We start from the raw sequence: 57,671 nt of genomic DNA, 5'->3' as shown, positions 1-57,671 counted from the left end.
GTCCATGGCAAGGCTCAATGAACTGGTTGGATCACTTTGAGGATTCAGCGACCGCCCTTCAACTTTACAGCACACCGTTTCCGTTGGTGGATGTGACGGTTATTCCAGATGATGAGATTATGCAGCATCGCAGTATGGCGGCGCTGACATTAGTACAAAAACATATTCGCCAGCGCGATATGGCGCAGCTGCTGGATAAACTTACCCGCCTGTTTATGCTGAATAAGATGAGCGGACAACAAATAACCGTGCTGGTAAACTACATGGTGCAAGCAGGGAATACACAAGATGTTCAGACATTATTGTATAAGCTGGCACAGCGTGTGCCGCAGCATGGAGACAAACTGATGACAATGGCGGATCAGCTAAAACAGATAGGCCGTGAAGAAGGGAGGCGCCTTGCCCTTACTGATGTAGCAAAAGCAATGCTCAAGCGAGGTCTTGATACCGACGCAATTATGGAAATGACCGGCCTTTCGAAGGACGAGTTACAGAAACTTGCGCAATAAATCGCATTCCGCCTGGGTCCCCCAGGCGGATAACCGACTTAGCGCGAAATGATCAGGTGAATGCCGAAACCTGCAAACAGTGCGCCAGCGAATCCATCGATCCACTTCGCCAGACGCTGATAACCGCGGCGCATTTTCGGTAGCGCAAACAGGCTGGCGACTACGGTAAACCACGCTAGCGTTTCCACGATGATTAGGGCAAAGATCCCCCAGCGCGCGCCCGTTCCTACGTTATCGCCAACGAACAATGAGAACACGGAGCCAAAGTAAATAATGGCTTTCGGGTTCGCCAGATTGGTGAGTAGACCTTTTAAAAAGCTGCGCCCGCTCTGTGCCAGTTCAACCTGTGGTGTTGGAGTCGCAACATTCTGCTTTTTAAACGCACCGCGCAGCATCTGGTAGCCCATCCAACACAGATACAGCCCCCCGCCGACCATAATAATGGTATGCAGCCAGGCCATTTTTTCGATAATCAGGTGTAAACCGAGCAGTGCCACGCCAGCCCATACCATGACGCCACAGGTAATACCCAGCACACCCATCATCGCTTCTTTACGCGAACGGCTCACAGCTGTTTGAGAGACAAAGAAAAAATCGGGACCGGGACTCATCAGTGCAACGATATGCACCAACGCAACGGTGAAAAATAGCGTTAACATAAAAATGACTCGCGGGGGAAATAGTTCAGTGAGTCACCATCCTGGCACTTTTTTGCCCGGCTGACTACTCTTCGTCGTCGCCATCAACGTGCGCACGAATAAGCGCCATAAACTCTTTGCCGAAACGCTCAAGTTTACGCATGCCCACGCCGTTGACGCTTAACATTTCGCTCGGAGAAACCGGCATCTGCTCGGCCATTTCTATCAGCGTCGCATCGTTGAAAACCACATACGGCGGGATATTTTCTTCATCGGCAATCGCCTTACGCAGCTTACGCAATTTGGCGAAGAGCTTGCGGTCGTAGTTGCCACCGAAGGATTTCTGCATCGCACGCGGTTTCAGCGCCACAATACGCGGCACGGCAAGTTGTAACGAGATTTCGCCACGCAGAACCGGTCGTGCGGCTTCGGTTAACTGTAACGCAGAGTGATGGGCAATATTCTGCGTCACCAGACCAAGGTGAATCAATTGGCGGATCACACTCACCCAATGTTCATGGCTCTGTTCACGACCAATGCCATAGACCGGCAGCTTGTCATGAGCCAGCTCGCGAATACGTTGGTTATTGGCTCCGCGTAAGACTTCCACGACATACCCCATACCAAAGCGTTGGTTGACGCGGTAGATTGTCGACAGCGCCTTACGCGCATCCATTAAACCATCGTACTGTTTTGGCGGATCGAGACAAATATCGCAGTTGCCGCACGGCTCCTGACGTCCTTCACCAAAATAATTCAGCAATACCAGACGACGACAGGTTTGCGCCTCGGCAAACGCTCCCATCGCATTGAGTTTATGCCGTTCAATATCCAGTAACTGCCCGGCTGGTTTCTCTTCCAGGCAACGCCGTAACCATGCCATATCAGCGGGATCGTAAAACAGCATCGCTTCCGCAGGCAGGCCATCGCGCCCGGCACGACCGGTTTCCTGGTAATAGGATTCGATGTTACGCGGGATATCAAAATGCACCACAAAGCGTACGTTAGGTTTGTTGATTCCCATCCCGAACGCTACGGTCGCCACCACGATTTGCAGGTCATCGCGTTGGAATTTTTCCTGCACCTCGGCACGTACACTGTTTTCCAGTCCAGCATGATAGGCACCCGCGCTGATGCCACGACTTTGCAGACGCGCTGCGGTGTCTTCGACCTTCGCGCGGCTGTTACAGTAAATAATGCCGGACTTGCCGCGCTGTTCTTGTACATAGCGCATCAGCTGATCGAGCGGCTTAAACTTCTCCATCAGCATGTAGCGAATATTCGGCCGGTCAAAACTGCTGATCTGAATGAGCGGATCGTTCAACCCCAGCAGACGCACAATATCCAGGCGAGTGGTGTCATCAGCAGTCGCGGTCAGCGCCACGAACGGCAGCGTCGGGAAACGCTGACGCAATTGACCCAACGCGGCGTATTCAGGGCGGAAATCGTGCCCCCATTGTGAGATGCAGTGTGCTTCATCAACGGCCAGCAATACCGGATTCCAGTGCGCCAGATGTTCGAGGAAGTTATCCAGCATCAAACGTTCGGGCGCAATGTACAGCAACCGAATTTGCCCGCTGCGACAGCCAGCCATGACCTCAAGCTGCTGTTCACGACTTTGGGTAGAGTTCAGACACGCCGCCGCCACACCGTTTGCTAATAATTGGTCGACCTGATCTTTCATCAGGGAAATAAGCGGCGAGACAACTACGGTGAGTCCGTTCAGCAATAATGCGGGGATTTGATAGCACAGGGATTTACCACCACCGGTCGGCATGACGACCAGGCAGTCGCGACCAGAGAGCACAGTATCGATGATTTCTTCCTGACCAGGGCGAAACTGTTGGTAGCCAAAGGTTTCCTGCAAAACCTGTTTAGCGCCCATTTCCAGATTCAACACTTCCGCCTGCGCCACATTAACCCCATTAGCCTTAAAGAAAAACAGGCGCTATTTTCAGCGCCTGAGAGAGAAACTGCAATGATTAAAATGCTATCAAACCTATCAGAAGATATCGTTAAGCATCACACCCACACCCACACGCGTCTGATTGAAATTGTAGTCGATCAGCGATTCGCCGTAGCCGCTATAGACCTGGGTGTAAAAGCGAACATGCTTAGTGATTGGGTAACTCGCACCGATTTCAGCACCACCGTAACCGGTATTCCAGTTGTACTGGCCTTTCACGCTGATGACGGCATCACCGAGGTGATAACCCATTTTAAGCTGGTAGTAGCCCATGTATTTGGTGATGTCGGGGTTATCGTCGGTGCTACCGATGACGTACCACGGTTTAACCTCCACCAGCCAGTTGCCATTTTCAGCCATCAGGCGAGTGTACAGACGGTTCCAGCTGCGCGAGGTGGGATCGGATCGCCCATTTGAATCATGGTTATAGCCCATTTCGACATCACGTAGCGTCCAGCCAGCAACGCGATAATCCGTGGCGAAACCCAGAAACAGCTGCGGCTCGTAGTTAGTTTCACGAAACGGTGAAGACTCTTCACTATTAGAAAGCTGCCACCAGGATTTCTGAGTATATGAACCACCGAGCACTGAATTCGGGCCCAAAATCCCGCGCCAAAGCGGAAATGCCAGGCTTAGCTGAAACTTAACCTCATCTTTGCGCGCATTATCCGACCAGTTATAGCTGCTGATCGCCTCTTTGTTCATGTCGCTGGTATTGGTGTAGATGAGATAGTTGGTGTCATAGGGGTACAGCGTGAAAGGATTATCGTGTTCTTGCAGCATATTGGCGATAATACTGCCTCTCACTGCTGGTGCATCATGAATCTCTTTCACTGTCGCTTCCTGCGCATACGCGGTCAACGGCAGCATGACTGCTGGTAGTAACCAACCCAGAATCGCCCGCATCGGTAGTGTTCTCCTGAACCAAAATATTGATGAATTGTATAATTATCTGCCAAGTATTCTACATACTTAGCTAGTTCCTCGTTAGTTATCCCGTCCTAAAGTAGAAAACAACAAATAATAAGCATAATATCAACATTTCATTAACCAATAAGGTATCGGGATCGTATGTCTGCTGTTCTTACTGCTGAGCAAGCCCTTAAATTAGTGGGTGAAATGTTTGTCTATCATATGCCGTTTAATCGGGCATTGGGGCTGGAACTGGAACGTTATGAAAAAGAATTTGCGCAATTAGCGTTTAAAAACCAACCGATGATGGTGGGTAACTGGGCACAAAGCATCCTGCACGGCGGGGTGATCGCCTCAGCGCTGGACGTTGCCGCCGGGCTGGTGTGCGTTGGCAGTACGCTAACCCGCCACGAAACCATCAGCGAGGACGAGCTACGCCAGCGCATGTCACGAATGGGCACCATCGATCTGCGCGTTGATTACCTGCGACCAGGCAGAGGAAATCGCTTTACGGCCACCAGCAGTCTGCTGCGAGCAGGCAATAAAGTGGCAGTCGCACGGGTGGAACTGCACAACGAAGAACAGCTTTATATCGCCAGTGCAACTGCCACTTATATGGTGGGGTAAGCGCCTGAAAAAAGGTAAACTACGGTTACTTTTCTGCAATGAGTTCTCCCAATGGATGCTAAACAAACGCGGCAGGGCGTGTTACTCGCTCTTGCTGCCTATTTTATTTGGGGTATCGCTCCCGCCTACTTCAAACTGATTTACTACGTCCCGGCGGATGAGATCCTGACGCACCGCGTCATCTGGTCATTTTTCTTTATGGTGGCGCTGATGAGCGTTAGTCGCCAATGGTCAGGTGTCAAAACGCTGCTGCAAACGCCAAAGAAGATTTTTCTGCTGGCGCTCTCGGCGGTCCTAATCGGCGGAAACTGGCTGCTCTTTATCTGGGCGGTCAATAACCACCATATGCTGGAAGCCAGCCTCGGTTACTTTATTAACCCACTGGTAAATATCGTGTTGGGGATGATTTTCCTCGGAGAACGCTTCCGCCGTATGCAGTGGCTGGCAGTACTGTTAGCCGCCTGTGGCGTACTGGTACAGCTGTGGACCTTTGGATCGCTGCCAATAATCGCGCTGGGGCTGGCATTCAGCTTTGCTTTTTATGGTCTGGTACGCAAGAAAATCGCTGTCGAAGCACAAACCGGCATGCTGATCGAAACTCTGTGGCTCTTACCCATTGCAGCTATCTATCTGTTTGGTATCGCAGACAGCCCGACCAGCCATATGGGTCAGAACCCCTTGTCACTCAATCTGCTACTGATTGCTGCGGGTGTCGTGACCACTATCCCACTGCTGTGCTTTACCGGAGCGGCAACCCGTTTACGTCTGTCCACGCTGGGCTTTTTCCAGTATATCGGGCCAACGCTGATGTTCCTGCTGGCGGTAACGTTCTACGGTGAAGTGCCGGGAGCGGATAAAATGGTCACCTTCGCCTTTATCTGGGTAGCGCTGGCAATTTTCGTGATGGATGCAATTTATACGCAAAGACGGGTACGTCGGAACTGAAGAAGTGCCGGATGGAGGCTACACCTTATCCGGCCTACGGAGAATCGCTTTTGTAGGCCGGATAAGCGAAGCGCCATCCGGCACAGCCATTACAGCCAGTTCTTGCGCTTAAAGTACAGATACGGCGCCAGACCTGCGAGCATCATAAAGACAATCGCGCCAGGATAACCGAAGCTCCAGTGCAGCTCTGGCATAAACTCAAAGTTCATGCCATAGCTGGAAGCGACCAGCGTCGGCGGCAGGAACACGACAGAAACCACCGAGAAGATCTTGATGATGCGGTTCTGCTCGATGTTGATAAAGCCCATCGCCGCCTGCATCAGGAAGTTAACTTTCTGGAACAGTGATTCGTTGTGCGGCAACAGGGACTCGATATCGCGCAGGATCTCACGCGCCTGCTCCAGCTGACTACCCGGCAGACGCGCTTTGCGCACCAGGAAGTTCAGTGCGCGCTGGGTATCCATCAGACACAGACGTACCTTCCAGCCGATATCTTCCAGCTCCGCCAGCGTGGACAGCGCTTCGTCGTACTCATCACCCTGACGCCCTTCCATGATCACACGGCTGAGTTTTTCCAGATCGCTATAGATGTTTTCTATTTCATCCGCCAGCTGTTCAATTTTGGTTTCGAACAGATCGAGCAGCAGCTCGTAGGCGTTGCCATCCACCATCGCCTGATTACGCGCACGCATGCGGTACAGGCGGAAAGCCGGCAGTTCGCGCTCGCGCAGAGTAAACAGGCGACCTTCGCGAATGGTAAATGCGACGGTTGAGTTGCCCGCGTGATCGTCGGCGTCTTCATAAAAGAAGAAGGAGTGGATGTGCAGACCGTCTTCGTCTTCAAAAAAACGTGCGGATGCTTCGATGTCTTCCAGTTCAGGGCGCGTAGCCAGATTCTGGCCCAAGTCCTTTTGCACACGGTTTCGTTCTTCGTCATCCGGCTCGACTAAATCGACCCAAACCGAACTGGCCAGGTGCTCGATCTCGTCTGCCTCAAGGCGAGTTAAACGATTGTTTTCCAGTTGAAATGCGCTCAGCATGACCGGGACTCCCAATGCAAAAAATTATCGGACAGTTCGGTGGGCACACAGAAACAAATTGGGTTTCAGACCATTAAACAGCCTGACTCAGCGCGACGGGAAAAAACAGAAGGTCGCTGACAACCGCGAAGGCTATCAGCAAAAAGGGATAGCCTTAGGAGTTGATCCTGGATGACAGGATAATGAGCCAGTATCTACTGGGTGTGTCCAAGGCGAATGTCCTCTTAGCGTAATCGTGCGCGCATGTTACGCCAGCAAAATTTTGACGTCAACACGCAACGGATGGCGAAAAAGTAATAATTTCCCCTTATACAGAAAGGTTAGCAGAGGGGAATTATTTATCTATGATTTCAGAATATTAACCGACAGATAGCCGGATGGCGGCTTCGCCTTATCCGGCCTACAAATAAAAATGTACCCGGTCTGTAGGCCGGATAAGGCGCTACAGCGTCGCCATCCGGCAAAGCAGAACCGATCACACCGTTTCCAGTCTGGCGTAGGCCGCCACCAGCCATTTGATGCCCTGCCCCTGGAACGCCACCTGCAGGCGACTATGCTCACCGCTGCCTTCGAGATTGACGATTGTGCCTTCGCCAAACTTGGCGTGGCGCACGCGCTGGCCGAGCTTATAACCGGTGTCGTTCTCCGCCATTGGCGTTCCCATCCGTTGATGGCTGACCGGGCGGCTGACGGTGGCACGCAGGCGCACCTCTTCCACGCACGCTTCCGGCAGTTCGCCGATAAAGCGCGATGGGCGATGGTACACCTCTTTGCCGTACAGACGGCGCGTTTCGGCATAGGTTAGTGTCAGCTTCTGCATAGCACGGGTGACGCCGACATAGGCCAGACGGCGTTCTTCTTCCAGACGACCACCTTCGTCCAGCGACATCTGGCTGGGGAACATACCTTCTTCCATCCCCACGATAAACACCTGCGGGAACTCAAGGCCTTTCGCCGAGTGCAGGGTCATCAGCTGTACCGCGTCCTGCCAGGTATCCGCCTGCCCTTCGCCCGCTTCCAGCGCGGCGTGGGAGAGAAATGCCTGCAGCGGCATTAAATCTTCATCTTCTTCGTTGTAGCTGAACTGGCGTGTTGCTGTGACCAGTTCGTCTAAGTTTTCGATACGTGTCTGGCCTTTCTCGCCTTTCTCCTGCTCGTACATCATGCGCAGGCCGGAGTCTTTCACCACCCGGTCTGTTTGCACATGCAGTGGCATATCGGCCGTTTCCTGCGCCAGGGCATCAATAAGCTCCATAAAACGCTGTAGCGCGCTGGCAGCACGACCGGCAAGGGCTTTTTCCTGTAGCAACTCACGACATGCCTGCCACAGCGTCAACTGGCGGTCACGCGAGGTCTGACGCACCACATCTAAAGTACGATCGCCAATCCCGCGGGTTGGCGTATTCACCACGCGTTCAAACGCGGCATCATCGTTGCGATTAGCGATCAAACGCAGGTAAGAGAGCGCATCTTTGATTTCCTGGCGTTCAAAGAAGCGCATACCGCCGTAAATACGGTACGGCATGCTGGCCTGTAACAACGCCTCTTCCAGTACGCGCGACTGGGCGTTGCTACGATACAGAATGGCGCATTGTTCCAGCGCTCCGCCGTTGTCCTGCCAGGTCTTGATACGGTTGACCACAAAGCGCGCTTCATCGAGTTCGTTGAACGCGCAGTACAGAGAGATCGGTTCGCCGTCGGCGCCGTCAGTCCACAGCTTTTTACCCAGACGCCCGTTGTTGTTTTCAATCAGGGCATTGGCCGCGCTGAGGATGTTGTTGGTCGAACGGTAGTTCTGCTCCAGACGGATGGTTTCTGCGCCGGGGAAGTCAGTGAGGAAGCGCTGGATGTTTTCCACCTGCGCGCCGCGCCAGCCGTAAATTGACTGGTCGTCATCACCCACGATCATCACTTTACCGGTGTCACCCGCCAGCAGGCGGATCCACGCGTACTGAATGTTGTTGGTATCCTGGAATTCGTCCACCAGGATATTGGTAAAGCGTTCGCGGTAGTGCTGCAGGATATGCGGCTTGTTGAGCCACAGTTCATGGGCGCGCAGCAGCAGCTCGGCGAAATCCACCAGCCCCGCGCGGTCACACGCTTCCTGGTAGGCCTGATAGACTTTCTGCCAGGTTTGCTCAACCGGGTTGCCATAGCTCTGTAAATGGTGCGGGCGCAGCCCTTCGTCTTTCTGGCTGTTGATGAACCACATCGCCTGACGCGGTGGCCACTGCTTCTCATCCAGATTCATTGCTTTGATCAGGCGCTTAAGCAGACGCAACTGGTCTTCGCTGTCGAGGATCTGGAAATCCTGCGGCAGATTCGCATCCATATGATGTGCACGCAGCAGACGGTGTGCCAGGCCATGGAACGTCCCCACCCACATACCGCCCTGGCTGGTTCCCATGATCTGACCAATACGGTGGCGCATTTCTGCCGCCGCTTTGTTGGTAAACGTCACCGCCATAATGGAGTACGGCGAGTTGTTCTCAACCGTCAGTAACCAGGCAATACGGTGCACCAGCACACGCGTTTTACCACTCCCCGCGCCCGCCAGAACCAGCATGTTGCTGCGTGGCGCGGCCACCGCTTCACGCTGTTTGTCATTAAGGCTGTCGAGCAGGTAAGAAACGTCCATTGGCACCGCCACGTAAAAGTAGGTAGGGCGGATAAGCGTAGCGCCATCCGCCAAAAAGCTGGGTATATATACAGAGTTCTGTTGGTGATTATATCAGCGAGGTCAGAGATGCCAACTGTGAAATTTCGATATGCGGTAGCAAACGGCTGTCTGCAGTCTGCATCAGGTCGGCATTTTCCGGTTTGATCCAGCAAGCCTGCATACCGCAACGAATGGCACCGGCGACGTCTGTCGTCAGGTCATCACCAACATGCAGGATTTCCCCCACAGGCAGATTCAGTTTTTCCGCGGCCAGCGAGTACATATCGCTGAACGGTTTTGATCGCCCATCCGGGCCCGCACGAAGTACAAACTCAAAATAATCGCCCAGGCCAAACAGCTCTGGTTGCGCATTACCGTTGGTGATCGCCACCAGCGGCCATTTGCGAGCCAGTGCCTTTAACGTGTCATGCGTTGTCTGCGAGACGTCGATACGGCTACGCCATTTGGCAAAATTCATCATCGCCGCGTTCGCCCCCATTCTGGCTTCTGCCTCTGACAACCCCGCCTCCAGCATAGCGCGCTCGACGGCACGATGACGCCAACGGGTAACATCGTGGTAGATTTCCGGCTCAGCGTCGCGCACAACCTGGCGTAAGCGTTGGAGGTCGCTATTTTGTAACGCGCGCAGCGCGGGATGGTAATTTTGGACAAAAGCGAGCGCTTCCTGCTCGGTGCGTGTGATAACGGGACGGTTATCGTAAAGGGTGTCATCAAGGTCAAAGGTGAGCGCAGAAATGTGCCCCAAAGGCCGGTAAAAACGCATTATTTCCCCCGTTTGGCGCGTGGATGCGCCGCATCGTACACTGAAGCCAGGTGTTGAAAATCAAGATGGGTATAGATTTGGGTCGTTGAGAGGTTGGCATGTCCCAATAACTCCTGCACACCGCGAAGATCGCCGCTCGACTCCAGCATATGTGTCGCAAAAGAGTGGCGCAATTTGTGGGGATGTACGTGGCTGTTCAGCCCCTGCTTGATACCCCATTCAGCAAAGCGTTTCTGCACGTTCCGCGCAGAGATGCGTTTGCCCAGTTTTGACAGGAACAGCGCATCTTCATCGCTGCCAAACAGTCCGCGCAGATCCAACCAGTGCTCAATCCACGTCACCGCATTGCGGCCAATCGGCAGACGGCGTTCTTTACTGCCCTTGCCCATCACCCACACTTCGCCAGTATCAAGATCGAGATGTTTAATATCCAGCCCAACCAGTTCAGACAGACGCAGCCCTGCGCCGTACATCACTTCTAACATTGCCCGGTCGCGCACTGCGAGGGGATCGTTGAGATCGATATCCAGCAGGCGATTAACATCATCAACATCAATATTTTTAGGTAAATGGCGCGGCGCTTTCGGCGCGGAAACACTTTTTGCCGGATTAGCGTTCAGCTCGCCCTGATTAACCATCCAGTCGAAGAAACTGCGCAGTGCAGACAGGCGCAACGCCAGACTGGCAGGTCCCAGCCCTTTACGGCGACTACGTACGGCAAAACTACGAACCATGAGCGCATCACACTGCTGCCAGCTTTGCAGACCGGTTTCTCCGGCTAACGCAATGATGGCATCAAGCTGACGCTGATAATTTAGCAATGTGATCGGGCTAAGCTGGCGCTCAACGCCCAGATAACGTAAAAAGCGCGTCACATCCTGAGAAAGAGGTGAATCGGTCATACGCGTTCAATCCAACGCTCCAGCAGTTCCGGCAACATCAGCGAAATTTCCTGCAATAACTGCGTGCCCTGCCCCTGCTGGTAATGATTGGCATCACGGCTACTGAACAACATGACACCAAGTGAGCCATCTTGCCCCAACATCGACATTGCCACCGAGCCGATGGCTTTCGCTTCCGGCATCATGATTAACAGTTCCGGGCCGTGGAGTGGTCCAAGGTAGTGCTGTGACTGACCAAGACGCTGAATGCGCAGCGGTTCGAAAGCCTGACGGCTTAATGCCAGATGGGTAAATTTCGAGGGAGCACCAAGTCGCCAGCGATCCGGAAACAGACGAACCGTCGCTCCCGCCAGCCCTAACTCACGCGCCCAGCGATGAAGTCGCATCAGCATGTCATCGAGACTGTTCGCGGACACCAGTCGTCCTTGCAGATTTAATAGTCGATAGAACAGGCTTTCGTTGGCATTCGCTTGTTCCATCAACAACGCCATGTTCTCTTCCAGCACGTTGATATGATTACGTGCCCGAGCCATATGCCATTCAACTAAAGAGACCGTGCCCCGCACCGGGTGCGGGACGCGCATCGCTTCAACCGCTTGAGCATTACGGATAAAAAACTCAGGATTACGTTGCAGATAATCGACGACCGCCCGGTCGTCCAGTTCCATGAGCGTTTCCTGTAGTTCTTCCCCTGGTTGCTTCATAAGTGAATAAATCCGTCGTAGACATGTGCCGCCGGGCCAGTCATATATAACGGATGACCCGGACCTTTCCAGGCGATATCAAGTCGACCGCCCGGTAATTCCACCCTCACTTCATCTGCCAGCAGGCCCTGCTGAATACCGACAGCGACAGCCGCACACGCGCCGCTGCCACAAGCCTGTGTTTCACCTGCGCCACGCTCATAAACACGCAGTCGGATATGCTCACGTTTGACCACTTGCATAAAGCCGATATTGGCGCGCTCAGGGAAGCGTTCATGGCTTTCCAGAACCGGTCCCAGAGTTTCCACCGTGGCCGTATCAACATCATCAACCTGAATCACGCAATGCGGATTCCCCATTGAAACCACGCCGCACAATACTGTCTGCTCGGCCACTCGCATAATATAGGTCTTCTCTGCTTTATTGGCACGAAAAGGGACCTGCGAGGGTTCAAAGTTGGGTTCTCCCATGTTGACCCGCACCAGCTCATCGTCCGTTACGCTTAATACCATGCGGCCATTCGCGGTACTGACACGAATATCACGCTTATTCGTCAACCCTTTCAGGCGCACAAAACGGGCAAAGCAACGAGCGCCATTTCCACACTGCGAGACTTCACTGCCATCAGCATTGAAAATGCGGTAATGGAAATCCAGCTCCGGATCGTAAGGCGGCTCGACGACCAGTAATTGATCGAACCCAACACCCAGATGCCTGTCAGACAAACGACGGATCAGCTCGGGTGAGAAAAAGACATTCTGCGTTACCGCGTCGACGACCATAAAATCGTTGCCAAGGCCATGCATTTTAGAGAATTGCATTGTTTACTCCGTTCACGCGGGTACAGAAACTTACCGTCAGTAATTCACCTGAGAAGGTCCATCACTGATTCCACGATCGTTTTTATCCGGCGTCGTAGATTGTGCTGGCGACTGAATGCTCTTCGTCGGAGGCGGCGCGTTTTTGTCTGCTGGCGGGAAATAGAGAGGTCCCTTCAGACCACAGCCCGTCAGGCTGAACAGTGTAAAAAGTACAGCGAGTGCCTGAAACACGTTTTTCATTATGGATTGCCTGTAAGTTCATGCTTTCTGTTTTCTATCATCGCAGGAGAAGGCGTAAAAGCAAGAGTTTGGCTAAAAACTGCAACGTGATTTATTCCGCGTTATACTGCGACCATCACGAAAAACAGGATAAAAAAATGAACGACAGTGAATTTCATCGCCTTGCCGACACCCTGTGGATGACCATTGAAGAGCGTCTGGACGACTGGGACGGCGACAGCGATATCGATTGTGAGATTAACGGTGGCGTACTGACTATCAGCTTCGAAAATGGCAGCAAAATTATCATTAACCGTCAGGAACCGCTGCACCAGGTATGGTTGGCCACTAAACAGGGCGGTTACCATTTTGACCTGAAAGGCGACGAGTGGATTTGCGACCGCAGCGGCGAAACGTTCTGGGATCTGCTGGAACAGGCTGCTACGCTGCAGGCGGGTGAAGAGGTGAGCTTCCGTTAAGTTTTAGTGCCGGATGCGCTTCGCTTATCCGGCCTACTCTGGCCCGATAAGCGTCATGCATCCGGGAAAGTTAACTCACGAGAAATACTGCTGCAACAGCGGCGTGTCGTTATCCTGACTGGTTTGTGGGACTGGACTAATCGGCTGGGTGCGGAACGGGATCACCTGCGCGCGCCCGTCAGTTTTCACAATCTGATAAAACTGCGGCAGGTTAAAGTTGATAAAACTGGAGCCGTAAGTGAAGCGATCGTGCGACGATGAATAGAAGCGGCTGACATCCCGCACCAGCTCTTCTTTACTGCCTTCACAGTGGTGATACACCTCGACACGGTTACTCTCGTCCAGAATGTAGATGTTAAAGCCCTGCTCATCACCCGTCTCTTCAAAAAAGAACTGAATGATCCCTTCGCTGGCAAAACCGTCCACCACCGACGGCAATTTCACATGGTTGGTCTCAACCTGGACGGAAAGACCGTGCAATTTGTTGTGCGAAATCGCGCCATAGAATTCAATGGCGTTTTCCAGTTTCTGCACCGAGACGTTCAGACGTTCGAAGAACAGGCCCCACGTCTGACCGGAAACACGCAGCGCTTTGAAGCGCCCAGTTTCCTGGCGCGTACTGGACAGGCGCAGTTCGATGCACTCAGACACCAGTTGCTGGACACGCGTGCGGATTAAACCACGCAAATGCTGGCTGTAACAGAACACGTCAACGCTATCCGGTGGCGCGGCATCCTGATGCATTTTTCCCAGAATCGTTTTTAACGCTTCAATCATCGCCTGCTCGCCGTTGAAGTGCAGGGTTCGCACTTCATTCCACGAGTTGCGATACAGCAGATCTACGCTACCCACCAGACAATTTTGCTCTTCGCCAAAGCTAAAGACATCCAGCTTACGGAAATCAAAATGCACGACCTGATTGCGGAACGCCGCCGTCGGGTCATATTCGAGGTTGACGATAATTGCCAGATGGCGAATTTCGCACGGGCTGTACAGCGCTTTCGGCGTTGGTGCCGGCAGACGCAGCGGGAAGTGGTGCGATACATCGGCGACCATCTCCTGCAGCTTCGGCAAGTCGACAATACCGTTACCCTTAATAAACAAATGCGTACGCGATGTCAGCAGGCCGTTAAACCATGCCCACGCCACCAGCTTATTGAGATAGCGGTTATATTCCAGCGGCTGATGGCTGATGATCGAATCCATGTTAGGCGCGCGGTTGTAGAGATACCAACCCGAACGGTTGGCGCGACCTGGCGGCACGTGGATAAAGGTCAGATTGGGTTCTGAGAGATCCGGTGAGATCTGCGGGTTCACCAGCGTCACTTTGCCGGGCAAGGCTTCAAATGCGGCATACAGCTTACGGGTCAGCACGCCAATATCCTGCGGACTGGCGCTGACGCTAAGATTGTTGCGGCGCGCAAAACGAATCAAATTACGATAGCTCTGCATCATTGCATCGAGCAGTTCGTTGTGCGCTTCGCGTACCTGGTCAATTTTCCAGTTAGCGCGGTTATCCAGCATTGTCAGGCGGGCTTCATCCCAACCCCACTCTTGTACTAACTGACTTAACACTTCACGACGCCAGCCCACACAGGCGCGTTCACGGCTCAGTTTCTCACAGACTTTTAAGTAGAAACATCGACGCACTAAATCAAGACGTGTTGGGTCCTCAATCGCAGTGAGGTACTCGGTTACACGTTCCAACATCATGCAGTATGGGTCGAGACCAAAAGAGACAATCTCGCCGTCGTGCAGGCGCTGTTTAATGTCTTTCGCCAACAGGCGTGGATTGGGGTATTCCCAGGAATAGGCTTCCAGCAGCAGCGTTTTCAGCACCGCTTTGTACGGGGAATCGATACTCTTGTACAACTGCCAGAGGCTGGCACCAAAGTACTCTTCGGCGGAAAGCGAACTGAGTCCACCCAGATCCAGCCATTCGTTTGGCGTTAACACCCCCTGCGCGTAGAGCGTCATGACGTAATCGTCGTAATGCTCTTCTTCATCGCCAGGCACCATATTCCACAGAATACGCTTACCTGCGAGGCGCACAGCGGTGCGATAGAATTCATCAAGCAACAGGATATGCTGCGTCGAGCCACAGTCTTCACCACCCAGACTGCCGCTTTCATTGTGGCGGAAACGGTTTTCATCAATCAGGAAGAAACTGACTTCCACGCCCAGCGAGGCGGCCCAACTTTCCAGCAGGCTGCATTTACGTTGCAGCAACTGCCGCTCTTCGCTATCCAGCCAGGATTGATGGCAGACCCAAATATCGAGGTCAGAGGAACAGCTTTGCCCTACGGAAGAGGTGCTGCCCATAGAGTAAACGCCGGTGATCGGCAGTTCGCCCTTTGGAGGGTCCTGCGGTGACATACCGCGGTACAGTTCCAGCTCATTCAGGTAGTGGCGTTGGGTTTCATCAGGCGTGTAAAAGCATATGCCTTTGGGAACGTTACCATCGAGGTAACCCGGCATCAGTGGGTGGTGGTAGTGCAATAATGTCGGCAGCAGACTGTATACCTGCTGGAAGGCAGGTCCCATGGCAGCAAGCGCGCGATCCACACGCAGTTGATTTATGGCATCCAGTCTCTGTTTCAGAGTCTCAATATAGAGGTACAAGACGTATCGCCTGATGTTGCTATCCATCATGTTGTCGATTGCTGCGGCGCAAGCGCTCATCAACAATCTTCAGCAATTCGGATAAACCGTATGTCAAAAATAACCGTTACCGTTTTTTCACCCCTATTTTTTTAGGGAGTACAGCCGAAAAAATGGTCTAAAACGTGATCAATTTAACACCTTGCTCATTGACCGTAAAGAAAGATGCGCTACATACAAGTGTAGCACCGTTCGTTACGTGTAAATTCCTTCATACGGTCGGGAGGTTTCTCGTCATTAATCACTGCCAGTGATGATGCAGCGCCTTTTCCTCTCACTTACGTTTGAGCGTAACGCTGACATCCCTTTGATAAGGATGTTAGGATGGTCAATGATTGATAATGACGGTAACAAGCATGTTAGACAATGTTTTGAGAATTGCCACACGCCAAAGCCCCCTTGCGCTCTGGCAGGCACATTATGTCAAAGACGCCTTAATGGCAAACCACCCCGGTCTGGTCGTTGAACTGGTTCCCATGGTGACCCGTGGCGACGTGATTCTGGATACCCCACTGGCAAAAGTCGGGGGTAAGGGATTGTTTGTTAAAGAGTTGGAAGTCGCGCTACTGGAAAAACGCGCAGATATCGCCGTGCATTCCATGAAGGATGTGCCGGTCGAATTTCCTGAAGGTCTTGGGCTGGTCACTATTTGCGAGCGTGAAGATCCGCGTGATGCTTTCGTCTCAAATAAATACAACACGCTGGATGAGCTGCCAGCAGGGAGCATCGTTGGAACGTCCAGCTTACGTCGCCAGTGCCAATTGGCAAAACAGCGCCCGGATCTCATCATCCGCTCGCTGCGCGGCAACGTTGGTACTCGCCTGAGCAAACTGGACAACGGTGACTACGACGCCATTATTCTGGCCGTCGCTGGATTAAAACGCTTAGGGCTGGAGTCACGAATCCGCGCTGCACTGGCACCAGAAGTGTCTCTGCCTGCGGTCGGACAAGGCGCTGTGGGTATCGAATGTCGACTCGACGATCAGCGCACTCAGGCACTGTTAGCGCCACTCAACCATGAAGAAACAGCCCTGCGCGTAAAAGCAGAACGCGCCATGAACACCCGCCTGGAAGGGGGATGTCAGGTTCCTATCGGCAGCTATGCGGAACTCATCAACGGTGAGATTTGGCTACGCGCGTTAGTCGGGGCGCCAGATGGTTCACAGATGGTATGTGGAGAACGTCGTGGCGCTGCGCAGGATGCGGAAAAAATGGGTATATCTCTGGCAGAAGAGCTGCTGGAAAACGGTGCACGCGCCATTCTGGCGGAAGTTTATAACGGAGATGCCCCCGCATGAGTATTCTGGTCACCCGCCCATCTCCCGCTGGGGAAGAGTTAGTGAGCCGTCTGCGCACACTGGGGCAGGTGGCCTGGAGTTTTCCGCTTATTGAGTTCGCGCCGGGCCGGGAACTGCCAACGCTGGCTCCCCGTCTTTCGGCGCTCACCGAAAACGATCTGGTTTTTGCTCTCTCACAGCACGCCGTGACCTTTGCCGATGCTCAACTTCAGCGGCAAGGGGTAAGTTGGTCCACTCTCCCGCGCTATTTTGCCATCGGCCGTACAACGGCGCTGGCGTTGCACACCGTGAGCGGATGCAATATTCACTATCCGTTGGATCGGGAAATTAGCGAAGTCTTGCTACAATTACCTGAATTACAAAATATTGCGGGAAAACGCGCGCTGATTTTACGTGGCAACGGCGGTCGGGAGTTGATCGGTGAAACCCTGATAACGCGCGGAGCCGATGTTGATTTTTGTGAATGTTATCAACGCAGTGCAAAACATTACGATGGCGCAGAGGAAGCGATGCGCTGGCAATCACGCGGTGTGAAAACAGTGGTTGTCACCAGCGGAGAGATGCTACAGCAGCTCTGGGCGCTTATTCCGCAGTGGTATCGTGAGCACTGGTTACTACGCTGTCGGCTGCTGGTCGTCAGTGAGCGTCTGGCGAACCTCGCCCGGGAACTGGGCTGGCAAGATATTAAGGTCGCTGATAACGCCGACAACGATGCGCTACTACGCGCATTACAATAACTCTCATAATGGGATGCCATAATGACGGAACAAGAAAAAACCTCCGCCGTGGTTGAAGAGACCAGGGAGGCCGTGGACACCACATCACAGCCAGTCAACAACACTGAAAAAAAGAGTAAGAACAGTACCGCACTGATTCTGAGCGCTGTGGCGATTGCTATTGCGCTGGCGGCAGGCGTGGGGCTGTATGGCTGGGGGAAGCAGCAGGCCACTACGCAGACAGCAACCAGTGATGCGCTGGCAAACCAGCTCATGGCGCTGCAAAAAGCGCAAGAAACCCAAAAGACTGAGCTGGAAGGAATTATTAAGCAGCAGGCAACACAGCTGGATGAAGCCAATCGCCAGCAGACTGCGCTGGCCAAACAGCTTGATGAGGTTCAGCAAAAAATCGCCACTATATCCGGAAGCGATGCCAAAACCTGGCTGCTGGCGCAGGCCGACTTTCTGGTGAAACTGGCGGGGCGTAAATTATGGAGCGATCAGGACGTTACCACCGCCGCAGCGTTGCTGAAAAGCGCCGACGCCAGCCTGGCTGACATGAATGACCCCAGTTTAATTGCCGCTCGTCGCGCGATTACCGACGATATCGCCAGCCTCTCTGCGGTAACTCAGGTCGACTATGACGGCATTATCCTCAAGGTAAACCAGCTCGCTAACCAAATTGATAACCTGCGTCTGGCTGATAACGATACCGATGATTCACCGATGGATTCGGACAGCAGCGAGCTTTCCAGCTCCATTAGCGAATGGCGCGTCAATCTACAAAAAAGCTGGCAGAACTTTATGGACAGCTTTATCACCATTCGCCGTCGTGATGAAACCGCCGTCCCGCTACTGGCGCCAAACCAGGATGTTTACTTACGTGAGAACATCCGCTCACGCCTGCTCGTAGCGGCGCAAGCCGTACCTCGCCATCAGGAAGAAACATACCGCCAGGCGCTGGAAAATGTCTCCACGTGGGTTCGCGCCTATTACGACACTGACGATGCAGCGACAAAAGCGTTCCTTGAAGAGGTCGATCAACTGAGCCAGCAAAGCATCAGCATGGACGTACCGGAAACACTTCAGAGCCAGGCTGTTCTTGAGAAGCTAATGCAGACTCGCGTGCGTAATTTGCTGGCCCAGCCATCCACATCACCGGCTGAAGCCGCACCTGCACCAGTACCTCAGGCAGATGCTCCGGCAACCGCGCCGCAGGGAGAATAATGATGCTAAAAGTATTATTACTCTTTGTGCTGTTGATCGCCGGGATCGTCGTTGGTCCGATGATTGCTGGTCATCAGGGTTATGTTCTGATCCAGACGGATAACTACAACATCGAAACCAGCGTGACAGGTCTGGTGATCATTCTGATCGTCGCAATGGTTATTCTTTTTGCGATTGAGTGGCTGCTGCGCCGTATATTCCGTACGGGTGCGCATACCCGCGGCTGGTTTGTGGGGCGTAAACGCCGTCGTGCGCGCAAGCAGACCGAGCAGGCGCTGCTTAAACTGGCAGAAGGCGACTATCAGCAGGTTGAAAAGCTGATGTCAAAAAATGCCGATCACGCAGAACAACCGGTGGTGAATTACCTTCTGGCGGCAGAAGCGGCTCAGCAGCGTGGTGATGAAGCTCGCGCTAATCAACACCTTGAACGCGCAGCCGAACTCGCCGGAAATGATACGATCCCGGTCGAAATCGCCCGTGTTCGTTTGCAGCTGGCCCGTAATGAAAACCATGCCGCACGCCACAGTGTAGACAAACTGCTGGAAGTGACGCCACGCCATCCGGAAGTCTTGCGCCTGGCTGAACAGGCTTACATTCGCACCGGTGCGTGGAGTTCTTTGCTGGATATCATTCCATCAATGGCGAAGGCGCATGTGGGTGATGAAGAACACCGTGCGATGCTGGAACAGCAGGCATGGGTGGGTCTGATGGATCAGGTTCGCGCCGATCAGGGCAGCGAGGGATTACGCGCATGGTGGAAAAACCAGAGCCGTAAGACTCGTCAGCAGGTTGCCCTACAGGTGGCGATGGCAGAACATCTGATTGAGTGTGACGATCACGATACGGCACAGCAAATCATCATCGATGGTCTGAAACGTCAGTATGACGACCGCCTGGTGCTGCCGATCCCACGTCTGAAAACCAACAACCCGGAACAGATAGAAAAAGTGCTGCGCCAGCAAATTAAAGTGGTGGGCGACCGCCCACTGCTGTGGAGTACGCTTGGTCAGTCATTGATGAAGCACGGTGAATGGCAGGAAGCTACGCTCGCCTTCCGTGCCGCGCTTAAACAACGCCCGGATGCATACGACTACGCCTGGCTTGCTGACGCGCTGGACAGACTACATCAGCCGGAAGAGGCCGCAACAATGCGTCGTGATGGCCTGATGTTGACGCTGCAGAACAACAATCCCCCGCAGTAATTCTCCCTTGCCCGGTAGCGCTTCGCTTACCGGGCCTACCGCATACACAAAATCATTCCGGACGGATATGCATAAAAAAACGCCCGCTCTTTTGGAGCAGGCGCTAAACAGGTCTGTATGACAACATAAATGGGTGCTTCACTCAACGTTATGTCCATGGTGTTTGATGAAGCTAAAGCGACATCTGTCAGTGGACGATAAGCACCGTAAACGGCTCTGCATCATTCCTGAGTTTATGAGGCCTGATGGCGAACATAAGAGATGGAATGAGCATCTACACGCATATTATTACACAGCGTATGTGGTGATTGCACTGTAAAAACCAGGGATTGCGGCTTTTTAAGACTTCATGACATTTGGGGGAGAAGAGGTACAAAAGTGAGGAACAGAAAACAAAAAACCCCGCCGAAGCGGGGTTCAAAATTGGTCGGCGAGAGAGGATTCGAACCTCCGACCCACTGGTCCCAAACCAGTTGCGCTACCAAGCTGCGCTACTCGCCGTTTTACTGCTTTTTGAATTTTTAGTTCAATTCTTTAAGTCGTGGTGCGAGGGGGGGGACTTGAACCCCCACGTCCGTAAGAACACTAACACCTGAAGCTAGCGCGTCTACCAATTCCGCCACCTTCGCATTTCACAACTTTAAATTAATGGGGTGGCTAATGGGATTCGAACCCACGACAACTGGAATCACAATCCAGGGCTCTACCAACTGAGCTATAGCCACCACTGCAAATCTTTTACGCGGTATTAAAACCACCGCAGCTCTGGCACCCTACTAAATGGTGCGCCCGACAGGATTCGAACCTGAGACCTCTGCCTCCGGAGGGCAGCGCTCTATCCAGCTGAGCTACGGGCGCTTAGCGCCGTTGCGGGGCTGGATATTACGGAGGTCTCGGTCTGCTGTCTAGTGCTTTTTTAAAATAAATTATCGTTTGGTCACGCTTTGTGCGTTTTGTCGCTTATTCCTCCAGTTTTTGGGCTACACCATGGCGATTCAGGCCAAAAACCTTATAAATGAGCGTTACTGCCAACAGGAAGCCAATGCCAACAAAAAGCGACATTCGGGTATCTTCATTAAAGTACATCCCAATTAATACGCAAATCAGGAATGCCATCGTCAAATAATTCGCCCACGGGAACAGAATGGAACGGAACGGATGGCTGGCTATCGCTTCCTTATGGGCCTGACGGAAACGCAGCTGGCTAATCAGGATCACAAACCACGGCACCATGCCCGGCAGCACGCTGGCGCTATAGACATAAACGAACACCCGCTGCGGATTGGGAATGATGTAGTTCAGGCACGAGCCAATCAGCAAGATGGCGATAGAAATCGCCACACCAGCGACTGGCACTCCGTGACGAGAGACTTTTCCGACGGCGGCAGGTAATTGGCGGTTTTTTGCCAGCGCATAGAGCATACGGCCGCAGCTGTACATCCCGCTGTTACAGCCAGATAGCGCGGCCGTCAGGACCACAAAGTTGATAATCCCAGCGGCTGCCGTAATACCAATCTTGGCAAAAGTGAGAACGAACGGGCTGCCGTTACTACCAATCTCATTCCACGGGAAGATAGTGACGATAACAAAAATCGCACCTACGTAGAAAATCAGAATGCGCCACAGAACCTTACCCACGGCGCTACGTAGCGTGACCTGCGGGTTTTTAGCCTCACCTGCCGTGATGCCGATAAGCTCCACGCCCTGATAGGAAGCAACAACAATACACAGTGCTGTCAGGAACCCTTTCCAGCCCCCCGCGAAGAAGCCGCCATGCTCGGTCAAATTGCCAAAGCCAATCGCCTGACCACCATTACCAAAACCGAAGAAAATAACCCCTACGCCAATGACAATCATCACAATGATGGTGGTCACTTTAATCATGGCAAACCAGAATTCGATTTCACCATACAAGCGAACTGCTGCCAGGTTTGCCAGCGCTACCAGACCCACCGCAATCAACGCGGGTATCCATTGCGCCATTTCCGGGAACCAGAACTGCACGTAGACCCCAATGGCGGTAATCTCCGAGATCCCCACCGCCATCCACATAAACCAATATGACCATGCGGTAAGATAGCCAAAGAAGGGGCTCATATAACGGTGAGCGTAAACGGCGAATGAGCCGGTGACCGGCTCCAGGAACAGCATCTCGCCCATAGAGCGCATGATGAAAAAGACGAACAGCCCAGCGACGATATACGCCAGCAGAACCGACGGTCCAGCCCATTTCAGGGTACTGGCAGCCCCCATAAACAGTCCGACACCAATGGTCCCCCCAAGGGCTATCAATTCGATATGACGAGCCTCCAGCCCACGCTGTAGCTCAGATTTATTCTCTGCCATAGATCCTCTTGTTGTGATTGCATTGTTTCCGGTATTTCCGGTTATCGTTATGGGTACATCGTTTTTTTTGCCATAACAGGCCATTCAGCACCGACCGCTTACGGTTGGCGCCAAAAACACCACGGCACTGCAATGATTGTTGCGAATGGTTTCTTAAAATCGTCTAAATGGCAATTAAAGCATTCAAAAAATGAATAGATTGTGCGAGAAAGCAGCGATTATGTTGTGAATAAGTAGCGCGTTTAGCATAACGCGCTACTGAACAACGCTGAGGTGATGTCAGAGATTGCCGGTATAGTGCCAGCGGAGATAACGTAATAAACGAAGTTGGCGGGTGATACGACTCGGTTGCAGCAGCAAGCGATACAGCCACTCCAATCCCAGGCTCTGCCAGAATTTGGGCGCGCGCTTTACGTGCCCGGTAAACACATCGTAGGTGCCACCCACCCCCATATACAGCGCATGCGGATGGACCTGGCGGCAATCACGCATAAAAATTTCTTGTTTCGGCGATCCCATCGCCACGGTAACAAGCTGTGCGCCGCTGGCATGAATACGCTCAAACAGCGCCTGACGCTGATCGGCGGTAAAATAGCCGTCCTGACTGCCAACAATATTGACGTGCCATTGTGCACGCAGTTTTGCCTCTGTTTGTGTCAGAACATCAGGCTTACCGCCAACCAGGAATACGGGCGTTCCTTCCTTCCCTGCGCGTGCCATCAGCGCTTCCCAGAGATCGGCCCCCGCCACACGTGATACCTGAGCCTGCGGGAATTTTTTACACACGGAACGCACCACGCTGATCCCATCCGCATATTTAAACTCAGCGGCCTCGATCAACGTCCGAACCTCTGGGTTATCTTCCGCTGTCAGCATTTTCTCGGCGTTAATCGCTACCAGCGTCCCCTGCCTGAGGCGTCCCTCAGCAAACAGGTAATTCAGCGCATGCTGCATATCGCGCCAGCCAATCAGTTCTAATCCGCGCAGTGAATACAGCGGCGCAGTTGTGTTATCTGTCATTACGATCCTTCAACCTGTGTCCGGGGCACCGACTTTATTCGTTTATGGATGAGTCCCGCACTATCAAACAGCCAGTACAACAATTTTGCCACCAACAGACAGACGCCGAAAATCACGAGGAAAAAGACCACTCGCGAGACAAACGAATCTAACCCTTCACGTGCCAAAACGATCATATTAAAAATGGCGCCGAAACAGAAACTGTGCAAAATCGCTGACTTATAACGATTAGTTTCCCGGTTACCTAATTCATACAACCAGTCGAACCATTTAATAATTAGGCCGACCACAATCGCACCTAACGGTATAAACAAGGCACCGCCCATCACTACCAGCGAACCAATCAGCGTCGGGGAGATAGCCAGGCCCGAGTGGTTGTTCAGCACTTCCCAGGTAAAATAGTTCGCGGAATTGAGCACAATGCTCGGTCGGCCCGGCCACAGCCAGGACGGTATAAAGACGTAGAAATCACGGACGATCGGCGCCAGCCCCTGAAACTCAATATTGTGGTAATTTTGCAGCAATAGCGCCAAATTCTCCCACGGCGAGAAGGTATCGCGCGTGAGGTACAGGAAAGTATAGAACGCCTCATCACCACTGACGTTCATCCCGTAGCGCTTCAGCGCCAGCCAGAACATCCCGACAATACCCAGTACCCCCGCGGCGGCCAGCATCCACAGCGAAATCCAGCCGCGAATAATGCCGATAAACAGGAAAATGGCAAACGCGATAATAATATTGGCGCGGGTTCCGCCAACAATCATGTACGTCAGCAACCCAAATGCAACGGTACTCACCAGGAAGAACAGCCACGCTTTGCTGTCCTGACGCAGGAAGTAGACCACCAGCATCGCCGGAATGAAGAAGTAGAAGAAGCGTTTCAGAGCCACCCCGGAGACTTCACTGGAGAAAATCTGGCTATAGGATTGCAGCCTGAACAGCAGGAAACCGTTGTGCATAAAGAAAATGCCCACGCTCACCAGCGCAATCGCCATCAGGATAATCCAGGTCAAATGGGCTTCAACGCGATTGATGGTAAACAGCGGTTTGCGCGTTCTCTCCGGGCTCCGTTTCCGCAGACGTGTTTTATAGGTCACATAGTACACTGCGTAGAAACAGGCAGCAGACAGCAACGCCTGCAGCAGAATTTCCGGCGGGGCCACCGCCACATCAAAGCGAAATACCAGCACGCTGGTCAACGGAAAACCAAAGAAAAAGGTCAATAAAAACAGCAATGAGAAGAAGACATTGAAGTTAAACCGCACGCGTCGGAATTCAAACCAGGTCAGCGTGGCGATAAACAAAGTTGAGAGCAGCCACACCACCAGCAGACCGCTGAATTGCATCAGACTCATACGGTTTCTCCTGAGGCAATGCGCAGCGCGTTATGCCACGGTTGCAGATAATTCGGGCTAAAGAAAGTAATTGCACTTTTATCAACCGATGCCAGCTGGCGCTGCGCCTCGCGTACGATGCCTTCATTGAGTACATCTGTCGTAAACAGAACCGGGATGTTTTGCTCTGCCATATCCTGCCAGAATGGGTTTTCACGGTTGAGCACGCACGGGATCCCCGCCTGAATCAGCAGACACAATGTGCCAATCCCCTGTTGACGGGCAAAAATAAAGTAACCCAAATCACACTGACGCAATAATGCCAGATAGTCATCAAACTCCAGCTTTTCACTGAGAATTTGCAGATTATCGGCGCTAAATAACGCCAGACCCGCCTGGCGCACTTCATCAATATAGCCTGCATTATTTGCCGGGTAACCCATTGGCACAATCACGTTCACCGTATCACCAAACTGCTGATGAACAGCGCGTAACGCGGCTACATGCTCATTACTGCGATCGCCAGAGTTTCCGACCAGGATCGTCATTTTCCCGCGTCGCAGGCTCTCATTGCTCATATTGTTCAGCGACGGATCCATACGCGTTGGGAAATAGAGCAATTCCCCACGGACACGCGGATGCTGCTCAGCGAAATAGCTCAGATCGCCTCGCGTGGCAAAGACACAACCCACGCGGTTTTGCGCTATTCGACGAATTGGGTAAAACAGACGGAATTTCAGCCCACTGGAGACTTCATACAGATCGGCACCCCAAATATGCCAGTAAAACTGCTCAGGTTTAATGCCCCCGCTCAGCAATGCCAGCCACAGGCTAGTATTGAACTGCCCATGAAAGAAGAAACGCTGCCGGCGATCCATCTTAGCTTTGGCGATAACGGCCTCTGCCAGCGCCTTTTTTCCGCCGTAGAAACTCAGTGATAACGCCGGGTAGCTCTCGCTTAATCCCGTATCCTGACCAGCAACCATAAACACGCGCGCGTGCTCACTTGTTACAGCCAACGCGTCGTTGAAGAACCGCAGCACGGTTTGGTTATGGTGAGGGATATCCGATCCCAGAACGTGAATCAGTACAGTCATACCCGCCTACGCCAGAGTAAAAACACGCAACAACAAAGAGAAAAATAGACGATGTACGTTGCCATATAGGCCTGTGCCGCGCCGAGAGCACCGTGCGCGGGGATCAACCAGTGGGCAAATGCCGTCAACAAAATGAACTGGCTAATTTCGGCCAGAATATAAAAACGCAGCGAGGCCTTCGCGATCACCAGATAGCCAAATACGTAGGCACCCACTTTCAGAACATCCCCCACCAATTGCCAGGCAAATAAATCACGCATGGCGGTGAATTTAGCGGAGAAAAGCAGCCAGATAGCAAAATCACGTAACAGCCAGACGGTAAAACTCGCGGCGGCAACTGCCGGCAATACAAATTTCAGCGACTTGATAACTTCACGCGTGATGTCGCGCTTTTCAGTCAGGCGAGACAGTGTTGGCAGTAGATACACACTGAATGAAGCAGTAATAAATTGCAGGTACGCATCAGAGATACTGCTCACCCCCTGCCAGATCCCCACGTCATCCCAGCTGTATTGCGCCGCCAATAGGTTTCGCATCATCACATACGCCACTGGTAGCGTCACAGAGGTAATGAGCGCCATCAACGTAAACTTGCTGAGTTGCCCTGCCAGGCCGTTGTCCCACGAGGGCTTCAGGTAATGCAGGGGGATCACCCCGCGCTTAATCAGCATAATAGCGGCAGGGATAACGACCAACGCAGGTACCAGCGCCAGGCCCAGCAAGGCACCTTCGTATCCGCCCAACCGATAGCAGCCGTAGTAGGCCACGACGCCGACCAGGCTGCCAATAATCAGCGACAGCGCGTTTCCCGCCGCATCGCGAAAGCCCTTCATCAACGCCAGCAACAGGTTTGCCCAAGCAATCCCCATCTGTACCAGCGCAACCAGGCGTACCAACCCCTGAAAATGCGTATGACCAAACAATCCCTGGCTGATTGGCGCGGCCGCCAGCAGAAAAATCGCAGCCATCAGCGTAGAGAATCCCAGCACCATTGCGGATGATGTCCCCACCACCTTACGCAACCGCGCCGGATCATCATGGTGCTGCGCAACGTATTTCGTGACGCCGTTGAAAATCCCAGCGCCCGCCAACACGCCAAGCACGGTGACCATCTGACGGAAGTTTCCCGCCTGGCCCACACCCGCAGGGCCGAAAGAGACCGCCAGCAGTTTTACCACCAACAAACCTGCACCAATTTTTACCAGCGTACTGGTAGCCGTCCACAAGGACGCTTTTGCCAGCGACATATCAGGAGAAGTAGTTGAGTAAGGTCGTAATCACTGTGCGCTGGTTAACCGGCGACAGGTTGTAAAACAGCGGCAGACGCAGCAGACGTTCACTTTCTTTGGTGGTGTAACGATCGACTCCGGAAAACACACCAAATTTATCGCCAGCCGGACAATCATGCAGCGGAATATAATGGAATACCGCCATAATTTCGGCTTCTTTCAGGAAGTTAATCAACGCCGTGCGATCATCAATATCACGCAGCTTGATATAAAACATATGGGCATTCTGCGCACAACCTTCCGGGATGACGGGTAAATCAATGCGCCCGACGCGCGCCAGCGGTTCGAGGGCATCATAATAATTCTGCCACAGTACCAGTCGCTGATGATTAATACGCTCTGCCGCTTCCAGTTGCGCCCACAGATAGGCAGCCTGGAGATCGGACATCAAATAACTGGAGCCAATGTCACGCCAGGTATATTTATCAACCTGACCGCGGAAAAATTGACTGCGATTCGTCCCCTTTTCACGGATGATTTCTGCACGTTCAACTAATTTACGGTCGTTGATCAGCGTCGCCCCGCCTTCACCGCCTGCGGTATAGTTTTTGGTCTCATGGAAGCTAAAGCAGCCAATATGCCCAATGGTCCCCAGCGCACGGCCTTTGTAGGTCGACATTACGCCCTGAGCAGCATCTTCCACCACGAACAGGTTGTACTGTGACGCCAACGCCATAATGGTATCCATTTCACAGGCAACCCCGGCGTAGTGCACCGGCACGATAGCGCGGGTTTTCTCAGTAATCGCCGCTTCAATCAGCGTTTCATCAATGTTCATGGTATCCGGGTGGATATCGACAAAGACGATTTTTGCGCCACGCAGCACGAATGCATTCGCGGTAGATACAAATGTGTAGCTGGGCATGATGACTTCATCGCCGGGCTGGATGTTCAGTAATAATGCCGCCATCTCCAGTGACGCGGTACAGGATGGCGTCAGCAGCACTTTCTCACTGCCAAAATGCTGCTCCAGCCATTGCTGGCAACGACGGGTAAAACCGCCATCGCCACACAGCTTACCGCTGCTCATCGCTGACTGCATGTATTCAAGCTCGGTTCCCACCACCGGCGGCGCATTAAATGGAATCATTTTGTCACCTGTATAACCAGTACGCGGTGCTTTCCACATTTGCACCACTCTGTATATAACGTTTAAGCGCGGCGGTGTTGCCCATCTGGGTCGCCACCCGCAATGTTGTTTTACCGCGAGCCTGCGCCCAGCAAAGCGCAGCCTGCATGAGTTCTGCACCCGCACCACGACCAGCCAGCAGGCCAATACGTGCATCAGTATCATTGACGTCACGTAGTGAGACATAACCGCGAATCCCACCAGTCTGTGTGCGAAAAATGAGGCACTGATGATCGAATGTGCCCAGCACAGCGTTTTCTATCCACTGTGCATAAAAACGCGCACTGGCCTCCACGGGATACCACGGTGCGCGGAAACGACTTTGGGCGAACGCCTCTCCCGCCAGTTGACGCAGTAGCGGAATATCCGCAGCTTGTGCCACCTGAGCACCGGGATTTTCACGGGCACACGTAACCGGCAGAACAAAGTCCATTTCACCTTCTACCAGTGAAAAACCCAACTGCTGTAAAGCATCAATTTCATTCGTATTTGCAGCAGGAATTTTTGCCTGCACCCGGTCCCAGCGCTGTAAGACTTCTGCTGTCAGAATCGGTGCATGCGGGTCAAACCGTACGATGGCGCTATTCACACCAAAGAACGTATTTTCCCAATCCAGAGACTCAATACTGGCGCGGACGGGCACGGAGAAGCTCCAGCAAATATTGGCCGTAGCCTGTTTTAGCCAGCGAGCTGGCGGCACGTCTTACGCCTTCATCATCCAGCCAGCCATTGCGCCACGCTATCTCTTCCAGACAGGCGATTTTAAAGCCCTGACGTTTCTCTACCGTCTGCACAAAAGTGCTCGCTTCAATCAGACTGTCGTGCGTACCGGTATCCAGCCAGGCAAAGCCACGGCCAAGCAATTCAACGGTCAGATTGCCATCGTCAAGGTACATCTGGTTAATGGAGGTAATTTCCAGTTCCCCACGCTCAGAAGGTTTCACACGCTTTGCGTATTCCACTACCTTGCTGTCGTAGAAATAGAGTCCTGTCACCGCCCAGTTTGATTTTGGTTCTTTCGGCTTCTCTTCCAGCGAGACTGCCCGAAAATTGTCATCGAACTCCACCACACCGAAACGCTCAGGATCCATCACCTGATAGCCAAATACTGTCGCACCTGTCGTGCGGGCGGCAACGTGGCGTAATTTTGGACTAAATCCCTGGCCAAAGAAGATATTGTCCCCAAGCACCAGACATGACGGCTCGCCGTTAAGGAACGTTTCACCAATAATGAACGCCTGTGCTAAACCATCCGGACTGGGCTGCTCCGCATAGTGCAATTCAATACCGAACTCGGAGCCATCCCCCAGCAAACGCTGGAAATACCCTTTATCTTCCGGTGTGGTAATAATTAGGATCTCGCGAATTCCCGCCAGCATCAGTACCGATAGCGGGTAATAGATCATGGGCTTATCGTAAATAGGCAATAACTGCTTCGATACGCCGCGCGTAATGGGGTACAGGCGAGTACCTGAGCCACCAGCCAGAATGATACCTTTCATATGATCCCTCCTCCGGGCGCCAAAATCAGGCTGTTAGCCCTTCAGACCCAAACGCTCACCCTGGTAACTGCCATCCTGCACGGGTTTCCACCAGGCCTCATTTGCCAGATACCATTGCACGGTTTTGCGCATCCCACTTTCAAACGTTTCCTGCGGCACCCAGCCAAGTTCACGCGCAATTTTTGACGCATCAATGGCATAGCGCAAATCATGACCTGGGCGATCGTCAACATAGGTGATCAATTCACGATACCGCATGACACCTCGTGGTTTTTGCGGCGCCAGTTCTTCCAACAAGCTGCAAATCGTTTCGACCACGTCCAGGTTTTTACGCTCATTATGACCACCAATATTATAGGTCTCGCCAACTGCACCTGTTGTCGCGACGCAATAGAGCGCCCGGGCATGATCTTCCACATACAGCCAGTCACGAATCTGCTGTCCGTTGCCGTACACCGGTAGAGGTTTTCCCGCCAGTGCATTGAGTATCATCAGCGGGATCAGTTTTTCCGGGAAATGATAGGGACCATAGTTGTTGGAGCAGTTAGTAATTAACGTTGGCAGCCCGTAGGTACGCAACCAGGCTCGAACCAGATGATCGCTGCTGGCCTTTGACGCAGAATAAGGACTACTCGGTGCATACGGCGTCGTTTCGGTAAAGAAATCATCCGTAGAATGCAGGTCGCCGTACACCTCATCGGTTGATATATGGTGGAAACGAAACGCCTGCTTTTTATCATCGGTTAACACATTCCAGTATGCGCGAGCGGCTTCCAGCAACGTGTAGGTCCCGACAATATTGGTTTCAATAAATGCGGCGGGGCCATCGATAGAACGATCAACATGACTTTCTGCCGCCAGATGCATCACGCAATCCGGCTGATACTGTTGAAACACGTTGTCGAGCGCTACGCGATCGCAGATATCCACGTGTTCAAAGGCAAAACGGGCATTCTGTGCAACCGGCGTCAGCGACATCAGGTTTCCGGCATAGGTTAACTTATCAACCACTACCACGGCATCCCGAGTCTCATTAATGATGTGACGCACAACCGCTGAGCCAATAAATCCTGCACCACCGGTAACCAGAATTCGTTTCATTAGCGCCAGACTCCTTTGGTATCAACCACATATTGCTGGTGAACCGCATCGCCTTTAATCGCTTTAAATTCATTATGGTCAACCAGCATCACCAGCACATCGGCACTTGCCAACGCAGCATCCAGTTTCGCCAGTTGACACAGGCCATCCAGTTTTTTCGGCAACTGATGGATATTCGGTTCAACCACCCACGTCTCGCCGCTGTGCCAACGTGCGATACTTTGCGCCACCCCCATTGCCGGGCTTTCACGTAAATCATCAATATTCGGTTTGAACGCCAGACCAAAACAGGCAATTTTTACTTCGCTGGCACGTTTATTGGTCTCCGTCAGACAATCTGCTACAGCGGCTTTTACCCGATCGACAACCCAATGAGGCTTACTATCATTTACCTCGCGCGCGGTGCGGATCAATCTCGCCTGCTGCGGGTTCTGCGCCACAATAAACCACGGATCGACCGCGATACAGTGTCCGCCAACGCCAGGTCCAGGCTGCAAAATATTAACCCGCGGGTGGCGGTTTGCCAGACGGATCAGTTCCCAAACGTTAATCCCCTGATCGGCGCAAATCAGCGACAGTTCATTAGCAAAGGCGATATTGACGTCACGAAAGCTGTTTTCGGTCAACTTACACATTTCTGCGGTGCGGGCGTTAGTCACCACGCATTCACCTTCGAGGAAGATGTTGTACAGTTCGCTGGCACGCGTAGAACAGACGGGGGTCATTCCGCCAATCACACGGTCATTTTTAATCAGTTCAACCATCACCTGGCCTGGCAGCACGCGCTCCGGACAATAAGCAATGTTCACGTCAGCCTGTTCCCCCGCCTGCTGCGGGAAAGTCAGGTCAGGGCGCATTTCTGCAAGCCATGCTGCCATCTGTTCCGTTGCCCCGACGGGTGACGTCGATTCAAGGATCACCAACGCCCCTTTTTTCAACACCGGTGCAAGTGACTTCGCTGCGGCTTCAACATAGACCATATCGGGTTCATGCTCCCCCTTGAAGGGGGTCGGCACAGCAATCAGATAAGCGTCTGCTTCGACGGGTGCCGTAACCGCACGCAGAAAGCCATTTTCGACAGCCGTTTTCACCACAGCACCCAAATCGGGTTCGACGATGTGGATTTCACCGCGGTTAATGGTATCCACCGCATGTTGATTTACATCTACGCCAATAACATGTTTTTGACGGGAAGCAAAAGCGGCCGCCGTTGGCAGTCCGATATAACCCAGCCCAATGACAGAAATGGTCGTAAAACTCATAGCGATATCCGATTATTTTTTAACGCGTGTAAAATTCGGCCACACGCCTGCCCATCACCATACGGATTATGGGCGCGGCTCATGGTCTGATATTCATTTTCGTCATGCAGCAAGCGCGTGACTTCTGCCACAATCCGCTGAGGGTCAGTCCCAACCAGACGTACTGTGCCTGCGGTAATAGCTTCTGGCCGTTCCGTTGTTTCGCGCATCACCAACACAGGTTTGCCCAGAGAAGGGGCTTCCTCCTGAATCCCACCAGAATCGGTAAGGATAAGCCAGGCATGATTCATCAGCCAGACGAATGGCAGATAGTCCTGCGGTTCAATGAGCATCACGTTATCAACGTGACCCAAAATACGATTTACCGGCTCGCTAACGTTGGGGTTCAGGTGTACCGGATAGACAATCTGTACATCCTGATTAGCCGCGGCAATTTCCGCCAGAGCATGGCAGATTTGCTCAAAACCGCGACCAAAGCTTTCCCGACGATGACCGGTCACCAGGATCATCTTTTTATCAGCATCCAGGAAAGGATAGCGCTCAGCCAGTTCAGCACGCAGCGCTTCATTTCCCAGTACACGATCGCGAACCCAGATCAACGCATCAATAACCGTGTTCCCCGTGACAAAAATACGATCATCCGGAATGGTTTCACGCAGCAGGTTTTGGCGTGAATTTTCAGTTGGGGAAAAGTGATACATTGCCAGGCGCCCGGTCAATGTACGGTTTGCCTCTTCCGGCCAGGGAGAATAGAGATCGCCCGTTCGCAACCCAGCCTCAACATGTCCCACCGGAATACGCTGATAAAACGCGGCCAGACTGGTAGCAAGGGTTGTTGTTGTATCACCGTGGACTAGCACCACATCAGGTTTGAACTCAGCGAGGATTGGCTTTAATCCTTCCAGAATTCGACAGGTAATTTCTGTCAGTCCCTGACCTGGCTGCATAATATTGAGATCGTAGTCAGGTACGATGGAAAAGAGGTGCAATACCTGATCGAGCATCTCCCGATGCTGTGCGGTGACGCAAACTTTCGCGTCGAAATCAGGATCTTTAGCCAGCGCATGAACCAGAGGAGCCATCTTAATGGCCTCCGGTCGCGTACCAAATACAGTCAGTACTTTCACATCGATTCTCTTCGGATTGGCAGTGAGAGCCCAGCCCCTCACTGCAACGATATTGCTAAATCGAACGGCGACGGGTTAACGCGACACCAGCACCGATCAGGGCCCCAACGATGCCCCACATAATCATCAGGAAGGCACGACGTGGGCTATCACGTTTTACCGGTTCTTCCGGCGTCCGCAAATAACGATAGGTCTGAAAACGCGGATCCAGGGTCGGGCCTACGTTCAGCGTGTTCAGCATGGCCCTGTTTTGAAAATAGTCCATATCAAAATCTGGGCCAACAGACTGCAGGTTTTCGAGTCGCGCCTGTAGCATAGGACGTCCGAGTAAAAACAACTCAGAATCAGGTAACTCTTCAGCAGGGACATCAGTAGAAGTACGCGAAATATTATGCTGCTCAGCAATTTTGAGCGCTTGTTCAATGTTATGAACACGGCGAGAGAAAATCGATTTTGCTACCTCTTCCTGCCGTTTGACCTGCGCTTTCATTTGCACCGTCCGCGCAGCCCACGCGCCTTTCAGCTCATCGTTCAGATGACGTGCTGCACGCTGACTGGCAAAGGCCACGTACTGGCGCAGCAGATTGTTGGCATCAGGTGCCGTTTCCGCAATCAGCTTTACGCTGTCATTGGTGTTCCGCAACGCATCACCAGGCATAAACTGAATGTTATTGATCAGTTCATCCAGCAGCGCGGCATCGGCTTTACTGTTTCCAACCATACGCTGCTTATAGTAATCAGTCTGCTGCCAGAATTCACGACGCGTATCCCAGGAGGCAAGCTGCATGATAAATTCTTTATAGGCTTCATCCATCACCGACGGCTGGTCCGTTGACGCGAGGCTGGCCTTAATATCCAGGTTGCGCAGGAACTGTTGTTGAGAATAATACCCCCCCAACATATTGACCGTAGGCTTGTCTGAAATAGCCGTTGCGCTCCACTCCTGACGGGCGAAAAAAGTATAGGCGAGAGCAACAAGTGCAAATGCGAGCGCCATACCGACAATCCACACCTTCCCTGCCCATAAGGTACGAAACAACCCACGGATATCCAGTTCATTTTCAGCGCTCACGGCGTCTTCCCCCGGTAATGGTTGTGTCATCGCATCCTCAATTCACTTGGTTAAGTTTGGTTTGCCTTCACGAATTCTTCGCAGTCTGCGCTTCACTCGCTTGATAAATCTCGCCACTTTCCAGGCACGCTTGATACAGTATCCGTAGAGGCCAAATGCCATTAAAAACAGCACCAGCATGGCCCATTCCGGAACCAAACGGAAATATTCAGCCAGCACACCGATCGATGCCAACACGGCCGCAGCCAGCGTAATCAGAACAAATGCCTGGCGGGAAGTAAACCCAGCCCGCATCACCAAATGATGAATGTGCTGGCGATCGGCTGAGAACGGGCTCATGCCCTTACGCAAACGCCGGTACATGATTGCCACCATATCCATCAATGGGATGGCGATAATCCACAGTGCGGTAACTGGGCTTATAGGATGCGTTTTGCCCTGCGTGGTTTCCAGCAGGATCCAGATGATGGTAAAACCAATCAGCGTACTGCCGGCATCACCCATGAAGACTTTATAACGGCGCCCAAGAACGCCCAAGTTCAGCAGAATATAAGGCAGAATGGCGGCGATCATCGCAAAACACCATACGGCCAGACTCGTCTGCCCATCGAACCACAGGATAAACCCCATCGCCGCGAATGAAACGCTGGACAGCCCACCTAGCAGGCCGTCAATGCCGTCCACCATATTGAAAGCATTAATTGCCGCCCAGACGGCAAACAGCGTCAGTAAATAGCCAAACGGACCAAGAATCATCTCCCAGGGGCCAAAAATATACCCAAGGCTAAGAAGATAGAGTTTGCCAACCGACATCATGATGATGCCGATCGCGGCCTGGATAGTTGCGCGAATTTTTACACTGATATCAAAACGATCGTCCAGCGCGCCAACCAAAACCAGCACGCCGGCACAGGCCAGATAGAGAGAAGCATGCGGGATGTAATAATCAGCAATCACAAACGTAAAGCAAATACCTGCGTAAGCCGAAATCCCCCCAACCAACGGGATCAATCCTTGATGCCGTTTGCGAAAGTTGGGTTTATCCACTAAACCAATCTTTTTTGCGACCTTACGCGCAAAGAAAAGAAACAGTGTTGTGAATAAAAAAATACTGATGAGATCAGTGCTTACTGTCAGTAAATTCACAATGCATGCTCTCAGAGAAAATTAATAGCAGAAGTATAACCACGAAGACCTTTATTCAGAAGGGAAACCCGCCTCCATATCCGATGGTTCTGTATAATTATCAACCACAAGATACAAATTACGAATCTTTTTCAACCTGGCGGTATGTCATACCGTATTATTGTTATTGTGTCGTTAAGATTACAGCTATAAAAGCAAAACGCCACGTAAAAACGTGGCGTTTTCGGATGATGTCTGAATTATGAGCGCTTCATCATATCGAAGAAGTCATCATTGGTCTTCGTCATCGCCAGCTTATTAATGAGGAACTCCATCGCATCAATTTCACCCATCGGATGGATGATTTTGCGCAGGATCCACATTTTCTGCAGCTCTTCCTGGGTGGTAAGCAGCTCTTCTTTACGGGTACCGGAACGATTGTAGTCGATAGCCGGGAAGACGCGTTTTTCAGCAATCTTACGAGAGAGATGCAGTTCCATGTTGCCGGTACCTTTAAACTCTTCGTAGATAACTTCATCCATTTTAGAGCCGGTATCGATAAGCGCAGTTGCGATGATGGTCAGGCTGCCACCCTCTTCCACGTTACGTGCCGCACCGAAGAAACGCTTCGGACGGTGCAGGGCGTTAGCGTCCACACCACCGGTCAGTACTTTACCGGAAGCCGGAACCACGGTGTTGTAAGCACGCGCCAGACGCGTGATGGAGTCGAGCAGGATGATAACGTCTTTCTTATGTTCAACCAGACGTTTCGCCTTCTCGATTACCATTTCCGCAACCTGAACGTGGCGAGATGCGGGTTCGTCAAAGGTAGAAGCCACAACTTCACCTTTAACCAGACGCTGCATCTCGGTCACTTCTTCCGGACGTTCGTCAATCAGCAGAACCATCAGCACGCAGTCCGGGTGGTTGTAGGCAATGCTCTGCGCAATGTTCTGCAGCAGCATTGTTTTACCCGCTTTCGGCGGTGCTACAATCAGACCACGTTGACCACGACCGATCGGCGATGCCAGATCCAGTACGCGCGCCGTTAAGTCCTCGGTAGAACCATTACCACGCTCCATACGCAGACGGGAGTTTGCGTGCAGCGGCGTTAAGTTTTCGAAGAGGATTTTGTTACGGGCGTTTTCCGGTTTGTCGTAGTTAACTTCGTTAACTTTCAACAGCGCAAAATAGCGTTCACCTTCTTTCGGCGGGCGAATCTTACCAGAAATGGTATCACCAGTGCGGAGGTTGAAACGGCGGATTTGGCTTGGGGAAACGTAGATGTCATCAGGACCGGCGAGGTAGGAGCTGTCTGCAGAGCGGAGGAAACCAAATCCATCCTGCAATATCTCCAGCACACCGTCACCAAAGATATCTTCGCCACTCTTTGCGTGCTGCTTCAGGATGGCAAAAATAATGTCCTGCTTGCGCATACGAGCCAGGTTTTCAAGGCCCATATTTTCGCCGAGAGTGATCAGCTCAGAAACCGGCGTATTCTTTAATTCGGTAAGATTCATAATGGTGTGAGTTCTTAAACTTGGGGTAAATCTCGAACTTAATGTTGTGAATGGTATGGCAGGGTCATCCATGCCTGTTTACGGCCATCGACTCATGTCTGTTCGCTGTCTGGTCACAGGAAAGTACGCAGAACTGAAACGACAAGACGGATTGAGTGACAAGGCCCTGAATCTGTCAACTTCTCGCACGAGAAACAACGGGAAGTATTGGATAAAGCTAGATTCAAACTTAATAAGGTATGTTTAATACGAAGTCAACACTAACTTAGCACGACTCAAGTCGGGCGTCCAGTCATCCGAATCATTTCGAAGTATGGCCGCCCGATCATGATACTTCCTTACGCTAAGTTAGCGTCGAGGAACTCTTTCAACTGACCTTTGGACAGTGCGCCAACTTTAGTCGCCGCAACTTCACCGTTTTTAAACAGCAGAAGGGTCGGGATGCCACGAATACCATACTTCGGCGCGGTGCCTGGGTTTTGGTCAATGTTCAGTTTAGCAACCGTCAATTTGCCCTGATATTCGTCAGCGATTTCATCCAGAATCGGAGCGATCATTTTGCACGGACCGCACCACTCTGCCCAGAAATCAACGAGGATCGCTCCGTCCGCTTTGAGTACATCCGTGTCAAAACTGTCGTCAGTCAGGTGAATAATTTTATCGCTCATAATAACTCCACAGGAATAAGCCTGGTGTGTTGGTGTTTACACATCATCCTTCAAGCCGCCTTTTTGTTGGCTGTGCGCTGTGTCCCAGTTACGTACTCAGTACGCTTCTGTGGACCCATTCACTTGCCATCTCGACGCATCATGAATGAATTGTGTACAGTATTAACCAACTAAAGGTTGACTTTATTTCACCGGATACGCTTTCGTAAAGCAATAGTAAGCTGATATTCTACCACACTATGAGCAAAACACATTTAACAGAACAGAAGTTTTCCGACTTCGCCCTGCACCCAAAGGTGATAGAAGCCCTTGAAAATAAAGGGTTTCATAACTGCACGCCCATTCAGGCCCTCGCGCTGCCGCTAACGCTGGCAGGCCGTGATGTTGCAGGGCAGGCGCAAACCGGTACCGGAAAAACGATGGCGTTCCTGACGTCAACGTTTCATTATCTTCTCTCTCATCCCGCGATTGCCGATCGCAAGGTGAACCAACCGCGTGCGTTAATTATGGCGCCAACGCGTGAGTTAGCCGTGCAGATCCACGCCGACGCTGAGCCGCTGGCACAGACCACTGGTCTGAAATTAGGCCTGGCTTATGGCGGTGATGGCTATGACAAACAGCTGAAAGTGCTGGAAAGCGGCGTCGATATTCTTATCGGCACTACCGGTCGTCTCATTGACTACGCAAAGCAGAACCATATCAACCTGGGCGCGATTCAGGTCGTGGTACTGGATGAAGCCGATCGTATGTACGATCTTGGCTTTATTAAAGATATTCGTTGGCTGTTCCGCCGTATGCCGCCAACCACTCAACGCCTGAACATGCTGTTTTCCGCAACCCTCTCTTACCGCGTCCGTGAACTGGCGTTTGAACAGATGAACAACGCCGAGTACGTTGAAGTTGAACCGGAACAGAAGACGGGCCACCGTATTAAAGAAGAACTCTTCTATCCTTCAAACGAAGAGAAAATGCGTTTGCTGCAAACGCTGATTGAAGAAGAATGGCCAGATCGCGCCATTGTTTTTGCGAACACCAAACATCGCTGTGAAGAGATCTGGGGCAGTCTTGCTGCTGACGGACATCGTGTAGGCCTGCTTACCGGTGATGTGGCGCAGAAAAAACGCCTGCGTATCCTTGATGAGTTCACCCGTGGCGATCTCGATATTCTCGTCGCGACCGATGTCGCGGCACGTGGCCTGCACATTCCAGCCGTAACGCACGTGTTTAACTATGACCTGCCGGATGATTGTGAAGATTACGTCCACCGCATTGGTCGTACAGGTCGTGCAGGCGCAAGTGGTCATTCTATTAGCCTGGCTTGTGAAGAGTACGCGCTGAATTTACCTGCAATCGAGACCTACATTGGCCACTCGATTCCGGTCAGTAAGTACAACCCGGACGCGCTGATGACCGACCTGCCGAAGCCGCTGCGCCTGACGCGCCCACGCCCAGGCAATGGCCCGCGTCGTACCGGCGGTGCCCCACGTAATCGTCGTCGTTCAGGTTAAGAAAAGTTATGCCATACACAAAATCATTCAGCCTGTATCAAGGCGGCAAGAAAACGAATCCCGATGAGCTTACTTTAGTCAGTGATTCGGGTGAGAGAACGCAGCCAACACAGATACAGGTTGAAGGATGAAGTGTATGAATTCTACTTCGCTGTATGCGGCAATAGATCTCGGCTCTAATAGTTTTCATATGCTGGTTGTACGCGAGGTGGCGGGAAGCATCCAGACGCTCACGCGTATCAAACGCAAGGTGCGTCTGGCTGCCGGCCTGAACAACGACAACGTTCTCTCCGCTGAAGCCATGGAACGCGGCTGGCAATGTCTGCGCCTGTTTGCAGAACGTCTGCAGGATATCCCACACCCGCAAATCCGCGTCGTCGCCACCGCGACACTACGTATTGCCGTAAACGCCAACGCGTTTATCGCTAAAGCACAAGAGATCCTCGGCTGTCCTGTCCAGGTGATTAGCGGCGAAGAAGAAGCCCGACTGATTTATCAGGGTGTCGCCCATACTACCGGCGGAGCCGATCAGCGCCTGGTCGTTGATATTGGTGGTGCCAGTACTGAACTGGTCACCGGTTCCGGCGCACAAACCACCTCCTTGTTTAGTCTGTCAATGGGCTGCGTTACCTGGCTCGAACGGTACTTCACCGATCGTAATCTGGCGCAGGAAAATTTTGACGAAGCAGAGAAGGCGGCGCGTGAGGTTCTACGCCCGGTAGCAGATAAACTGCGCTTTCATGGCTGGAAAGTCTGTGTTGGTGCCTCTGGTACCGTGCAGGCACTACAGGAAATCATGATGGCGCAGGGAATGGATGAGCGTATTACGCTGGCGAAACTCCAGCAGTTAAAACAGCGCGCCATTCATTGTGGACGCCTGGAAGAGCTGGAAATAGAGGGCCTAACACTGGAACGCGCATTGGTGTTCCCCAGCGGACTGGCCATTCTGATCGCTATTTTCACGGAACTGAACATTCAGTGCATGACCCTCGCAGGTGGCGCTTTACGCGAAGGTCTGGTCTACGGCATGTTACATCTGGCAGTGGATCAGGATATTCGCAGCCGTACGTTGCGTAATATTCAGCGTCGATTTATGGTCGATACTGAGCAAGCGCATCGGGTTGCCAATCTGGCGACTAAATTCCTCGATCAGGTAGAAAAAAAGTGGCATCTTGAAGCGATAAGTCGTGAACTACTGATTAGCGCCTGCCAGTTACATGAAATTGGGCTGAGCGTCGATTTTAAGCAGGCACCACAGCATGCGGCGTATCTGGTACGCAACCTCGATCTCCCGGGATTTACCCCCGCGCAAAAAAAACTGTTAGCCACGCTGTTATTAAATCAGACCAACCCAGTCGATCTCTCTTCGCTCCACCAGCAAAACGCCGTGCCTCCGCGTATCGCTGAGCATCTTTGTCGCTTGTTACGGCTTGCGATCATCTTCGCAAGTCGTCGCCGTGACGATTTAGTGCCCGAAGTTCATTTAGATGCAAGAGATGAACACCTTACGGTAACGCTACCTGCTGGATGGCTGGCGCATCACCCACTGGGTAAAGAGCTCATCGATCAAGAAAGCCAGTGGCAAAGCTATGTTCACTGGCCTTTAGAAGTGCACTAAACTTCAAGTATTGCCGGATGGCGCTACGCTTATCCGGCCTACAAAAACCTACTTCTCTTTTGCTTTGGCCATCATAGCCCGAATATTCGCGATGCTGGCTTGCCCCTTTTGCATCCGCTCCTCAGCGCTCACCACTTTACGCTCCTGTTCCCAGATTACGTCATCCTGTGGCAGTTCCAGCAGGAAGCGGCTCGGCTCCGGACGCACCAGCTCCCCGTATTGACGGCGTTCTTTGCACAACGTGAAGATAAGCTCTTTCTGTGCACGGGTAATGCCGACGTAGGCCAGACGACGCTCTTCATCAATGTTGTCTTCATCAATGCTGCTCTGATGAGGTAAAAAGCCCTCTTCCATTCCCACCATAAACACATAGGGGAACTCCAGCCCTTTTGAAGCATGTAGCGTCATCAGTTGCACCTGATCCAACTCTTCTTCGCTTTCTCCACGCTCCATCATATCGCGCAGGGTAAAACGGGTAACAACCTGAGTCAGGGTCATCGGCTCTTCCAGATCGCTGCCTTCCAGCATCTCCGTCATCCAACTGAACAGCGTGTTGACGTTCTTCATACGCATTTCCGCCGCTTTTGGGCTCGGCGAAGTCTCATACAGCCAGGATTCGTAATCAATGCCATGGATCAGGTCACGCACGGCGGCAATCGGTTCACGCTCCGCGAGGCGCTGGATTTCCCCTAGCCAGTGCGTAAAGCGGGTCAGAGAATCATAACCGCGGCCGGTCAGCGTCTGACTGAGCCCCATATCAAAACTGGCGGTAAACAGGCTTTTATTACGCGTCATGGCCCACTCACCCAACTTTTGCAGTGTCGCCGGGCCTATCTCACGCTTCGGTGTATTAACAATACGCAGAAACGCGCTGTCGTCATCCGGGTTGCTCAGCACGCGCAGGTAGGCGAGCAGATCTTTGATTTCCGGACGCGAGAAAAACGATGTGCCCCCGGAAATTTTGTACGGGATACGGTTCTGCATCAGGAATTTTTCGAACACTCGTGACTGGTGGTTGCCACGATACAGGATCGCATAGTCCTTATACTGCGTCTTATTCACGAAGTGATGAGCAATCAACTCCCCGGTCACACGTTCCGCTTCATGCTCTTCGTTGTTGGCACTCAGTACTTTCAGCTCAAGTCCGTAGCCCAGCTCAGAGAACAACCGCTTTTCAAATACATGCGGGTTATTGGCAATGAGGATGTTCGCGGCCTTCAGGATACGCCCGGAAGAACGATAGTTCTGCTCCAGCTTAACCACCTGCAGCGCCGGAAAATCTTTGCTCAGCAGCACCAGGTTTTGTGGACGCGCACCACGCCACGAGTAAATCGACTGATCGTCATCACCCACGACGGTGAAACGTGCACGGCTGCCCACCAATAACTTCACCAACTCGTACTGGCTGGTGTTGGTATCCTGATATTCATCCACCAGCAGGTAGCGAATCTTGTTTTGCCAGCGCTCACGAACCTCTTCATTACGTTGAAGCAGAAGCGTCGGGAGTAAGATCAGATCGTCAAAGTCAAGAACGTTACACGCCTTCATATGCGCGTCGTACAGACCATAGCAGTGCGCAAAAATACGATCGCGTTCGCCTTTAGCGCTGGCCGCTGCCTGCGCCGGGGTCATCAGATCGTTTTTCCAGTTGGAGATCGTGGAGATCAGCTGTTGGAGGATCAGTTTATCGTCCTCAATTAACCCTTCGGTCAGTTCCTTAAGCAGGGCGACCTGATCGGTATCGTCAAACAGCGAGAAGTTCGACTTCATCCCCAACGCCGCAAATTCACGCTTGATGATATCCAGCCCCAGAGTGTGGAAGGTGGAGATCATCAATCCACGTGCCTCTTTACGACCGAGCGTCTGCGCTACACGCTCTTTCATTTCACGGGCGGCCTTATTGGTAAACGTCACCGCCGCGATATGCCGCGCCTGATAGCCACAAACGCGAATCAGGTGCGCAATTTTATTGGTGATAACGCGCGTCTTACCGGAGCCCGCTCCCGCCAGCACCAGGCAAGGGCCAGTGACGAATTCGACGGCTTGTTGTTGTCCGGGGTTTAAACGCATAGGGGCATTGCTCAATCTGTAAACACGGGGGTGTGGATTGTAGCAGAAAGTCAGGCTGAGATTTACCCGCCGAATGGTAAAGTGTTGGGTAGCAAATCAACGATAAGAGTGACCTTATGGCAAAGAGCGCGGCAGCCCTGCACATCCTGGTAAAAGAAGAAAAACTGGCGCTGGAGATCCTCAGCAAACTGGAGCGAGGAATCAGCTTCGATCATCTGGCAAAACGCTATTCCCGCTGCCCTTCCGGGCGCAACGGCGGCGATCTTGGCGAGTTCAAGCAGGGAATGATGGTGGGGCCATTCGACGCCGCCGTTTTTAGCTGCCCGCTACTTAAGCCTTTCGGGCCGGTCAAAACCAAATTTGGCTATCACATCATCAAGGTGCTGTATCGGCGATAAGCCATGCTAAAATCGCCAGCCTTACAGACTCGCTTATAGAAAGGCTCGATCATGGCAAAAACAGCAGCAGCAGTGCATATCCTGGTGAAAGAAGAGAAACTGGCACTGGATCTTCTGGAACAGATTAAAAACGGCGCAGATTTCGGCAAGCTGGCGAAGAAGCACTCCATCTGCCCATCGGGCAAACGCGGCGGTGACTTAGGTGAATTCCGCCAGGGCCAGATGGTTCCGGCGTTCGATAAAGTGGTCTTCTCCTGCCCAGTGCTGGAGCCAACCGGCCCGCTGCACACTCAGTTCGGTTACCACATCATTAAGGTGTTGTACCGTAACTAAGGTGTATCCCCGGCATCGGCGTTGCCTCGTCCGGGCTACCGGTCGTTCGTAGCCCGGACGAGGCAACGCCGGATTTTTATTTCTGCGATTGCAGCGTCTGCTGGGCGTTATGCTTCATCACGTGGGTGCTAACCGCCGCCTGGAACACCTTAAACATCAGGCCGTTAATCAGCGTAGTGATAGTAATCACGATAAACGCCGTCATCACCCAGTCAATCAGCGCAAACCCGCTGTTCAACAGCGCCGGGCGATATACCGCCATCCCGCCAAATACCACCCAGTGGCTTAAGCAATAGAAGCAGTGGAATAAGTGCCCCATCAGCGCGTTCTTTTCCGTCGTCCATTCGCGAAACGCGGCAAACAGCTCCGTCTGCGTCACCGTCATCGAAATACTGCTCGCCGCCATCGCAATCATCAGGCAGGTGGTTAAATTTTCAATCATGGTCGTGGCCTTTGTCGTTGAAGTAGCTAATAAATTCGCTGCCGATATCCTGTAGCGTCAGGCGTTTAAAACGATCGAGGATCAGCGTCTGCGCATCGGCGAGCGTCTCTGACATCACCCGGTTTACCCCCTGTTCTACCAGGCACTGCGGGTTTTCGCTGCGGTTGCCCAACGCAAACAGCGCCGGTTCGCCGAGCGCCATGTAGATATCGTAAAGCGTGATGTCGCTAACCGGCCGACACAGCCGCCAGCCGCCATGGTGCCCCTTAGTGGCACAGACAATGTTGTTTTCCCTGAGCCCGGCAAGCAGCTTGCGGATGAATGCCGGATTGCCGTCGATAAAGGCAGCCATCTGTTCGGATGTCAGAGGTTTGTCCATCTGCTCCAGGTGAAGCAGGATGTGCAGCGTTGCTGAGAATGAGTTGTTTGTTTTCATGTAACTTACAATATTACATAAGATAGATATGAGCAATCCCAGAAATGATCATCTGTACAAATAAAAGCTATCTACATGATAAAAAGATGAATTTAGATGATAAGAGAGTGGAGCGAGCGATCCCGTCAAACGCAGATAAAAAAACGGCCCGGTAGCGAGACGCTGACCGGGCCGGATGATAACGAGGTTTTATTAGCCTGCTACTGCGATACGCTTCATATCGGTCATGTAGCCGCGCAGTTTCTTACCAACCTGCTCGATAGCGTGGCCGCGAATAGCTTCGTTCACGTCGCGCAGCTGGGCGTTGTCTACCGCGCCTTCAGCAATCGCTTTGCCCAGGTCGCCGGTCTGCAGAGTGGTCATGAACTCTTTCAGCAGCGGTACGCAAGCGTAAGAGAACAGGTAGTTACCGTATTCTGCGGTATCGGAGATAACCACGTTCATTTCGTACAAACGCTTACGTGCTATGGTGTTCGCGATCAGCGGCAGTTCGTGCAGTGATTCGTAGTAAGCAGACTCTTCGATGATGCCGGAATCCACCATGGTTTCGAACGCCAGCTCAACGCCCGCTTTCACCATCGCAATCATCAGAACGCCTTTATCGAAGTATTCCTGCTCGCCGATTTTACCTTCAAACTGCGGTGCGGTTTCAAACGCGGTTTTACCGGTCTCTTCACGCCAGGTCAGCAGCTTCTTATCGTCGTTAGCCCAGTCAGCCATCATGCCGGAAGAGAATTCGCCGGAGATGATGTCGTCCATGTGTTTCTGGAACAGCGGCGCCATGATCGCTTTCAGCTGCTCGGACAGCGCATAAGCACGCAGTTTCGCCGGGTTAGACAGACGGTCCATCATCAAAGTGATGCCGCCCTGCTTCAGCGCTTCGGTGATGGTTTCCCAACCGAACTGAATCAGTTTTTCTGCGTATGCCGGGTCGGTACCTTCTTCCACCAGCTTGTCGAAGCACAGCAGAGAGCCCGCCTGCAGCATACCGCACAGGATAGTCTGCTCGCCCATCAGGTCAGATTTCACTTCTGCAACAAAGGACGATTCCAGCACGCCAGCACGGTGACCACCGGTCGCCGCAGCCCAGGCTTTAGCGATAGCCATACCTTCGCCTTTCGGATCGTTTTCCGGGTGAACCGCGATCAGCGTTGGTACACCGAAACCACGTTTGTACTCTTCACGCACTTCGGTACCCGGACACTTCGGTGCCACCATCACTACGGTGATGTCTTTACGGATCTGCTCGCCCACTTCAACAATGTTGAAGCCGTGGGAGTAACCCAGCGCCGCGCCGTCTTTCATCAGCGGCTGTACGGAACGCACAACGTCGGAGTGCTGTTTGTCTGGCGTCAGGTTCACTACCAGATCCGCCTGCGGGATCAGCTCTTCGTAGGTACCCACTTTGAAGCCGTTTTCAGTCGCTTTACGCCAGGAAGCACGTTTCTCAGCGATCGCTTCTTTACGCAGGGCGTAGGAGATATCCAGACCGGAGTCACGCATGTTCAGGCCCTGGTTCAGACCCTGCGCGCCACAGCCGACGATGACCACTTTTTTACCCTGAAGGTAGCTTGCGCCGTCGGCGAATTCTTCGCGGCCCATGAAGCGACATTTGCCCAGCTGAGCCAGCTGCTGACGCAGATTCAGTGTATTAAAGTAGTTAGCCATGATGGTGTACTCCGTGATGTTGTGTGTCTTATTGTTCGGTTCGCGTTTCAGCGAGAATGAACCCACATTACAACAGGAAATTTATTGCGGAAATTGATATATTCACAACATCACATTGCAATTTATGCAACGTAGAAACCCGGAGGCTCGTCTGTGGATTTACGCGATCTAAAAACCTTCCTGCACCTGGCGGAAAGTCGCCACTTTGGCCGAAGTGCACGGGCCATGCACGTCAGTCCTTCTACGCTTTCCCGGCAGATTCAACGCCTGGAAGAGGATCTTGGTCAGGCGCTATTTGTCCGTGATAACCGCACGGTCACGCTCACCGAAGCGGGTGAAGAGCTGCGCGTTTTTGCCCAACAGACGCTGCTGCAGTATCAGCAATTACGCCATACCATTGATCAGCAAGGACCGTCGTTGTCCGGTGAACTGCATATCTTCTGCTCGGTGACTGCCGCCTACAGCCATTTACCACCGATCCTTGATCGCTTCCGTGCCGAACACCCGTCGGTGGAAATCAAACTCACTACCGGTGATGCCGCCGATGCGATGGATAAAGTGGTCACTGGCGAGGCTGACCTGGCGATTGCCGGGAAGCCAGAAACGCTGCCTGGCGCGGTGGCCTTTTCCATGTTGGAGAACCTGGCGGTGGTGCTGATTGCCCCGGCACTGCCTTGCCCGGTACGCAATCAGATTTCCGTAGAGGAACCTGATTGGTCCACGGTACCCTTTATCATGGCTGACCAGGGGCCGGTTCGCCGCCGCATTGAGCTGTGGTTCCGGCGCAATAAAATCAGCAATCCGTCAATTTACGCCACGGTGGGCGGTCATGAAGCCATGGTCTCAATGGTGGCACTGGGCTGCGGTGTGGCGCTGCTGCCGGAAGTGGTGCTGGAAAATAGCCCTGAACCGGTGCGCAACCGCGTGATGATTTTAGAACGTAGCGACGAGAAAACGCCGTTTGAGCTGGGCGTTTGCGCACAAAAAAAGCGGCTGCATGAGCCGCTGATTGATGCGTTCTGGAGCTTGCTACCTGGGCACTAATGCCGGATGGCGGCACAAGCGCCTTATCCGGCCTACCCTGCCAGAAAGAACCTGAACGCAGGGTTATGACTCTCATCATGGCAGTCGTAGCCCAGCTCATTTAGTCGCGTTTCAAAATCCGGCTCATGATCGCCCAGTTCAAACGCCGCCAGAACACGGCCGTAGTCAGTTCCATGACTGCGGTAGTGGAACAATGAAATATTCCAGTGCGTCCCCAGAGTATGCAGAAACTTCAGCAGCGCCCCCGGCGATTCCGGGAATTCGAAGCTGAACAGTCGCTCCTGCAAGGGTTTTGACGGACGTCCACCGACCATATAGCGCACGTGCAGTTTTGCCATTTCATCGTCGGAAAGATCCACCACACTGTAGCCACCCTCGTTGAGCAACTGAAGAATTTCCTTACGTTCCTCCAGCCCACGACTCAGACGTACCCCGACAAAAATACAAGCGTCTTTGGCATCAGCAAAACGGTAGTTAAACTCAGTAACCGAGCGCCCACCCAGCAATTGGCAGAATTTCAGGAAACTGCCCTTCTCTTCCGGGATGGTCACTGCCAGCAATGCTTCACGTTGCTCCCCGAGCTCGCAGCGTTCAGAAACGTAGCGCAGGCCGTGGAAATTAACGTTGGCACCAGAAAGCACATGCGCCAGCCGTTCACCGCGAATATTGTGCTGGGCGATGTATTTTTTCATTCCCGCCAGCGCCAGCGCGCCCGATGGCTCAGCCACGGCTCGCACATCTTCAAACAGGTCTTTCATCGCCGCGCAAATAGCATCGCTATCGACGGTGATAATGTCATCGAGATACTCCTGGCACAGACGGAAGGTTTCATCACCAATGCGTTTGACCGCTACGCCTTCAGCAAAAAGACCGACGCGTGGGAGATCCACCGGATGACCGGCCTCCAGCGCCGCTTTCAGGCAGGCAGAATCTTCAGCTTCCACGGCAATCACTTTAATTTGTGGCATCAACTGTTTAATCAGTACGGCGACACCGGCGGCCAGACCACCGCCACCGACCGGTACAAAAACGCGATCAAGATGGGCATCCTGCTGCAGTAATTCCAGCGCCAGCGTACCTTGCCCGGCAATCACCATCGGGTGATCGAACGGCGGGATCCAGGTAAAGCCTTGCTGTTGCGACAGCTCAATTGCTTTGGCTTTGGCTTCATCAAAGTTCGCGCCGTGCAGCAATACTTCGCCACCGAAACCGCGCACGGCATCGACTTTGATATCAGCGGTAGCCGTCGGCATGACAATCAGCGCTTTCACACCTAAACGCGCAGAGGAGAACGCCACGCCCTGGGCATGGTTTCCTGCTGATGCAGTGATCACGCCATGCGCTTTCTGCGCTTCAGTCAGTCCCGCCATCATGGCATAGGCTCCGCGCAGCTTGAAACTGTGCACGGGCTGTCGGTCTTCGCGTTTCACCAGAATGACGTTATCGAGGCGCGAAGAGAGCTTGTCCATTTTTTGTAACGGTGTGACCTGCGCCGCTTCGTACACCGGCGCACGCAGTACCGCTCTGAGATATTCAGCACCTTCCGGTGTGCCGGACAGGGGTTGTGAATCCGCCATCGTCTTAACCCCCCAGTTTCGATTTATCGCGCACCGCACCTTTGTCGGCGCTGGTTGCCAGGCTGGCATAGGCGCGCAGGGCAAAAGAGACCTGACGCTGACGATCTTTTGGTGTCCAGGCTTTGTCACCGCGTGCTTCCTGCGCTTCACGGCGCGCAGCGATTTCCGCATCACTCAGTTGCAGTTGAATGCCACGATTCGGGATATCGATAGCAATCATGTCGCCATCTTCGATAATCGCGATATTACCGCCGCTGGCCGCTTCCGGTGAAACGTGACCGATAGAGAGGCCCGAAGTACCGCCAGAGAAACGGCCATCTGTTATCAGGGCACAGGCCTTGCCCAGACCCATCGATTTCAGGAAGGTGGTTGGGTAAAGCATTTCCTGCATCCCTGGTCCGCCTTTCGGCCCTTCATAGCGAATAACTACCACGTCGCCGGCAACCACTTTGCCGCCAAGAATAGCCTCAACCGCATCGTCCTGGCTTTCATACACTTTTGCCGGGCCGGTGAATTTCAGGATGCTGTCATCCACGCCTGCGGTTTTCACGATGCAGCCGTTTTCCGCGAAGTTACCGTACAACACAGCCAGGCCGCCGTCTTTGCTGTAGGCGTGTTCCAGCGAGCGGATACAACCTTCGGCGCGATCGTCATCCAGCGTATCCCAACGGCAGTCCTGCGAGAACGCCTGGGTGGTACGGATGCCGGCCGGGCCTGCGCGGAACATCTTTTTCACCGCGTCATCTTTGGTCAGCATCACGTCATAGCGATCGAGCGTTTGCGGCAGCGTCAGACCCAGCACGTTTTTCACGTCACGGTTCAGCAGGCCTGCTCTGTCCAGTTCACCTAAAATGCCCAGTACGCCGCCCGCGCGGTGCACGTCTTCCATATGGTATTTCTGCGTACTTGGCGCCACTTTACACAGCTGCGGCACTTTACGAGACAGCTTGTCGATGTCACTCATAGTGAAGTCGATTTCCGCTTCCTGCGCTGCCGCCAGCAGGTGCAGAACGGTGTTGGTGGAGCCGCCCATTGCGATATCCAGTGTCATGGCATTTTCAAACGCCGCCTTGCTGGCAATGTTGCGCGGCAGAGCGGAAGCGTCATCCTGCTCATAATAGCGTTTGGTCAACTCGACAATACGCGAACCGGCATTGAGAAACAGTTGCTTACGGTCAGCGTGGGTCGCCAGCAACGAACCATTACCTGGCTGCGACAGACCCAGCGCTTCGGTCAGACAGTTCATCGAGTTGGCGGTGAACATCCCCGAGCAAGAGCCGCAAGTCGGACAGGCGGAACGCTCAACCTGTTCGCTTTGTGAGTCAGAAACTTTCGGGTCCGCACCCTGAATCATTGCATCAACCAGATCGAGCTTGATGATTTGGTCAGAGAGCTTGGTTTTTCCGGCTTCCATCGGGCCACCGGAAACAAAGATCACCGGAATATTCAGGCGCAAAGAGGCCATTAACATCCCGGGGGTGATTTTGTCGCAGTTGGAGATGCAGACCATCGCATCGGCACAGTGGGCGTTAACCATGTACTCGACCGAATCGGCAATCAGCTCGCGCGACGGCAGTGAATACAGCATGCCCCCGTGGCCCATGGCAATTCCGTCATCCACAGCAATGGTGTTGAACTCTTTTGCTACGCCGCCTGAAGCTTCGATTTGTTCGGCAACCAGCTTACCGAGATCGCGCAGATGCACGTGCCCCGGCACGAACTGGGTAAAGGAGTTCACCACAGCGATAATCGGTTTACCGAAGTCGTCATCGGTCATCCCGGTGGCGCGCCACAATGCGCGGGCACCCGCCATATTACGGCCATGGGTGGTGGTGGCAGAACGATACTTAGGCATGCTTGATTAACTCCCGTCTGTCTAATAATTGGGACGGTGCGTGCCGTCCCAAATTTATGTTTATTGATTAACCTGATCCAACCAGCCGTATTTATCTTCTGTTTCACCGGTGAAGAGGCCAAAGAAGGCTTGCTGGATGCGTTTGGTGACTGGACCGCAGCGGCCTTCACCGACCTGAATACCATCAACGCTGCGTACTGGTGTGATTTCCGCTGCAGTACCGGACATGAACACTTCGTCGGCCAGATACAGCGATTCACGGGAAAGTACCTGCTCACGCACTTCGATATCGAGATCTTTCGCCAGCTTAATGATCGCGTCACGGGTGATACCTGGCAGCGCGGAAGAGGTAAATGGCGGGGTGAACAGAATGCCGTCTTTAACTTCAAACAGGTTTTCACCGGCACCTTCGGAGATGTAGCCATTCACGTCCAGCGCAATACCTTCCTGATAACCATGACGACGCGCTTCGCTACCCACCAGCAACGAAGACAAATAGTTACCACCCGCTTTAGCCGCAGTAGGGATAGTGTTTGGTGCAACACGGTTCCAGGAAGAAACCATGGCATCAATCCCCTGATCCAGAGCATCTGCACCGAGGTAAGCCCCCCATGGGAACGCAGCAATAATCACATCAGTGGTGTATCCCGCAGGCGGGTTAACGCCCATACCTACATCGCCAACAAAAACTAGCGGACGGATATAGGCGCTGGTCAGATTGTTTTTGCGGATCACCGCGCGGCACGCTTCCATCAGTTCATCAACGCTCTGAGAGACCGGAAAACGATAGATCTTGGCTGAATCACGCAGACGCTGCATATGTTCGCGATGACGGAACACCACCGGCCCTTTGTGAGAGTCGTAGCAACGGATGCCTTCAAATACCGAAGTACCGTAATGCAGCGCGTGGGACATCACGTGAACCTTCGCGTCTTCCCAACGAATCATCTCGCCATTAGACCAAATGTAATCAGCTTTTTTCGTCGTCATTTTTCTTCCTTTTGCGCTCAGGCGCGGATTTGTTGTGATGTGGTTGTGCTCTGGCAGATAGCAACGTGTGCAACATCTACCAGTTTACTTAACTGACTAAACAGTAAGTCGACCGACCGGGGGCTGGCAACGGTCAATTCGATATTTATATTCTGCGCATCGCTGGCGGCTTCCATATTCATGGAGCACACCTGAAAACCACGATGGCGTACCACGCGTAAAACACGTTCTAACGTTTCCGGATTGAAACGAGCCTCAACGGCGACCTGATGTTGCATCATGATAATTTCTCCAGCATTTCTGAGTTGCTGGCACCTGGTGGTACCAGAGGCCAGACATTCTCAAGTTCGTCGATTGAGACATGAAGCAGGTATGGCCCCTCACTGTTCAGCATAGTGTCGAGAGCCGCTTCAACCTGGTCTTTACGGATGATGTGTTGACCTGGGATGCCGAAGGCACTGGCCAACATGAGGAAATCGGGGTTATCGGTAAGGGTAGTTTCGCTATAACGTTCCTGGAAAAACAGCTGCTGCCATTGTCGAACCATGCCTAACCGTTGGTTGTCGAGTAAGACGATCTTCAACGGCAATTGCTTGCGTTTTACGGTGCCCAGCTCCTGTACATTCATCATGAAGGAACCGTCACCGGAGATACAGATTACCGTATCGTTCGGGCGAGCTACCTGCGCGCCAACCGCAGCAGGTAAACCAAAGCCCATCGTTCCCAGCCCGCTGGAAGTAATGAAATTTTCCGGGCGGGTATAGGTCATATGCTGTGCCGACCACATCTGATGCTGGCCAACATCCGTTGTAACAACGCTATCCGCAGGTTTACGGTCCGACAGTTGTTTTAACAACAACGGCGCATAGATGGCCTCACCCGGATGGTCGTAGCGCCAGGTATGCTCTGCGCGCAGTTCTGCACTGTGCTGACGCCAGGCGTCAACGTTCAGAGGTTGTTGTAATGCCGGTAACAGCGTATTTAAATCGCCCTGTAACGCTACGTGCGCCTGACGCAGTTTGTTCATCTCAGCCGGATCGATATCCATGTGGATCACGCTGGCGTTCGGAGCGAAGGTGTTCAGCTTGCCAGTCACCCGGTCATCAAAACGAGCCCCGACAGCGATCAGTAAGTCGCATTCCTGCACCGCAAAATTCGCGGCCTTGGTTCCGTGCATCCCCAGCATTCCCAGGTAATACGGATAATCAGCGTCAACGGCGCCCAGACCTTTCAGCGTACAAGCGACCGGTAATTGGGTCTGCGCGATAAATTCACGCAGGGCAGGAACCGCCTGCGCCATACCAACGCCCCCCCCTACGTACAGGATTGGTTTTTGCGCCTGCGCCAGCATGTTACGCGCCTGCTCAACGTCAGCATGAGGGAATGCGGCCGCATCTTCTACGGTCGTGAAATACGGTTCCAGCGTACCGCTGGCTAACTGGATATCTTTCGGGATATCAACCAGAACAGGCCCCGGACGACCGGAGTTCGCCACGTTGAAAGCTTCCGCCATAATGCGCGGTAACTCTTCCAGTGACTGGACCAGGAAGCTATGTTTGGTGCAGGACAGCGACATACCCAGCACGTCCACTTCCTGAAACGCATCGGTTCCGATGAATGGTGCAGCAACCTGGCCGGTGATGGCCACAACAGGAACGGAATCTAACAGCGCATCAGCAAGACCCGTAATCAGGTTGGTAGCACCTGGACCGGAAGTGGCGATGCATACACCGGTTTTACCTATAGAGCGGGCATAGCCAATAGCCGCCATCGCCGCGCCCTGCTCATGACGGCACAACAGGTGTTCTACGCCGCCGTCATACAACGCATCGTAAACCGGCATAATTGCGCCACCAGGATAACCGAAAACGGTTTTAACCCCTTGTGCACGCAACGCATGTACCACCCACTGAGCCCCATTCATAGTTACATCCCCGCCGTAAATCTTGAGAAACAGAATTTTATGCTACTGTTCACTTTCTGCTCCTCGTATCTGTTTTTAAGGTCAAAAAAAACCCCCGGACCTTTCGGTGCGGGGGTCTTAGTTCGTTAAGGCTTGTTTTCTAAGCCTTTCCTCGTCCAAGTGCAGCCCCGCACGGTGGGATAATAATCACCACCACGCTAATCACGACCAGGCTAATCACTCGTAGAAGGGCTGTCATTTTTGTATTTTCTTGCATCTTGTTCGAAGGAATGCCTAAAGAGTTACCATAGAATTTGCGAATAGCACAAGATATTTTTGTTTTCATTTTTCTGACGCCGTTAACGGTTTAGATAAATACCGTTGTTTTTTATACAAAAAATATAAAATGAAAATATTTCACGTTTCAGCGCATCAGCACAATCTGCGATCCCTTCTCTCAGCACACTCATACGCATTTGCGAGCGAGATTCCAGACATAGTGCAAACAATACCTGAGTACACAAAAACACAGGAATAAGCATCTAAAAACACCAATTATGCAGAATCTTGCCAATATCTATTGAGACATAATATTCCTATCAGGAGGGGTTATGTCACTATCGATTGTTCACACACGCGCCGCCCTCGGCGTGAATGCACCAGCCATTACCATCGAAGTACATATTAGTAATGGCCTGCCTGGTTTAACCATGGTGGGGTTACCTGAAACGACAGTGAAAGAGGCTCGCGATCGGGTACGCAGTGCAATTATTAATAGCGGGTATGAATTCCCCGCCAGGAAGATAACCATCAACCTGGCTCCGGCTGACCTCCCCAAAGAAGGGGGACGATATGATTTACCTATCGCTGTTGCGCTTCTGGTCGCTTCTGAGCAGCTTACAACCCATAATCTCGATACTTATGAGCTGGTAGGCGAATTAGCGCTTACAGGCGCTTTACGTGGCGTTCCAGGCGCTATATCAAGCGCAACCGAAGCGATTCGTGCAGGCCGGCGCATCATTGTCGCTAAAGAGAATGCCGCAGAGGTTGGCCTAATACACGGTGAAGGGTGCCTGATTGCCGATCACCTTCAGGCGGTATGCGCATTTCTGGAAGGAAAGCATGATTTAGACAAACCGCAATCTGCAGACTTTACCGCCGCACCTTCACCAGAGGATCTCAGTGATGTCATCGGTCAGGAACAGGGTAAACGAGGGCTGGAGATCACCGCCGCTGGTGGTCACAACCTCCTGTTTATCGGCCCACCAGGGACGGGCAAGACCATGCTGGCCAGCCGCCTCAGAGGACTGCTTCCTCCACTTAGCAACGATGAGGCGCTGGAAAGTGCAGCGATCCTCAGTCTGGTCAATTCCGATACGATACAAAAACAGTGGAAGCAACGCCCTTTTCGTTCTCCCCATCACAGTGCTTCATTAACCGCAATGGTGGGGGGTGGTTCTATTCCCACCCCGGGAGAGATCTCCCTGGCGCATAACGGTATATTATTTCTGGATGAATTACCTGAGTTTGAGCGACGCACGCTGGATGCACTACGCGAGCCTATTGAGTCTGGACAGATCCATTTGTCCCGCACGCGGGCTAAAATAACCTACCCAGCGCGTTTTCAACTGATTGCTGCTATGAATCCCAGCCCAACGGGCCATTATCAGGGGAACCATAACCGCAGCAGTTCAGAACAGACGCTGCGTTATCTCAATCGACTATCAGGGCCTTTTCTTGACCGCTTTGATCTCTCCCTCGAAATCCCCTTGCCACCCCCAGGCATACTCAGCCAGTGCGCGGTGAAAGGAGAAGACAGCGCTACGGTAAAACAACGCGTTCTGGCTGCACGGGAACGTCAGTACCAGCGGCAAAATAAGTTAAATGCGTATCTGGACAGTCAGGATATACATAAATTTTGCATGCTTCGTAGAGATGATGCGCACTGGCTTGAGGACACGTTAGCTCGTCTTGGATTGTCCATCCGCGCCTGGTTACGTCTGATAAAAGTCGCACGTACAATTGCGGATATTGAACAGTGCGACCATATCACCCGCCTGCACTTACAGGAGGCCGTTGCTTATCGGGCGATAGATCGGTTATTAATTCACCTGCAGAAATTACAGGCATAAAAAAAGGGCTTACGCCCTTTTTTATCAATCATCAGATTCGGTGTAATCTTCTGCACCTTCTACCTGAGGTTTCCCGCCAGACAGAGTGTGGAAGCGTTTCGGACGCTTAATACGCGTCATGTACTTGGACCACACACGTTCAGCTTCAGTAACCGGTTCACGTTCACCGCGGCATACCGCAACAAACAATTTTTCTTCTTCAGTTACTGGCTCACGTTTGCCCAGATCCAGCTCGTTGAAGGCATAGCCATGACGCTCGAGCAGCTGTGCCTCTTTAATGGTGAAATCACCATGACGGGAGAATCCGCGGGGGTAATATTTATTGTCGAAATATCGATTAGTCGTCGTAAAGCTTTCCGCCATCCTGCACGCTCCTAATTCTTTGGCCGAGCTATTTATGGCGCGGAGTATTAGTTACGCTTGACAGAGCGTCAAACAAAAGATTTAAATCATCACGACAAATAATTTTATGGAGCGCGTTGTGGATACGGAATTGTTAAAAACTTTCCTGGAAGTTAGCCGGACACGCCACTTTGGCAGGGCTGCTGAAGCGCTCTACCTGACCCAGTCGGCAGTAAGTTTTCGGATCAGACAACTGGAAAATCAACTGGGTGTGAACCTGTTCACCCGACACAGAAACAATATTCGTTTGACCGCTGCAGGTGAAAAATTATTGCCTTACGCAGAAACGCTGATGAATACGTGGCAAGCAGCACGTAAGGAGGTCGCGAATACCTCACGGCACAACGAGTTTTCGATCGGTGCCAGTGCATCCCTTTGGGAATGCATGCTCAATGACTGGTTGCGGCGTTTATACCAATCTCAGGAGCCACAATCCAGCCTGCAGTTTGAAGCGCGAATCGCTCAGCGCCAGTCGTTAGTAAAGCAGCTCCATGAAAGACAACTGGATCTGTTAATTACGACAGAAACCCCAAAAATGGACGAATTTAGCAGCCAACTGTTGGGATATTTCACGCTGGCGCTTTATTGTAGTGCCCCTTCGCAAACCAAAGATGAACTGAATTATCTGCGTCTGGAATGGGGACCGGATTTTCAGCAGCACGAAGCGGGATTGATTGCAGGAGATGAAGTACCGGTACTTACCACCAGTTCTGCAGAACTGGCAAGACAGCAACTTTCTGTAATTAAGGGGTTTAGTTGGCTTCCCGTCAACTGGGCCAGAACCAAAAGCGATCTTCACACGGTTACTGACAGTACGACGCTTTCACGTCCGCTATATGCGGTTTGGCTGCAAAATAGCGACAAACATGCGCTAATTCGTGATTTGCTGAAAACAAATATTTTGGAAGATTAATGAAAACGCTGGCAAGGATGCCGGGAAACAATGAACAGGAAGATCCCGAACAAAATGTTCAGGTAAAAAAAATCCTTAGCAAAAATGCTAAGGATTGTTTCTGGCAGGGGCGGAGAGACTCGAACTCGCGACACCCGGTTTTGGAGACCGGTGCTCTACCAACTGAGCTACGCCCCTAAATTTTCTTATCATTAAGCCTGCTTAGTAGCAGGCTTAATTTTCTAATGAGTGGCGGAACGGACGGGACTCGAACCCGCGACCCCCTGCGTGACAGGCAGGTATTCTAACCAACTGAACTACCGCTCCACCGAATTTCTTTGTCACCACCCGGATTATTCATCCCGGTTTACTGCAATTTGATGCCTGGCAGTTCCCTACTCTCGCATGGGGAGACCCCACACTACCATCGGCGCTACGGCGTTTCACTTCTGAGTTCGGCATGGGGTCAGGTGGGACCACCGCGCTACAGCCGCCAGGCAAA

The 57,671-nt window shown here is 52.5% G+C and carries 54 protein-coding genes, 6 tRNA genes and 1 rRNA gene (1 of these 61 running past the window's edge); 15 read left to right on the top strand and 46 right to left on the bottom strand.

Annotated features, from left to right (window positions below):
• Positions 1-509, top strand: partial view of an Rpn family recombination-promoting nuclease/putative transposase gene (locus tag NNN64_RS07840; protein WP_271441018.1) — the 3' portion only. The gene continues 376 nt to the left of window position 1, outside the view; the window shows 509 of its 885 coding nt (coding positions 377-885); the start codon falls outside the window, past its left edge; the stop codon is at positions 507-509.
• 38 nt (positions 510-547) lie between these two features.
• On the opposite strand, the gene rhtC is transcribed toward NNN64_RS07840, so the two are convergent.
• The 3 genes from rhtC to pldA form a co-directional block, all read right to left on the bottom strand.
• Positions 548-1,168: a threonine export protein RhtC gene (gene rhtC / locus NNN64_RS07835; RefSeq protein ID WP_271441017.1), complete on the bottom strand. Its 621-nt coding sequence runs from the start codon at positions 1,166-1,168 to the stop codon at positions 548-550.
• A gap of 64 nt (positions 1,169-1,232) precedes the next feature.
• Positions 1,233-3,062 carry an ATP-dependent DNA helicase RecQ gene (gene recQ, locus NNN64_RS07830; protein WP_271441016.1) on the bottom strand — a complete coding sequence of 610 codons (1,830 nt, stop codon included), beginning with the start codon at positions 3,060-3,062 and terminating at the stop codon, positions 1,233-1,235.
• An 87-nt stretch (positions 3,063-3,149) separates the two neighbouring features.
• Positions 3,150-4,019, bottom strand: coding sequence for a phospholipase A (pldA, locus tag NNN64_RS07825; protein WP_271441015.1), 870 nt, complete (start codon positions 4,017-4,019; stop codon positions 3,150-3,152).
• A 165-nt stretch (positions 4,020-4,184) separates the two neighbouring features.
• Here pldA and yigI point away from each other — a divergent pair, with 165 nt between their 5' ends.
• Positions 4,185-4,652 (top strand): acyl-CoA thioesterase YigI, encoded by a 468-nt coding sequence (gene yigI / locus NNN64_RS07820; protein ID WP_271441014.1) that lies wholly within the window; start codon positions 4,185-4,187, stop codon positions 4,650-4,652.
• Between the two features lie 51 nt (positions 4,653-4,703).
• Positions 4,704-5,597, top strand: coding sequence for an EamA family transporter RarD (gene rarD, locus NNN64_RS07815; RefSeq protein WP_271441013.1), 894 nt, complete (start codon positions 4,704-4,706; stop codon positions 5,595-5,597).
• Between the two features lie 89 nt (positions 5,598-5,686).
• Here rarD and corA read toward each other — a convergent pair whose 3' ends face one another.
• From corA to lptM, 8 genes are all read right to left on the bottom strand, one after another.
• Complete coding sequence (corA, locus tag NNN64_RS07810; protein WP_003017920.1) at positions 5,687-6,637, bottom strand: magnesium/cobalt transporter CorA; 951 nt, start codon at positions 6,635-6,637, stop codon at positions 5,687-5,689.
• Between the two features lie 154 nt (positions 6,638-6,791).
• The gene (ysgD, locus tag NNN64_RS07805) at positions 6,792-6,848 is read right to left on the bottom strand and encodes a YsgD/CorL family protein (RefSeq protein WP_212723238.1); all 57 of its coding nucleotides are present in this window, start codon (positions 6,846-6,848) and stop codon (positions 6,792-6,794) included.
• 264 nt (positions 6,849-7,112) lie between these two features.
• A complete protein-coding gene (gene uvrD / locus NNN64_RS07800; RefSeq protein ID WP_271441012.1) occupies positions 7,113-9,275 on the bottom strand; it encodes a DNA helicase II in 2,163 nt (720 codons plus the stop codon).
• An 88-nt stretch (positions 9,276-9,363) separates the two neighbouring features.
• Positions 9,364-10,080: a 5-amino-6-(5-phospho-D-ribitylamino)uracil phosphatase YigB gene (gene yigB / locus NNN64_RS07795; RefSeq protein ID WP_271441011.1), complete on the bottom strand. Its 717-nt coding sequence runs from the start codon at positions 10,078-10,080 to the stop codon at positions 9,364-9,366.
• Complete coding sequence (xerC, locus tag NNN64_RS07790) at positions 10,080-10,982, bottom strand: tyrosine recombinase XerC (protein ID WP_271441010.1); 903 nt, start codon at positions 10,980-10,982, stop codon at positions 10,080-10,082. The genes yigB and xerC overlap by 1 nt, the downstream gene beginning before the upstream one ends.
• A complete protein-coding gene (locus NNN64_RS07785; protein ID WP_271441009.1) occupies positions 10,979-11,686 on the bottom strand; it encodes a DUF484 domain-containing protein in 708 nt (235 codons plus the stop codon). The genes xerC and NNN64_RS07785 overlap by 4 nt, the downstream gene beginning before the upstream one ends.
• On the bottom strand, positions 11,683-12,507 hold the full coding sequence (gene dapF / locus NNN64_RS07780) for a diaminopimelate epimerase (RefSeq protein WP_040230073.1): 825 nt from the start codon (positions 12,505-12,507) through the stop codon (positions 11,683-11,685). Before dapF ends, NNN64_RS07785 begins: the two co-directional genes overlap by 4 nt.
• 36 nt (positions 12,508-12,543) lie before the next feature.
• The gene (gene lptM, locus NNN64_RS07775; RefSeq protein WP_005133315.1) at positions 12,544-12,747 is read right to left on the bottom strand and encodes an LPS translocon maturation chaperone LptM; all 204 of its coding nucleotides are present in this window, start codon (positions 12,745-12,747) and stop codon (positions 12,544-12,546) included.
• Positions 12,748-12,884: 137 nt separating this feature from the next.
• Here lptM and cyaY point away from each other — a divergent pair, with 137 nt between their 5' ends.
• Complete coding sequence (gene cyaY, locus NNN64_RS07770) at positions 12,885-13,205, top strand: iron donor protein CyaY (RefSeq protein ID WP_271441008.1); 321 nt, start codon at positions 12,885-12,887, stop codon at positions 13,203-13,205.
• A gap of 75 nt (positions 13,206-13,280) precedes the next feature.
• On the opposite strand, the gene cyaA is transcribed toward cyaY, so the two are convergent.
• Positions 13,281-15,827 (bottom strand): class I adenylate cyclase, encoded by a 2,547-nt coding sequence (cyaA, locus tag NNN64_RS07765; RefSeq protein WP_202039645.1) that lies wholly within the window; start codon positions 15,825-15,827, stop codon positions 13,281-13,283.
• Between the two features lie 395 nt (positions 15,828-16,222).
• On the opposite strand from cyaA, the gene hemC reads away from it, so the two are divergent.
• The 4 genes from hemC to hemY are packed head-to-tail and all read left to right on the top strand — an operon-like array spanning position 16,223 to position 20,309.
• Positions 16,223-17,164 (top strand): hydroxymethylbilane synthase, encoded by a 942-nt coding sequence (gene hemC / locus NNN64_RS07760; RefSeq protein ID WP_271441007.1) that lies wholly within the window; start codon positions 16,223-16,225, stop codon positions 17,162-17,164.
• Positions 17,161-17,901, top strand: a complete 741-nt coding sequence (gene hemD, locus NNN64_RS07755; RefSeq protein ID WP_271441006.1) for a uroporphyrinogen-III synthase — start codon at positions 17,161-17,163, stop codon at positions 17,899-17,901. The genes hemC and hemD overlap by 4 nt, the downstream gene beginning before the upstream one ends.
• Before the next feature lie 21 nt (positions 17,902-17,922).
• Entirely contained in the window at positions 17,923-19,107 is a 1,185-nt protein-coding gene (gene hemX / locus NNN64_RS07750) for a uroporphyrinogen-III C-methyltransferase (RefSeq protein WP_271441005.1), read from the top strand.
• 2 nt (positions 19,108-19,109) lie between these two features.
• Entirely contained in the window at positions 19,110-20,309 is a 1,200-nt protein-coding gene (gene hemY / locus NNN64_RS07745) for a protoheme IX biogenesis protein HemY (protein WP_271441037.1), read from the top strand.
• 424 nt (positions 20,310-20,733) lie between these two features.
• Here hemY and NNN64_RS07740 read toward each other — a convergent pair.
• From NNN64_RS07740 to trxA, 20 genes are all read right to left on the bottom strand, one after another.
• Positions 20,734-20,810 (bottom strand) — tRNA-Pro (locus NNN64_RS07740).
• A gap of 41 nt (positions 20,811-20,851) precedes the next feature.
• Positions 20,852-20,938 (bottom strand) — tRNA-Leu (locus NNN64_RS07735).
• Positions 20,939-20,958: 20 nt separating this feature from the next.
• A tRNA-His gene (locus NNN64_RS07730) sits at positions 20,959-21,034 on the bottom strand.
• Positions 21,035-21,090: 56 nt separating this feature from the next.
• A tRNA-Arg gene (locus tag NNN64_RS07725) sits at positions 21,091-21,167 on the bottom strand.
• A gap of 102 nt (positions 21,168-21,269) precedes the next feature.
• The gene (gene thrP / locus NNN64_RS07720; protein WP_271441004.1) at positions 21,270-22,655 is read right to left on the bottom strand and encodes a bifunctional threonine/serine APC transporter ThrP; all 1,386 of its coding nucleotides are present in this window, start codon (positions 22,653-22,655) and stop codon (positions 21,270-21,272) included.
• Positions 22,656-22,934: 279 nt separating this feature from the next.
• On the bottom strand, positions 22,935-23,675 hold the full coding sequence (gene wecG, locus NNN64_RS07715; RefSeq protein ID WP_005133328.1) for a lipopolysaccharide N-acetylmannosaminouronosyltransferase: 741 nt from the start codon (positions 23,673-23,675) through the stop codon (positions 22,935-22,937).
• A complete protein-coding gene (wzyE, locus tag NNN64_RS07710; protein WP_137383174.1) occupies positions 23,675-25,030 on the bottom strand; it encodes an ECA oligosaccharide polymerase in 1,356 nt (451 codons plus the stop codon). Before wzyE ends, wecG begins: the two co-directional genes overlap by 1 nt.
• On the bottom strand, positions 25,027-26,106 hold the full coding sequence (locus NNN64_RS07705; protein ID WP_271441003.1) for a TDP-N-acetylfucosamine:lipid II N-acetylfucosaminyltransferase: 1,080 nt from the start codon (positions 26,104-26,106) through the stop codon (positions 25,027-25,029). Before NNN64_RS07705 ends, wzyE begins: the two co-directional genes overlap by 4 nt.
• Entirely contained in the window at positions 26,103-27,353 is a 1,251-nt protein-coding gene (wzxE, locus tag NNN64_RS07700) for a lipid III flippase WzxE (RefSeq protein ID WP_271441002.1), read from the bottom strand. Before wzxE ends, NNN64_RS07705 begins: the two co-directional genes overlap by 4 nt.
• A 1-nt stretch (position 27,354) precedes the next feature.
• Complete coding sequence (gene rffA, locus NNN64_RS07695) at positions 27,355-28,485, bottom strand: dTDP-4-amino-4,6-dideoxygalactose transaminase (protein ID WP_271441001.1); 1,131 nt, start codon at positions 28,483-28,485, stop codon at positions 27,355-27,357.
• Between the two features lie 4 nt (positions 28,486-28,489).
• The gene (gene rffC / locus NNN64_RS07690; RefSeq protein WP_271441000.1) at positions 28,490-29,167 is read right to left on the bottom strand and encodes a dTDP-4-amino-4,6-dideoxy-D-galactose acyltransferase; all 678 of its coding nucleotides are present in this window, start codon (positions 29,165-29,167) and stop codon (positions 28,490-28,492) included.
• Positions 29,145-30,026: a glucose-1-phosphate thymidylyltransferase RfbA gene (rfbA, locus tag NNN64_RS07685; RefSeq protein ID WP_271440999.1), complete on the bottom strand. Its 882-nt coding sequence runs from the start codon at positions 30,024-30,026 to the stop codon at positions 29,145-29,147. The genes rffC and rfbA overlap by 23 nt, the downstream gene beginning before the upstream one ends.
• A gap of 33 nt (positions 30,027-30,059) precedes the next feature.
• Positions 30,060-31,127: a dTDP-glucose 4,6-dehydratase gene (gene rffG / locus NNN64_RS07680; RefSeq protein WP_271440998.1), complete on the bottom strand. Its 1,068-nt coding sequence runs from the start codon at positions 31,125-31,127 to the stop codon at positions 30,060-30,062.
• Positions 31,127-32,389, bottom strand: coding sequence for a UDP-N-acetyl-D-mannosamine dehydrogenase (wecC, locus tag NNN64_RS07675; protein ID WP_271440997.1), 1,263 nt, complete (start codon positions 32,387-32,389; stop codon positions 31,127-31,129). Before wecC ends, rffG begins: the two co-directional genes overlap by 1 nt.
• The gene (gene wecB, locus NNN64_RS07670; protein ID WP_271440996.1) at positions 32,386-33,516 is read right to left on the bottom strand and encodes a non-hydrolyzing UDP-N-acetylglucosamine 2-epimerase; all 1,131 of its coding nucleotides are present in this window, start codon (positions 33,514-33,516) and stop codon (positions 32,386-32,388) included. Before wecB ends, wecC begins: the two co-directional genes overlap by 4 nt.
• Before the next feature lie 55 nt (positions 33,517-33,571).
• The gene (gene wzzE, locus NNN64_RS07665) at positions 33,572-34,618 is read right to left on the bottom strand and encodes an ECA polysaccharide chain length modulation protein (protein ID WP_137383182.1); all 1,047 of its coding nucleotides are present in this window, start codon (positions 34,616-34,618) and stop codon (positions 33,572-33,574) included.
• 12 nt (positions 34,619-34,630) lie between these two features.
• Complete coding sequence (gene wecA, locus NNN64_RS07660) at positions 34,631-35,734, bottom strand: UDP-N-acetylglucosamine--undecaprenyl-phosphate N-acetylglucosaminephosphotransferase (protein ID WP_005133353.1); 1,104 nt, start codon at positions 35,732-35,734, stop codon at positions 34,631-34,633.
• A 239-nt stretch (positions 35,735-35,973) separates the two neighbouring features.
• Positions 35,974-37,233 carry a transcription termination factor Rho gene (gene rho, locus NNN64_RS07655; RefSeq protein WP_002437993.1) on the bottom strand — a complete coding sequence of 420 codons (1,260 nt, stop codon included), beginning with the start codon at positions 37,231-37,233 and terminating at the stop codon, positions 35,974-35,976.
• 78 nt (positions 37,234-37,311) lie between these two features.
• On the bottom strand, positions 37,312-37,395 hold the full coding sequence (locus NNN64_RS07650; RefSeq protein ID WP_101743114.1) for a rho operon leader peptide: 84 nt from the start codon (positions 37,393-37,395) through the stop codon (positions 37,312-37,314).
• A 176-nt stretch (positions 37,396-37,571) separates the two neighbouring features.
• On the bottom strand, positions 37,572-37,901 hold the full coding sequence (gene trxA, locus NNN64_RS07645; RefSeq protein WP_001280776.1) for a thioredoxin TrxA: 330 nt from the start codon (positions 37,899-37,901) through the stop codon (positions 37,572-37,574).
• 239 nt (positions 37,902-38,140) lie between these two features.
• Here trxA and rhlB point away from each other — a divergent pair, with 239 nt between their 5' ends.
• Together rhlB and gppA are read left to right on the top strand one after the other, a co-directional pair.
• On the top strand, positions 38,141-39,409 hold the full coding sequence (gene rhlB, locus NNN64_RS07640) for an ATP-dependent RNA helicase RhlB (protein WP_137383183.1): 1,269 nt from the start codon (positions 38,141-38,143) through the stop codon (positions 39,407-39,409).
• Positions 39,410-39,545: 136 nt separating this feature from the next.
• Positions 39,546-41,027, top strand: a complete 1,482-nt coding sequence (gene gppA, locus NNN64_RS07635) for a guanosine-5'-triphosphate,3'-diphosphate diphosphatase (protein WP_271440995.1) — start codon at positions 39,546-39,548, stop codon at positions 41,025-41,027.
• 48 nt (positions 41,028-41,075) lie between these two features.
• On the opposite strand, the gene rep is transcribed toward gppA, so the two are convergent.
• Positions 41,076-43,097 (bottom strand): DNA helicase Rep, encoded by a 2,022-nt coding sequence (gene rep, locus NNN64_RS07630; RefSeq protein ID WP_271440994.1) that lies wholly within the window; start codon positions 43,095-43,097, stop codon positions 41,076-41,078.
• 116 nt (positions 43,098-43,213) lie between these two features.
• Here rep and ppiC (NNN64_RS07625) point away from each other — a divergent pair, with 116 nt between their 5' ends.
• Together ppiC (NNN64_RS07625) and ppiC (NNN64_RS07620) are read left to right on the top strand one after the other, a co-directional pair.
• Positions 43,214-43,495 (top strand): peptidylprolyl isomerase PpiC, encoded by a 282-nt coding sequence (ppiC, locus tag NNN64_RS07625; RefSeq protein WP_035896545.1) that lies wholly within the window; start codon positions 43,214-43,216, stop codon positions 43,493-43,495.
• Positions 43,496-43,546: 51 nt separating this feature from the next.
• Entirely contained in the window at positions 43,547-43,828 is a 282-nt protein-coding gene (ppiC, locus tag NNN64_RS07620) for a peptidylprolyl isomerase PpiC (protein WP_003017999.1), read from the top strand.
• A gap of 76 nt (positions 43,829-43,904) precedes the next feature.
• On the opposite strand, the gene NNN64_RS07615 is transcribed toward ppiC (NNN64_RS07620), so the two are convergent.
• The 3 genes from NNN64_RS07615 to ilvC form a co-directional block, all read right to left on the bottom strand.
• Positions 43,905-44,270, bottom strand: a complete 366-nt coding sequence (locus tag NNN64_RS07615; protein ID WP_137383186.1) for a DUF1360 domain-containing protein — start codon at positions 44,268-44,270, stop codon at positions 43,905-43,907.
• Entirely contained in the window at positions 44,263-44,706 is a 444-nt protein-coding gene (locus NNN64_RS07610) for an Rrf2 family transcriptional regulator (RefSeq protein WP_271440993.1), read from the bottom strand. Before NNN64_RS07610 ends, NNN64_RS07615 begins: the two co-directional genes overlap by 8 nt.
• Positions 44,707-44,898: 192 nt before the next feature.
• Positions 44,899-46,374, bottom strand: coding sequence for a ketol-acid reductoisomerase (gene ilvC / locus NNN64_RS07605; protein ID WP_137383188.1), 1,476 nt, complete (start codon positions 46,372-46,374; stop codon positions 44,899-44,901).
• Between the two features lie 153 nt (positions 46,375-46,527).
• Between ilvC and ilvY the strand changes: the two genes are divergently transcribed.
• A complete protein-coding gene (gene ilvY, locus NNN64_RS07600; RefSeq protein ID WP_271440992.1) occupies positions 46,528-47,418 on the top strand; it encodes an HTH-type transcriptional activator IlvY in 891 nt (296 codons plus the stop codon).
• Between the two features lie 32 nt (positions 47,419-47,450).
• Here ilvY and ilvA read toward each other — a convergent pair whose 3' ends face one another.
• The 6 genes from ilvA to ilvL form a co-directional block, all read right to left on the bottom strand.
• The gene (gene ilvA / locus NNN64_RS07595) at positions 47,451-48,995 is read right to left on the bottom strand and encodes a threonine ammonia-lyase, biosynthetic (RefSeq protein ID WP_271440991.1); all 1,545 of its coding nucleotides are present in this window, start codon (positions 48,993-48,995) and stop codon (positions 47,451-47,453) included.
• A 4-nt stretch (positions 48,996-48,999) separates the two neighbouring features.
• On the bottom strand, positions 49,000-50,850 hold the full coding sequence (ilvD, locus tag NNN64_RS07590; RefSeq protein WP_271440990.1) for a dihydroxy-acid dehydratase: 1,851 nt from the start codon (positions 50,848-50,850) through the stop codon (positions 49,000-49,002).
• A 60-nt stretch (positions 50,851-50,910) separates the two neighbouring features.
• Positions 50,911-51,840, bottom strand: a complete 930-nt coding sequence (locus NNN64_RS07585; RefSeq protein WP_271440989.1) for a branched-chain amino acid transaminase — start codon at positions 51,838-51,840, stop codon at positions 50,911-50,913.
• Positions 51,841-51,857: 17 nt separating this feature from the next.
• A complete protein-coding gene (gene ilvM / locus NNN64_RS07580) occupies positions 51,858-52,121 on the bottom strand; it encodes an acetolactate synthase 2 small subunit (RefSeq protein WP_003018017.1) in 264 nt (87 codons plus the stop codon).
• Positions 52,118-53,764 carry an acetolactate synthase 2 catalytic subunit gene (ilvG, locus tag NNN64_RS07575; RefSeq protein ID WP_271440988.1) on the bottom strand — a complete coding sequence of 549 codons (1,647 nt, stop codon included), beginning with the start codon at positions 53,762-53,764 and terminating at the stop codon, positions 52,118-52,120. The genes ilvM and ilvG overlap by 4 nt, the downstream gene beginning before the upstream one ends.
• Before the next feature lie 139 nt (positions 53,765-53,903).
• Positions 53,904-54,002 carry an ilv operon leader peptide gene (gene ilvL, locus NNN64_RS07570; RefSeq protein ID WP_001311244.1) on the bottom strand — a complete coding sequence of 33 codons (99 nt, stop codon included), beginning with the start codon at positions 54,000-54,002 and terminating at the stop codon, positions 53,904-53,906.
• A 352-nt stretch (positions 54,003-54,354) separates the two neighbouring features.
• On the opposite strand from ilvL, the gene NNN64_RS07565 reads away from it, so the two are divergent.
• Positions 54,355-55,875 (top strand): YifB family Mg chelatase-like AAA ATPase, encoded by a 1,521-nt coding sequence (locus NNN64_RS07565; protein ID WP_271440987.1) that lies wholly within the window; start codon positions 54,355-54,357, stop codon positions 55,873-55,875.
• Between the two features lie 24 nt (positions 55,876-55,899).
• Here NNN64_RS07565 and maoP read toward each other — a convergent pair whose 3' ends face one another.
• The gene (maoP, locus tag NNN64_RS07560) at positions 55,900-56,238 is read right to left on the bottom strand and encodes a macrodomain Ori organization protein MaoP (protein ID WP_003018025.1); all 339 of its coding nucleotides are present in this window, start codon (positions 56,236-56,238) and stop codon (positions 55,900-55,902) included.
• 106 nt (positions 56,239-56,344) lie between these two features.
• Between maoP and hdfR the strand changes: the two genes are divergently transcribed.
• Positions 56,345-57,190, top strand: a complete 846-nt coding sequence (hdfR, locus tag NNN64_RS07555; RefSeq protein WP_271440986.1) for an HTH-type transcriptional regulator HdfR — start codon at positions 56,345-56,347, stop codon at positions 57,188-57,190.
• A 101-nt stretch (positions 57,191-57,291) separates the two neighbouring features.
• Here the strand turns inward: hdfR and NNN64_RS07550 are convergent.
• The 3 genes from NNN64_RS07550 to rrf form a co-directional block, all read right to left on the bottom strand.
• Positions 57,292-57,367, bottom strand: a tRNA-Trp gene (locus NNN64_RS07550).
• 52 nt (positions 57,368-57,419) lie between these two features.
• Positions 57,420-57,496, bottom strand: a tRNA-Asp gene (locus NNN64_RS07545).
• Positions 57,497-57,551: 55 nt separating this feature from the next.
• Positions 57,552-57,667, bottom strand: a 5S ribosomal RNA gene (gene rrf, locus NNN64_RS07540).
• Positions 57,668-57,671 lie beyond the last annotated feature (4 nt).

The sequence above is a fragment of the Citrobacter sp. Igbk 14 genome, assembly GCF_028069825.1.
In the GTDB taxonomy this organism is placed as follows: Bacteria; Pseudomonadota; Gammaproteobacteria; order Enterobacterales; family Enterobacteriaceae; genus Citrobacter.
The sequence above is the reverse complement of the archived record's forward strand: the minus strand, read 5'-3'. Positions and strand labels throughout refer to the sequence as shown.

Bases quoted from the DNA above. Each gene is read 5' to 3' on its own strand.
- rhtC (WP_271441017.1), bottom strand. From the start codon at position 1,168: ATGTTAACGCTATTTTTCACCGTTGCGTTGGTGCATATCGTTGCACTG.
- pldA (WP_271441015.1), bottom strand. From the start codon at position 4,019: ATGCGGGCGATTCTGGGTTGGTTACTACCAGCAGTCATGCTGCCGTTG.
- yigI (WP_271441014.1), top strand. From the start codon at position 4,185: ATGTCTGCTGTTCTTACTGCTGAGCAAGCCCTTAAATTAGTGGGTGAA.
- rarD (WP_271441013.1), top strand. From the start codon at position 4,704: ATGGATGCTAAACAAACGCGGCAGGGCGTGTTACTCGCTCTTGCTGCC.
- corA (WP_003017920.1), bottom strand. From the start codon at position 6,637: ATGCTGAGCGCATTTCAACTGGAAAACAATCGTTTAACTCGCCTTGAG.
- uvrD (WP_271441012.1), bottom strand. From the start codon at position 9,275: ATGGACGTTTCTTACCTGCTCGACAGCCTTAATGACAAACAGCGTGAA.
- yigB (WP_271441011.1), bottom strand. From the start codon at position 10,080: ATGCGTTTTTACCGGCCTTTGGGGCACATTTCTGCGCTCACCTTTGAC.
- xerC (WP_271441010.1), bottom strand. From the start codon at position 10,982: ATGACCGATTCACCTCTTTCTCAGGATGTGACGCGCTTTTTACGTTAT.
- NNN64_RS07785 (WP_271441009.1), bottom strand. From the start codon at position 11,686: ATGAAGCAACCAGGGGAAGAACTACAGGAAACGCTCATGGAACTGGAC.
- dapF (WP_040230073.1), bottom strand. From the start codon at position 12,507: ATGCAATTCTCTAAAATGCATGGCCTTGGCAACGATTTTATGGTCGTC.
- lptM (WP_005133315.1), bottom strand. From the start codon at position 12,747: ATGAAAAACGTGTTTCAGGCACTCGCTGTACTTTTTACACTGTTCAGC.
- cyaY (WP_271441008.1), top strand. From the start codon at position 12,885: ATGAACGACAGTGAATTTCATCGCCTTGCCGACACCCTGTGGATGACC.
- hemC (WP_271441007.1), top strand. From the start codon at position 16,223: ATGTTAGACAATGTTTTGAGAATTGCCACACGCCAAAGCCCCCTTGCG.
- hemD (WP_271441006.1), top strand. From the start codon at position 17,161: ATGAGTATTCTGGTCACCCGCCCATCTCCCGCTGGGGAAGAGTTAGTG.
- hemX (WP_271441005.1), top strand. From the start codon at position 17,923: ATGACGGAACAAGAAAAAACCTCCGCCGTGGTTGAAGAGACCAGGGAG.
- hemY (WP_271441037.1), top strand. From the start codon at position 19,110: ATGCTAAAAGTATTATTACTCTTTGTGCTGTTGATCGCCGGGATCGTC.
- thrP (WP_271441004.1), bottom strand. From the start codon at position 22,655: ATGGCAGAGAATAAATCTGAGCTACAGCGTGGGCTGGAGGCTCGTCAT.
- wecG (WP_005133328.1), bottom strand. From the start codon at position 23,675: ATGACAGATAACACAACTGCGCCGCTGTATTCACTGCGCGGATTAGAA.
- wzyE (WP_137383174.1), bottom strand. From the start codon at position 25,030: ATGAGTCTGATGCAATTCAGCGGTCTGCTGGTGGTGTGGCTGCTCTCA.
- NNN64_RS07705 (WP_271441003.1), bottom strand. From the start codon at position 26,106: ATGACTGTACTGATTCACGTTCTGGGATCGGATATCCCTCACCATAAC.
- wzxE (WP_271441002.1), bottom strand. From the start codon at position 27,353: ATGTCGCTGGCAAAAGCGTCCTTGTGGACGGCTACCAGTACGCTGGTA.
- rffA (WP_271441001.1), bottom strand. From the start codon at position 28,485: ATGATTCCATTTAATGCGCCGCCGGTGGTGGGAACCGAGCTTGAATAC.
- rfbA (WP_271440999.1), bottom strand. From the start codon at position 30,026: ATGAAAGGTATCATTCTGGCTGGTGGCTCAGGTACTCGCCTGTACCCC.
- rffG (WP_271440998.1), bottom strand. From the start codon at position 31,127: ATGAAACGAATTCTGGTTACCGGTGGTGCAGGATTTATTGGCTCAGCG.
- wecC (WP_271440997.1), bottom strand. From the start codon at position 32,389: ATGAGTTTTACGACCATTTCTGTCATTGGGCTGGGTTATATCGGACTG.
- wzzE (WP_137383182.1), bottom strand. From the start codon at position 34,618: ATGACACAACCATTACCGGGGGAAGACGCCGTGAGCGCTGAAAATGAA.
- rho (WP_002437993.1), bottom strand. From the start codon at position 37,233: ATGAATCTTACCGAATTAAAGAATACGCCGGTTTCTGAGCTGATCACT.
- trxA (WP_001280776.1), bottom strand. From the start codon at position 37,901: ATGAGCGATAAAATTATTCACCTGACTGACGACAGTTTTGACACGGAT.
- rhlB (WP_137383183.1), top strand. From the start codon at position 38,141: ATGAGCAAAACACATTTAACAGAACAGAAGTTTTCCGACTTCGCCCTG.
- gppA (WP_271440995.1), top strand. From the start codon at position 39,546: ATGAATTCTACTTCGCTGTATGCGGCAATAGATCTCGGCTCTAATAGT.
- rep (WP_271440994.1), bottom strand. From the start codon at position 43,097: ATGCGTTTAAACCCCGGACAACAACAAGCCGTCGAATTCGTCACTGGC.
- ppiC (WP_035896545.1), top strand. From the start codon at position 43,214: ATGGCAAAGAGCGCGGCAGCCCTGCACATCCTGGTAAAAGAAGAAAAA.
- ppiC (WP_003017999.1), top strand. From the start codon at position 43,547: ATGGCAAAAACAGCAGCAGCAGTGCATATCCTGGTGAAAGAAGAGAAA.
- NNN64_RS07615 (WP_137383186.1), bottom strand. From the start codon at position 44,270: ATGATTGAAAATTTAACCACCTGCCTGATGATTGCGATGGCGGCGAGC.
- NNN64_RS07610 (WP_271440993.1), bottom strand. From the start codon at position 44,706: ATGAAAACAAACAACTCATTCTCAGCAACGCTGCACATCCTGCTTCAC.
- ilvC (WP_137383188.1), bottom strand. From the start codon at position 46,374: ATGGCTAACTACTTTAATACACTGAATCTGCGTCAGCAGCTGGCTCAG.
- ilvA (WP_271440991.1), bottom strand. From the start codon at position 48,995: ATGGCGGATTCACAACCCCTGTCCGGCACACCGGAAGGTGCTGAATAT.
- ilvD (WP_271440990.1), bottom strand. From the start codon at position 50,850: ATGCCTAAGTATCGTTCTGCCACCACCACCCATGGCCGTAATATGGCG.
- NNN64_RS07585 (WP_271440989.1), bottom strand. From the start codon at position 51,840: ATGACGACGAAAAAAGCTGATTACATTTGGTCTAATGGCGAGATGATT.
- ilvM (WP_003018017.1), bottom strand. From the start codon at position 52,121: ATGATGCAACATCAGGTCGCCGTTGAGGCTCGTTTCAATCCGGAAACG.
- ilvG (WP_271440988.1), bottom strand. From the start codon at position 53,764: ATGAATGGGGCTCAGTGGGTGGTACATGCGTTGCGTGCACAAGGGGTT.
- ilvL (WP_001311244.1), bottom strand. From the start codon at position 54,002: ATGACAGCCCTTCTACGAGTGATTAGCCTGGTCGTGATTAGCGTGGTG.
- NNN64_RS07565 (WP_271440987.1), top strand. From the start codon at position 54,355: ATGTCACTATCGATTGTTCACACACGCGCCGCCCTCGGCGTGAATGCA.
- maoP (WP_003018025.1), bottom strand. From the start codon at position 56,238: ATGGCGGAAAGCTTTACGACGACTAATCGATATTTCGACAATAAATAT.
- hdfR (WP_271440986.1), top strand. From the start codon at position 56,345: ATGGAGCGCGTTGTGGATACGGAATTGTTAAAAACTTTCCTGGAAGTT.